At 32.5% G+C, this 57,671-nt stretch carries 48 protein-coding genes (2 of these 48 cut by a window edge); 18 read left to right on the forward strand and 30 right to left on the reverse strand.

All coding sequences use genetic code 11. The features are described 5' to 3' along the window. Positions 1-467, forward strand: partial view of a LytR/AlgR family response regulator transcription factor gene (locus GN138_RS06965; protein ID WP_157363073.1) — the 3' portion only. Its footprint begins 289 nt before the window's first position; 467 of the gene's 756 nt are visible here — the last part of the coding sequence; its start codon lies off the left edge, out of view; it ends in the stop codon at positions 465-467. On the opposite strand, the gene GN138_RS06970 is transcribed toward GN138_RS06965, so the two are convergent. Next, entirely contained in the window at positions 468-932 is a 465-nt protein-coding gene (locus GN138_RS06970; protein ID WP_157363074.1) for a J domain-containing protein, read from the reverse strand. 310 nt (positions 933-1,242) lie between these two features. Between GN138_RS06970 and GN138_RS16245 the strand changes: the two genes are divergently transcribed. Continuing rightward, the gene (locus tag GN138_RS16245; protein ID WP_262884645.1) at positions 1,243-1,374 is read left to right on the forward strand and encodes a hypothetical protein; all 132 of its coding nucleotides are present in this window, start codon (positions 1,243-1,245) and stop codon (positions 1,372-1,374) included. 51 nt (positions 1,375-1,425) lie between these two features. Then, complete coding sequence (locus GN138_RS16150) at positions 1,426-1,551, forward strand: Fic family protein (RefSeq protein ID WP_317162722.1); 126 nt, start codon at positions 1,426-1,428, stop codon at positions 1,549-1,551. Positions 1,552-1,724: 173 nt separating this feature from the next. Here the strand turns inward: GN138_RS16150 and GN138_RS06980 are convergent, their stop codons facing one another. The 4 genes from GN138_RS06980 to GN138_RS06995 form a co-directional block, all read right to left on the reverse strand. Next, positions 1,725-2,321, reverse strand: coding sequence for a hypothetical protein (locus GN138_RS06980; RefSeq protein WP_157363075.1), 597 nt, complete (start codon positions 2,319-2,321; stop codon positions 1,725-1,727). A gap of 12 nt (positions 2,322-2,333) precedes the next feature. After that, a complete protein-coding gene (locus GN138_RS06985; protein ID WP_157363076.1) occupies positions 2,334-3,509 on the reverse strand; it encodes an LETM1-related biofilm-associated protein in 1,176 nt (391 codons plus the stop codon). A gap of 145 nt (positions 3,510-3,654) precedes the next feature. Further along, positions 3,655-4,242, reverse strand: a complete 588-nt coding sequence (locus GN138_RS06990; RefSeq protein ID WP_157363077.1) for a hypothetical protein — start codon at positions 4,240-4,242, stop codon at positions 3,655-3,657. A 139-nt stretch (positions 4,243-4,381) separates the two neighbouring features. After that, the gene (locus tag GN138_RS06995; RefSeq protein WP_157363078.1) at positions 4,382-5,011 is read right to left on the reverse strand and encodes a YceI family protein; all 630 of its coding nucleotides are present in this window, start codon (positions 5,009-5,011) and stop codon (positions 4,382-4,384) included. 146 nt (positions 5,012-5,157) lie between these two features. Between GN138_RS06995 and hemN the strand changes: the two genes are divergently transcribed. Further along, positions 5,158-6,522: an oxygen-independent coproporphyrinogen III oxidase gene (gene hemN / locus GN138_RS07000; RefSeq protein ID WP_157363079.1), complete on the forward strand. Its 1,365-nt coding sequence runs from the start codon at positions 5,158-5,160 to the stop codon at positions 6,520-6,522. Between the two features lie 42 nt (positions 6,523-6,564). Then, the gene (locus tag GN138_RS07005; RefSeq protein ID WP_157363080.1) at positions 6,565-7,401 is read left to right on the forward strand and encodes a universal stress protein; all 837 of its coding nucleotides are present in this window, start codon (positions 6,565-6,567) and stop codon (positions 7,399-7,401) included. Positions 7,402-7,529: 128 nt separating this feature from the next. Here GN138_RS07005 and GN138_RS07010 read toward each other — a convergent pair whose 3' ends face one another. From GN138_RS07010 to GN138_RS07050, 9 genes are all read right to left on the reverse strand, one after another. Next, a complete protein-coding gene (locus tag GN138_RS07010) occupies positions 7,530-8,102 on the reverse strand; it encodes a hypothetical protein (RefSeq protein WP_157363081.1) in 573 nt (190 codons plus the stop codon). A gap of 65 nt (positions 8,103-8,167) precedes the next feature. After that, on the reverse strand, positions 8,168-8,869 hold the full coding sequence (locus tag GN138_RS07015; RefSeq protein ID WP_157363082.1) for a sulfite exporter TauE/SafE family protein: 702 nt from the start codon (positions 8,867-8,869) through the stop codon (positions 8,168-8,170). Continuing rightward, complete coding sequence (locus GN138_RS07020; protein WP_157363083.1) at positions 8,870-9,316, reverse strand: FixH family protein; 447 nt, start codon at positions 9,314-9,316, stop codon at positions 8,870-8,872. It lies immediately after the preceding gene. 60 nt (positions 9,317-9,376) lie between these two features. Continuing rightward, entirely contained in the window at positions 9,377-10,801 is a 1,425-nt protein-coding gene (gene ccoG / locus GN138_RS07025) for a cytochrome c oxidase accessory protein CcoG (protein ID WP_157363084.1), read from the reverse strand. Between the two features lie 21 nt (positions 10,802-10,822). Continuing rightward, positions 10,823-11,767: a cbb3-type cytochrome c oxidase N-terminal domain-containing protein gene (locus tag GN138_RS07030; protein WP_157363085.1), complete on the reverse strand. Its 945-nt coding sequence runs from the start codon at positions 11,765-11,767 to the stop codon at positions 10,823-10,825. Further along, the gene (locus GN138_RS07035) at positions 11,764-11,949 is read right to left on the reverse strand and encodes a CcoQ/FixQ family Cbb3-type cytochrome c oxidase assembly chaperone (protein WP_157363086.1); all 186 of its coding nucleotides are present in this window, start codon (positions 11,947-11,949) and stop codon (positions 11,764-11,766) included. The genes GN138_RS07030 and GN138_RS07035 overlap by 4 nt, the downstream gene beginning before the upstream one ends. A gap of 6 nt (positions 11,950-11,955) precedes the next feature. Next, entirely contained in the window at positions 11,956-14,154 is a 2,199-nt protein-coding gene (gene ccoN / locus GN138_RS07040) for a cytochrome-c oxidase, cbb3-type subunit I (RefSeq protein ID WP_157363087.1), read from the reverse strand. 10 nt (positions 14,155-14,164) lie between these two features. Beyond that, positions 14,165-14,347, reverse strand: coding sequence for a cbb3-type cytochrome oxidase assembly protein CcoS (gene ccoS, locus GN138_RS07045; RefSeq protein ID WP_157363088.1), 183 nt, complete (start codon positions 14,345-14,347; stop codon positions 14,165-14,167). Between the two features lie 79 nt (positions 14,348-14,426). Continuing rightward, positions 14,427-16,802, reverse strand: coding sequence for a heavy metal translocating P-type ATPase (locus GN138_RS07050; protein WP_157363089.1), 2,376 nt, complete (start codon positions 16,800-16,802; stop codon positions 14,427-14,429). Positions 16,803-16,908: 106 nt separating this feature from the next. On the opposite strand from GN138_RS07050, the gene GN138_RS07055 reads away from it, so the two are divergent. Beyond that, positions 16,909-17,586: a Crp/Fnr family transcriptional regulator gene (locus GN138_RS07055; protein WP_157363090.1), complete on the forward strand. Its 678-nt coding sequence runs from the start codon at positions 16,909-16,911 to the stop codon at positions 17,584-17,586. Between the two features lie 52 nt (positions 17,587-17,638). Here the strand turns inward: GN138_RS07055 and GN138_RS07060 are convergent, their stop codons facing one another. After that, positions 17,639-20,863 carry a WD40/YVTN/BNR-like repeat-containing protein gene (locus tag GN138_RS07060; RefSeq protein ID WP_157363091.1) on the reverse strand — a complete coding sequence of 1,075 codons (3,225 nt, stop codon included), beginning with the start codon at positions 20,861-20,863 and terminating at the stop codon, positions 17,639-17,641. Positions 20,864-20,986: 123 nt separating this feature from the next. On the opposite strand from GN138_RS07060, the gene GN138_RS07065 reads away from it, so the two are divergent. Then, the gene (locus GN138_RS07065) at positions 20,987-22,117 is read left to right on the forward strand and encodes a vWA domain-containing protein (RefSeq protein ID WP_157363092.1); all 1,131 of its coding nucleotides are present in this window, start codon (positions 20,987-20,989) and stop codon (positions 22,115-22,117) included. An 83-nt stretch (positions 22,118-22,200) separates the two neighbouring features. Further along, positions 22,201-23,658 carry a MoxR family ATPase gene (locus tag GN138_RS07070; RefSeq protein WP_157363093.1) on the forward strand — a complete coding sequence of 486 codons (1,458 nt, stop codon included), beginning with the start codon at positions 22,201-22,203 and terminating at the stop codon, positions 23,656-23,658. 2 nt (positions 23,659-23,660) lie between these two features. Here the strand turns inward: GN138_RS07070 and GN138_RS16295 are convergent, their stop codons facing one another. From GN138_RS16295 to GN138_RS07125, 12 genes are all read right to left on the reverse strand, one after another. Next, positions 23,661-24,014, reverse strand: a complete 354-nt coding sequence (locus GN138_RS16295; RefSeq protein WP_317162711.1) for a YdeI/OmpD-associated family protein — start codon at positions 24,012-24,014, stop codon at positions 23,661-23,663. Continuing rightward, complete coding sequence (locus tag GN138_RS16300) at positions 23,960-24,235, reverse strand: YdeI/OmpD-associated family protein (RefSeq protein ID WP_317162712.1); 276 nt, start codon at positions 24,233-24,235, stop codon at positions 23,960-23,962. Before GN138_RS16300 ends, GN138_RS16295 begins: the two co-directional genes overlap by 55 nt. Next, positions 24,236-25,873: a M1 family metallopeptidase gene (locus GN138_RS07080; RefSeq protein ID WP_157363094.1), complete on the reverse strand. Its 1,638-nt coding sequence runs from the start codon at positions 25,871-25,873 to the stop codon at positions 24,236-24,238. Between the two features lie 72 nt (positions 25,874-25,945). Beyond that, positions 25,946-27,277, reverse strand: a complete 1,332-nt coding sequence (locus tag GN138_RS07085; protein WP_157363095.1) for a M28 family peptidase — start codon at positions 27,275-27,277, stop codon at positions 25,946-25,948. Between the two features lie 86 nt (positions 27,278-27,363). Beyond that, entirely contained in the window at positions 27,364-28,668 is a 1,305-nt protein-coding gene (locus tag GN138_RS07090; RefSeq protein WP_157363096.1) for a DUF6265 family protein, read from the reverse strand. A gap of 33 nt (positions 28,669-28,701) precedes the next feature. After that, complete coding sequence (locus GN138_RS07095) at positions 28,702-29,937, reverse strand: alpha/beta hydrolase-fold protein (protein WP_157363097.1); 1,236 nt, start codon at positions 29,935-29,937, stop codon at positions 28,702-28,704. A 110-nt stretch (positions 29,938-30,047) separates the two neighbouring features. Beyond that, positions 30,048-31,856 (reverse strand): acyl-CoA dehydrogenase family protein, encoded by a 1,809-nt coding sequence (locus GN138_RS07100; protein WP_157363098.1) that lies wholly within the window; start codon positions 31,854-31,856, stop codon positions 30,048-30,050. A gap of 42 nt (positions 31,857-31,898) precedes the next feature. Continuing rightward, on the reverse strand, positions 31,899-32,249 hold the full coding sequence (locus tag GN138_RS07105; protein ID WP_157363099.1) for a four helix bundle protein: 351 nt from the start codon (positions 32,247-32,249) through the stop codon (positions 31,899-31,901). A gap of 46 nt (positions 32,250-32,295) precedes the next feature. Further along, positions 32,296-33,486, reverse strand: coding sequence for an acetyl-CoA C-acyltransferase (locus GN138_RS07110; RefSeq protein ID WP_157363100.1), 1,191 nt, complete (start codon positions 33,484-33,486; stop codon positions 32,296-32,298). A 96-nt stretch (positions 33,487-33,582) separates the two neighbouring features. Further along, positions 33,583-35,991, reverse strand: a complete 2,409-nt coding sequence (locus GN138_RS07115) for a 3-hydroxyacyl-CoA dehydrogenase/enoyl-CoA hydratase family protein (protein ID WP_157363101.1) — start codon at positions 35,989-35,991, stop codon at positions 33,583-33,585. Between the two features lies 1 nt (position 35,992). Then, a complete protein-coding gene (locus GN138_RS07120) occupies positions 35,993-36,448 on the reverse strand; it encodes a MarR family winged helix-turn-helix transcriptional regulator (RefSeq protein ID WP_157363102.1) in 456 nt (151 codons plus the stop codon). A 270-nt stretch (positions 36,449-36,718) separates the two neighbouring features. Next, a complete protein-coding gene (locus GN138_RS07125) occupies positions 36,719-38,488 on the reverse strand; it encodes an AMP-dependent synthetase/ligase (protein WP_157363103.1) in 1,770 nt (589 codons plus the stop codon). Positions 38,489-38,724: 236 nt separating this feature from the next. On the opposite strand from GN138_RS07125, the gene GN138_RS07130 reads away from it, so the two are divergent. From GN138_RS07130 to GN138_RS07145, 4 genes are all read left to right on the forward strand, one after another. After that, positions 38,725-41,337, forward strand: a complete 2,613-nt coding sequence (locus GN138_RS07130) for a chondroitinase-B domain-containing protein (RefSeq protein ID WP_157363104.1) — start codon at positions 38,725-38,727, stop codon at positions 41,335-41,337. A gap of 337 nt (positions 41,338-41,674) precedes the next feature. Continuing rightward, on the forward strand, positions 41,675-43,900 hold the full coding sequence (pflB, locus tag GN138_RS07135) for a formate C-acetyltransferase (RefSeq protein WP_157363105.1): 2,226 nt from the start codon (positions 41,675-41,677) through the stop codon (positions 43,898-43,900). A 45-nt stretch (positions 43,901-43,945) separates the two neighbouring features. After that, on the forward strand, positions 43,946-44,728 hold the full coding sequence (gene pflA, locus GN138_RS07140; RefSeq protein WP_157363106.1) for a pyruvate formate-lyase-activating protein: 783 nt from the start codon (positions 43,946-43,948) through the stop codon (positions 44,726-44,728). A gap of 146 nt (positions 44,729-44,874) precedes the next feature. Further along, complete coding sequence (locus GN138_RS07145; RefSeq protein ID WP_157363107.1) at positions 44,875-46,377, forward strand: DUF3360 family protein; 1,503 nt, start codon at positions 44,875-44,877, stop codon at positions 46,375-46,377. A gap of 78 nt (positions 46,378-46,455) precedes the next feature. Here GN138_RS07145 and purL read toward each other — a convergent pair whose 3' ends face one another. The 3 genes from purL to GN138_RS07160 form a co-directional block, all read right to left on the reverse strand. Beyond that, entirely contained in the window at positions 46,456-50,121 is a 3,666-nt protein-coding gene (gene purL / locus GN138_RS07150; protein WP_157363108.1) for a phosphoribosylformylglycinamidine synthase, read from the reverse strand. 157 nt (positions 50,122-50,278) lie between these two features. Next, positions 50,279-52,054, reverse strand: coding sequence for an endonuclease (locus tag GN138_RS07155; RefSeq protein WP_157363109.1), 1,776 nt, complete (start codon positions 52,052-52,054; stop codon positions 50,279-50,281). 31 nt (positions 52,055-52,085) lie between these two features. Further along, complete coding sequence (locus GN138_RS07160) at positions 52,086-53,297, reverse strand: RsmB/NOP family class I SAM-dependent RNA methyltransferase (RefSeq protein WP_157363110.1); 1,212 nt, start codon at positions 53,295-53,297, stop codon at positions 52,086-52,088. A 191-nt stretch (positions 53,298-53,488) separates the two neighbouring features. Between GN138_RS07160 and GN138_RS07165 the strand changes: the two genes are divergently transcribed. From GN138_RS07165 to GN138_RS07190, 6 genes are all read left to right on the forward strand, one after another. Next, positions 53,489-54,067 (forward strand): RNA polymerase sigma factor, encoded by a 579-nt coding sequence (locus tag GN138_RS07165; protein ID WP_157363111.1) that lies wholly within the window; start codon positions 53,489-53,491, stop codon positions 54,065-54,067. 39 nt (positions 54,068-54,106) lie between these two features. Next, positions 54,107-54,421, forward strand: coding sequence for a hypothetical protein (locus GN138_RS07170; protein WP_157363112.1), 315 nt, complete (start codon positions 54,107-54,109; stop codon positions 54,419-54,421). 77 nt (positions 54,422-54,498) lie between these two features. After that, a complete protein-coding gene (locus GN138_RS07175; protein WP_157363113.1) occupies positions 54,499-54,951 on the forward strand; it encodes a hypothetical protein in 453 nt (150 codons plus the stop codon). Between the two features lie 120 nt (positions 54,952-55,071). Next, complete coding sequence (locus tag GN138_RS07180) at positions 55,072-55,362, forward strand: EF-hand domain-containing protein (RefSeq protein WP_157363114.1); 291 nt, start codon at positions 55,072-55,074, stop codon at positions 55,360-55,362. A gap of 39 nt (positions 55,363-55,401) precedes the next feature. Next, positions 55,402-56,883 (forward strand): aryl-sulfate sulfotransferase, encoded by a 1,482-nt coding sequence (locus GN138_RS07185; protein WP_157363115.1) that lies wholly within the window; start codon positions 55,402-55,404, stop codon positions 56,881-56,883. Positions 56,884-56,992: 109 nt separating this feature from the next. Then, positions 56,993-57,671, forward strand: the 5' portion of a protein-coding gene (locus GN138_RS07190; protein WP_157363116.1) for a hypothetical protein. 71 nt of this gene lie beyond the right edge of the window; the window shows 679 of its 750 coding nt (coding positions 1-679); the start codon lies at positions 56,993-56,995; its stop codon lies off the right edge, out of view.

Genomic DNA, 57,671 nt, shown 5'->3' on the forward strand with positions numbered 1-57,671 from the left:
TAAAGCCAATTGACGATGATGATTTAAAAACGGCTGTTGAAAAATATAAAGGTAGAACACCGCAAAAGCAGTCAGTTACTTTAGATTTTAATGATATTAAGAATCTTTTAGTAAACCCAATTGAACGCGAGTATAAAAAACGCTTTTCTGTAAAAGTAGGTCAACATTTAAAATTGATAAATATTGAAGATATTGAATGTATTTACAGTGAAAATAAAGGAACTTATGCTTTTACCAATGAAGGTAGAAATTACCTCTTAGATGCTACTTTAGACCAATTAGAGGATGAATTAGAACCAGATGTTTTTTTTAGAATTAGCAGAAAATTCTATGTAAATATTAATGCTATAGTAGATATTGTAAGTTATACCAATTCTAGATTAGAAATTAAACTGAACCGATTTAAAGATCAGCAAATTATAGTTGCAAGAGAACGTGTAAAAGACTTTAAAAATTGGTTAGAATAATTAAAAAGCATCAAAAACACCACCAATAACATCACCTAAAATATCTCCAACATTATCTATTATAGGTTCAACGGCATCAACAACCACTTCTGTACCTAAAATGGCGCCATTAACACCAACTTCTAAAAATAGGTCTAAAAGAAATAAATTGTCTAAGCGCATGGCACTGTAAGTTTCAGATTTTTCTTTAGCTTCTTTTTTCCATATTTCAACGGTTTCTTTTTGTTCAATAACAATAGGTGGGTTTTCTTTTTGCACCCGTAAGATATTATTGTATTCTTTTCGTTTTGCGGTATTAGATAATACATCAAATGCTTCAACTATCGTGTTAAACCTTGCTTTAGCATCTTCAGAATTATTATTGTCTGGATGGAAAATAGCAATCTCTTTTCTAAATGCTTTTTTAATAGTATTAAGGTCGGCAGATGCTTCAATATTTAAAATATTATAGTAGTTGGTTATCATAATTATAGTGTATATGCATTATTAGTAGCTAAATGTTATATAGTGTTACAATTATATTTAATCGGTTAAGGTTTACATTAAAATTATCCAATAAAATTGCACTTTGATGGTATGTGGTAAGTTAGCATAGCTTACCGCAAAGATTTAAGATTTACATTTGTAAGATTATTAGATAAGGTTAGTATTTTAGATGGAGCAAGGCCATTGCCTAATAATGTATTGCAAAATATTAAGGAAGCTTTCCTTATAGAATGGACTTATAATAGTAACAGTATAGAAGGCAATACACTAAGTCTTAAAAAAAACTCAAATGGTATTGCAAGAAGGTATTACCGTTACAGGAAAATCACCGAGAGAACATTTTGAAACCAAAAACCATGAAACAACAATACATAAGTTATATGGTTTGCTAAAAGAATATTGCGTTAATACTAATCTTTAAGGTTTAAACCCAATTGAGCTGGCTACAGTTTTTCATCATAAGTCTGTATGGATTCATCCATTTTTTGATGGTAACGGTCGTACCATTCTTTTAGCAATGAACTTTTTATTAATGCGTGCTGGTTTTCCGCAACAATTATTCTTGCCAATGATAGAGCTAAGTTTTATGCAGCTTTAAATCAGGCTAGTAATGATAATTATAGTGATTTAATGTTGTTAATGGCGCAGGTTTCAGAACGCACGTTAAACATATATTGAAGTTCAATACCCAGTTTAGATACAGAGTACGATACTATTTGTAATATTGTTAAAGAAACAGAAATACCTTACGGAAGCCATTATTTTTTATCTTCATTTTTTAATTTTTATGGAATGTGCAGCATTAATTTCTTGTTCTGCTTTATATAATTCTATTGCTTTTAAATAATTTTGAGCACCATTAACGCTTAAATCATGTACAAATCCATCTAACTCAGGATGGTTTAACTTAATCCAAGCAACAAGAGTTTCTACTTCTGTTGACCAAATTCCCCAATCTACATTACTGCAATTGACTTCTTCAACTCCAGAGATTTTTCCATTTTGAAATTGAAATCGATAACTACAAATCATTGGGTTATTCTTAAGAAATTGAAACTTTGAACAACTTTTAGAAACTGTAGCTATAAATTGTTGATTTTCATTTTCTATGGCTACTAATTTATAGTTGGGCTTAAAAACAGAATCCCATTTAAAAAAATTGTAGAAACTTTTTGGTGTGTAATTAGTAATATAATCCCCATATTTTGTGGTGAAGCTATCTGAGATTACTTGTTTTACTATTGGATAATTAGAAGTCTTAAAACCATTAAAATAGGCAGTGATAAGTTCGGTTTTTAATGGTTGTTTTTTGGTACAACTCACCAATAAAATAAGTAGAATAATTGTTGAAACACGCTTTGTTACCATGAGAATTTTAGATTAATCTTTATCTTCAATCCTGTTATCATCAAAGGCAGAAGGCAATAATTTTGGAATAAATTTTATAAAAAGTGGTAAAAGCAGCATACCACCAGGTAACATAAAAATGGCTAAACTTGGTATAGATTTAAAAATGTCTAAGAGTTGTGTTTGAATCTTTTTCTGTTCTTCATCGGTAAGATTGCGTTGCGTAGATTGCGCTAAAAGCCACATTGCTTCTTTACTTTCGGATAATTCTTTAATTAGTCGTTTGCTGTTTCGTGTAATTAATTTAGAAACAACTTTACTACTATTATCATAAAAACTCTGTGCCAAATTTTTAGAGCTCAAAAAAGCCACATCATCCTTATGTTCAGCATAAAACAAGTTAATATCATTTACAGATTTTGCAATAGTTTCACTGTCTAATTCTAAATCATTTTTTAAACGTACCAAAAACTCGCGTTCTTCAGAATCTACTACTTTGTCTGACCAAGAAGCCATACAAACCAAATCTACTACATATAATTTTTCAAAAGGTGTATTAATAAAACCCACAGCAGCTTGGTAAGAGGGTAATTCAGAATTTTTGTGTCTTATAGAGCTTTCAAAGAGTTTAATAAGATTTTCATCGTATTCGGTCTTTTCAGATTTGTTATTTATAACTGAAAAAACAATAGTTTCTAAAGCAGATTCTAGATTGTTAACATAGGATCTTATGTTGTTTTCATCTTTTAAAAAACGTTGATATCCTAAAACATCTACAAACAAAAGGGCGTTAATTAAAAAGTAATTAAAGTTTTTAGTGATAAAATTATCATCAATATGAATGCGTTTATGTATCATTTTTTCTAACAAACTATTTGGCGATTTATCACTAAATAATTCTTCAAAAAAAGAACGTTTTTGGTTACTAATAGCTTTATAATATTGTATTAAACTATCTACAAAATTTTTTTGGGTTTGGGTTTTAGAATAGACAAAATAAAAAGCAAGTAAAAGGTTTATTTTACAGCGCTCTTCTTCAGTTAAATCAAAGGGTTTAACAATATCTAGAACAACATTAATATTACTACCATAAATGAATCCGGCTTTTTTTAAACGCATATAAAACTCGTATTCAACTGTTTCAGAATATTTTTTTTCTGAAAGGTCATCGAGTAATTTTTTTATCCAGCCATTAGCTGATGGATTCATAACACTAATATTAAGATTGTAAAGTTAACTTATTATGCTAATAAATTATTAAATTTTTTTTACCAAAAATTCAATCTATAGCGTTATTTATAAAAATAGAAAAATGCAACTTTTACGAAGTAATGCGGAGAGTAACCATTAAGTTTTATATTGAGTTTATTTTGTTTTCAATTTCAAGTTTACATAATGTTTCAAACCGTGTACGTCTATTTTTTATAGTGTTAGAATTAGTGAGTAAAGACTGTCTAATTAGCCGTTCTAATGGTGTATTTACTATCGTTTGGTAGTATTTTACATCAATTTTACTTTTTCTGGCAAGAATTAAATATTCATTTTTAGAATTATTAATGGCATTTTCATAACTAATCATAGCATTTACTTGGTTTATGGCTTTGCCTAAAGATGTTTGTGTTAAACCAATAGAATACTTATCTATTTGTTCTAATTTTTTTAAACAGGTTCTAGCGTATTTAATGACTTCAGGGTGGTATTGAAAATTTTTAATTTGATGAGGAAGCCAAGTAAAATAGTTAAAGTTAATTTCAATTAATTCTTTTATAGAATACCCTTTAAATGGAGAAAAGTGCAATTTGCTATTTAACGCATAGATTTTGCCTTTAGGAATTCCTTTATCGTCTAAATTTGAATTTACAAATGATGTGTCAAATTCTTTTTCTTGTAAAACTTCTAATAGGTAACCTTTTTCCTTTTTAGTTCTAAAAATAGATTCCATAGCACAATTTGTATTGATGTGCTGATAATTTAATTATAAAATAGATACAAGTAAATACGTAGATCTACGTATTTTTACAAAAAAACCACTAAGAGGACTTAGTGGTTTTTTATTTTATAGAATATTATTTTTATAGAAATTATTTATCTCGTAGATAAGTGTTAACTTCTATAGCAACGTCTTCCCATGTTTTACTTACACCATCGGAACCTTTATGCAAATCAAAACAAACCTTGTTTAACGTAGCTAGCGCATCTAAAGCATTCCAATCCTTAAGATTCATGGTACCTTTCATAGTTACACGTCTTTCATCTACAACTGAAACTTCTAACGGTAAATCTGCTGTAACTCCATTCATGGTAATTTTTGCAGAGTGCTTACCTTCAGCAAATTTTATTTTTCCTGTTAAAAATTCGGTGTCTAACATAGCACCAAAAAAGGATTCTTTAAGTTTAGCATCTCTAGAATCGTCTTTAGTAAATAAACTACTCACTGGTATTGAAAATTCAAGGTTATGTAAAGCTTCTTCAACAGTTGCGCCTTCTTTTTCTTCAAAATTTAGAGTAGCAAATTCACCACCAACAGGTACTTTATCTGTAGTTTTATATGCTGTCCATTTTACTGAAGTAGCTTCTGGTTTAGCGATATATTTTACAGTGTTTTCTGTGGTTTCTTTAGCTTCGGTTGGCGTTTCTTTTTTCTCGTCTTTACAAGAGGTAATACCTAATGTAACAACAAATAGTAAGGATAAAAATTTTGTGCTTTTCATGATTTTTTTTATTTAAGTAAAGTTAATCATATAAGGGCTTCTATGCAAGTGAGTGGTGCCTCTTAAGCTATTATTTTTAACCCGTATGATAAATATCATATTTTAAAAGCTGACCTTCAACTAATTTTGAGTCCTTTAAAATAGGTATGAGTCAAGCATTAATACAGAAATATAATGTAGCAGGTCCTCGTTACACGAGTTACCCAACAGTTCCTTATTGGGATTTAGAAACATTTTCGTTGGAAGCATGGCAAACCTCATTAAAGCGTTCTTTTATAGAGAGTAACGCTGTGGAAGGTGTTAGCCTGTATATTCATTTACCGTTTTGCGAGAGTCTATGTACATTTTGTGGCTGTCATAAACGAATTACAAAACGTCACGAGGTAGAATCTCCATATATAAAAGCACTTTTAAAGGAGTGGGATTTATATTGTGAATTATTAGGCCAAAAACCCAAAATTAAAGAATTGCATTTAGGAGGTGGCACACCTACGTTTTTCTCACCAGAACATCTTCATTTTTTAATTTCAGAATTATTAAACGTGGCCGAATTAGCACAAGGTTATGAATTTAGTTTTGAAGGACATCCTAATAATACCACAGAAACACATTTACAAACTTTATATGACCTAGGTTTTAGACGTGTTAGTTTTGGTGTACAAGATTATAATAATAAAGTACAGATAGCTATACATAGAATTCAGCCCTTTGAAAACGTTAAACAGGTTACAGACTTGGCTCGTAAAATTGGGTATACATCAGTTGGGCACGATATTATTTTTGGTTTACCCTTTCAATCTGAAGCTGATGTTATAGAAACCATAAGTAAAACCAAGGCGTTAATGCCAGATCGTATTGCTTTTTATAGCTATGCACATGTTCCTTGGATAAAAGGAAATGGTCAAAGAGGATTTAATGATACTGATTTACCAACCGCAGATTCAAAACGAAAACAATACGAAATAGGAAAACAATATCTTGAAACTGCAGGCTATATAGAAATTGGTATGGACCATTTTGCTTTAAAAACGGATTCACTTTACCAAGCCATGAAAAATGAAACACTACACCGTAACTTTATGGGTTATACTGCTTCTAAAACGCAAGCTATGATAGGGTTGGGAGTTTCTTCAATTAGCGATAGCTGGTATGGTTTTGCTCAAAACGTAAAATCTATAGAGGCTTATTATAATTTAATTGAAAAAAATATTATTCCTGTGTTTAAAGGTCATATTTTAAATACTGAAGATTTAATAATACGAAAACACATACTTAATCTTATGTGTAATTTTAAAACTGAGTGGACTAATAAAGATGCAATTTTTAATGATTTGCCTGAAGTTTTAATAAAGTTAAAGGAATTTGAATTAGATGGCTTACTTCAATTTGGAAATAAACAGGTTATTGTTACAGAGAAAGGAAAACCTTTTATAAGAAATATATGTATGGCTTTTGATGTGCTTTTGCAACGAAAAAAGCCTGAAACAAAACTGTTTTCAATGACAATTTAAAAATGTTGAATAGTTGTCAATATTAAAATTAAACTTAAAGAAATGAAAAAAATAATAGTACCAATAGACTTTTCTGAACATTCCGAGTTTGCTTTAGAAGCAGCAGCTAATTTAGCACAAAAATATGGTTCGGAGCTTATAACTTTACATATGTTAGAACTGTCTCATGCTATAATATCAGCTAGCAGTGATTCTTTAACCCAAGAAGAATCTATTTATCATTTAAAATTAGCTGCACAAAAATTTGAAGACTTTTTAGATAAACCTTATTTAAAGGGTATAGAAATAACACCTATTGTAAAGAAGTTTAAAGTGTGGAGCGAAATAAACGATGTGGCTAAAGAAAATGACGCAAGTTTAATAGTAATGGGCTCGCAAGGTGCTAGTGGAATTAAGGAGGTTTTAGTGGGATCTAATACCGAAAAAGTGGTGAGGCACTCAGACATACCAGTATTAGTGATAAAGCACAATCCTATATTATTAGATTTTGAAAATATTGTATTTGCATGTGATTTTACAGAAGAAGCTATAACTCCTTATTTAAACGCCAAGATTACAGCAAAAAAACTTAAAGCTAAAATACACTTGGTTTATGTAAATTCTCCGGATGGAAACTTTAAAAGTTCTTCTGAAATTGATAAAACTGTTGCTAATTTCTTAAAGAAAGCAGACGGAAATTTAGATAGTTTAAGTGCGGTAAATGTTGTTTGTGATTATTCTGTAGAAAAAGGTATACTAAATTTTGCAAATGTTATTGGAGCCGACTTAATTTCTATAGCAACACATGGTAGAACTGGTTTAGCGCATTTCTTTGAGGGAAGTATATCAGAGGATATTGCAAATCACTCAACATTACCAGTAATGACCTTTAGGATATAAATTCACAATATTTAATGAATAGTACGATGTAAAAACGAATTTAGTTAGTGTTTATTAGAAATTACATTGTATTAAAAACGCCAAAGACAACAGTCTTTGGCGTTTTATGTTATCAAACTAGGTTTATTTTAAAATGTATAACCGATTCTTAGATTTAGATTTAAGGCAATTAAATTGGTGTCTTTAATATATACATTACTCTCTTTTATAATGCGCGCATATCCCAAACCAATACCTGTTTCGTAGTTAATATGCTTGCCAATATGTCTACGAATTCCCCAAGTAGGTACAATTGACACATCACTTAAAAAGTTGGCGTAATCTGGAATATCACCAATAACTAAATCTGGATGAAAGGTGGTTTTAATTGATATAAAATTTCCGCTATTACCATCTATACGCTTAGATTTAGAGACTCTTTTGTTAAGATTGTAATACCATCTTGGTTCTATGGTTATAGCAGGTACTAAAACGAAAAAAGTACCACTACTAAAATTATCTCCAAAAGCACCAGCATCAAAACCTAATTCAGTTCTAAGCGCTATTGAATTAGAAAGTCTATTTTCATTATTAACCCAAATACCTAGAAAACCCGTTTGAATACTTAAAGAAGAATTTTCTACACTTGCATCTTGAATTTGTTGCGCGTTTGTATTAAAAATAGTAGAAATTAGAATTGATAATAATAAGATGTTTTTCATTTTAGATTGATTGATTAAGCTAATATAACAATAATCTTTTCAGAATGTAAAACATGATGTCTTATTTAGTGACACTCCATAGCACTGCTAGCAGTTTCAACAATTGGAGCAGGAGAGATGTATGGAATTCCTAAGCCTAAACCTCTAAGTATAAATAGAAAACCAATAACTACGACAAAAACCGGAATTGCTTTTTGAATACGTTGTTTTATGGTACTATTGAGAAATTTACCCAAATAGATGGCAGTTGTCATTAATGGTATTGTACCTAAGCCAAATAAAACCATATATATACTACCTTCTAATAAACTACCAGTTGCAATGGCACCAAATACTGCCATATACACTAAACCACAAGGTAAAAAACCATTAAGAAAACCTATAGTTAAAAAAGTGTCAGCAGTTTTCTTTTTAAGAGCTTTACCCAATGAAGACTTTATTTTAGATATAAATTTATATAGTGGTTTTGAAAGGTTGTATTTACCGATGGTTTTATGTGGTAATAGAATAACTACTATCATTATTATTCCTATAACAATAGAGAGTTGTTGCTGTATACCAAACAAGTAAAAACTCTTTCCTAAGAGTCCAAAAACTAAACCAATAATACTATAGGCTAATAATCGGCCAAAATGATAAATGGCAATCTGACTTACCTTTTTTAATGAGTTAGACCGGTTAACGGGTAGCATAAATGCAATTGGGCCACACATACCTACACAGTGTAAACTGCCTAATAATCCTAATATGAGCGCCGAAATAAGCATTTAATAATTGATATTTTCTTTAAATAGATACGTTTTTGTGTTATATTTCCAATCTATTTTAATGTTCCAACGACCATCCAACAAACGATTGTCAGGTATGAGCAAATTATGGTTAGATAATGAAATTGGAGTTTCAAAATCTAATTGCTTGTTAGATGGTCTGTATAGGAACACTTTTCCTTCTATGTTATTATAATTTAAGTTTTTTGGAAATGAAATTAATATGCCTTCTTTAGTTTTTTTCCAAGTTACATCTGTAGTTAAAGATTTAGCATGTTGCTCTTTATTAATATCATTTTGAAACTTTAGTTCTTGGCCATAATAGTCTTCTACAACCAAATCGTGATCATATTTTTGATTTGTACTCATGCTAATTACAAAATACATTATAAATGAAATAAAACATACAAATGCAATGACTATAGCTGTTCCCCAATTTATTTTCATGTCTGTTAAAATATACTATTGTTTCTTATCCTAATTTTTTAATATAAAATATTGTCTTTATTAATTAAAACTTCTCGGCCCTAGAAATGTTACAGAGGTAGTTTCAATTAATTCGTCTTTACTATAAAGGTCAATGATAACTTCATTTTTGTCACCAGAAAGGTCAATTTGTTTTAATTCTATAAACAGAGTACCTTCTCCTATACCTTGGGCATCTACAGAAAATGTATCTGAAGTAGAAACCACATTTATTGTGCCTTCCCAACCTCTTAATTTGAAGGTTAAATCATTAATATCTTTAGTCGTTTTATTAACAAGTTTAAAAGTATATACGTTACTTATTATACCATTTTCTTTATGCTCAAATAGTTGTCCTGGTAAACGTAATATCCTTGCTTCAACATCGCTTCTTAGTAATAACATGCCTGCTAAAACACCAATTAAAATCGTTAGCACGGCAATGTAACCTTTCATACGAGCGGTTAATTTAAAAGGCTCTTTTTTCTCAATTTCGTTTTCACTTGCAAATCGAATGAGTCCTTTTGGAAGATTAATACTTTCCATAATATGATCGCACTCATCTATACATGCCGTACAATTTACACACTCTAATTGTGTACCGTTTCTAATGTCTATTCCTGTAGGACAAACGTTAACACATTGATTACAATCAATACAATCACCATATCCTAGAGCTTCTCGGTCTTCCTTTTTTCTAAATTTTTTTCGTCCGTTTTCTGCTTCACCACGTTTGTGGTCGTAAGCAACAACTATAGATTTATTATCTAGTAGAACACCTTGTAAACGACCATAAGGGCAAGCAATAATGCAAACTTGTTCTCTAAACCATGCAAAAACAAAATAGAAGACCGCTGTGAAAATGAGCAAAGGAATTAAGGTTCCTAAATGCGCCATTGGGCCTTCTGTTATATATCTTAAAAGTTTATCACTTCCTATTAAATAGGCTAAAAATATGTTTGCAATTAAAAATGAAATTATTAAGAAGATAAACCATTTAAGTGCTCGTTTTCTAATTTTTTCTGCATCCCATTTTTGTCGGTCTAATCGCATTTGTTTGTTACGATCGCCATCTATCCAATATTCTATTCGTCTAAAAACCATTTCTAAGAATATGGTTTGCGGACAAATCCAACCACAAAAAACACGTCCAAATCCTACTGTAAAAAGTGTGATAAATACAACACCAATTAGCATGGATAAAACAAAAAGATAAAAATCTTGCGGCCAAAACGGAAATCCAAATATATTAAACCGTCGTTCTAATATATTAAACATTAAAAATTGGTTACCATTTATTTTTATAAATGGAGATACAAATAAGAATGTTAAAAGAAAATAACTAACAATTTTACGTTTTTCATATAATGGACCAGATGGTTTTTTAGGAAAAATCCATTTTCGTTTACCTTCGTTATCAATGGTAGCGATAGAATCTCTAAAAATTTCGTTTTCTGGTGTTTCCATTTTATATTAAATAACTATTAGTTAGTTATTAGATACTACAGTTTCCTCGTCTTTATTTTCAGTGTCTTTTATTTCTGAGCTTTCTGCATTTTCATCTACCCAAATTTCGCCTTCAGGAGCTTTTGGTTCAGCTGGTGTTGTGCCTTGAAATTGTAAGACATAACTTGCTACTTGTGCCATTTCTAAAGGTTTTAATTCAGATTTCCAAGACACCATTCCTTTTCCATCTCTACCACCTTCAGATATGGTGTTAAAAACATTTTTAATGCCACCTCCTAAAATCCAGTGTTGATCAGTTAAATTTGGTCCAATTCCACCGCCACCATCAGATTTATGGCATGCTATACAATTGGTTTCAAATATTTTTTGACCAGCTTTTAAATCTGCAGCTTCAGTTAAAAGTTCAACCGTATTTACATCAACTAAATTTTTTGCTGTTTTTTTGTATTCTTCAATTGCAGCATTGGCTTCTGCATATTCAATTTCGTATTCTGCAAATTGGTCATCTGCATTTAATACATGGTACCGCACCATATAGATTACGGCAAAAACAATAGAGATATAAAAGCTATATATCCACCAAGGTGGTAGATTATTATCTAATTCTTTTATTCCATCGTAGTTATGGTCTAATATAATTTCACCTTCTTCTTCAATAGGTTTGTGGTTACTTGCTAACTTTGCGTAAATTGACTTTAGCTTTGTAAATTGATACGATTTTTTTCTATTGGCTAAGTAACGCTCTTTAGCTTCTTTATCTAAACTTTGAAAAAGAATATTATCCATGGAGCTCACAATACCTTCAATAGCTATTAATACTAATAAGACTAGTAATAAGAACAATAATATAATTGGCTGCTCTATAAAGGCAGGTTTGTCTCCTGAGTCAACAAAGTATTCAATAAGACCAGCAATAGCAAAAAAGATTACAGGTACTCTAATGTATGATGGGATTAAATGTCTCATATTTCGGTATCGTTTTGGTTGTCTAATGGAATGTTGCTAACTGTTTTTATATAATCTTTTTTAGCTGTTATTACCCAATAGAATAACACAACAAAAAAGACAAAAAAGATTAGAAGTGATATCATTGGATATATTTCTATACCTGTGATACTTTCCATGTGGTTTTTTACAAATTTTAGCATGGCTTTTTAGTTTTGAGCAGTTTCTTCAATTATGTCCTTTACTTTAATATCTGTACCTAAACGTTGTAAGTAGGCAATTAAAGCTACGATTTCTCTATTTCGCATTTCTACAAAATTTTCTCCTGCTGCTGCTTTGTCAGCTTCGTAAGAGGCTACAAAATCTGGGTCACTGTATAAGTTTTTTTCAATATTTGTACCTTGTTCTAACATGGAAGCTTGTGCGTTAGCAATATCTTCTTTAGTATAAGGAACACCCAATGAAACCATAGTTTCCATTTTCTTTTCAGTATCAGATTTATCTAATTCATTTCTAATTAACCATTGATATGCTGGCATTATAGAGCCTGATGAAGTACTTTGAGGATCATACATGTGGTTAAAATGCCAATTGTCTGAATATTTACCACCAACTCTATGTAAGTCTGGTCCTGTACGTTTACTTCCCCAAAGGAATGGGTGATCGTATACATATTCTCCAGCCTTTGAATACTCACCATAACGCTCTACTTCGGATCTAAATGGACGTATCATTTGTGAGTGACAACCCACACAACCTTCTCTTATGTATAGATCTCGTCCTTCTAATTCTAAAGGTGTATATGGTTTTACACTACTAATTGTTGGAATATTAGATTTTACAACTATAGTTGGTACTATTTGCACTATACCACCAATTAATATTGCAATGGTAGCATATATGGTTAATTGTATTGGCTTACGCTCTAACCATGTATGCCAACCTTCTCCAGAGACTCTTCGTTTAGAAACACGTTTTAATGCAGGAGCCTCTGCTAATTCATCAGTCACTTTATGTTCAGATTTAGCAATAGTCATTATTACGTTGTAAACAAGAATTAAGAGACCAGAAAGATATAATGTACCTCCAATGGCACGCATCCAATACATTGGCATAATTTCAGTAACCGTTTCTAAGAAGTTACCATAAACTAAGCTACCATCTGGGTTAAATTGTTTCCACATACTGGCTTGTGCAAAACCTGCAACATATAATGGCAGAGCATATAACATAATACCTAGTGTACCTATCCAGAAATGTACATTAGCTAGACCAATTGAGTATAGTTTTGTTTTAAATAACCTTGGGATTAACCAATAAATCATACCAAAGGCAAGGAAACCATTCCAAGCTAAGGCACCAACGTGCACGTGTGCGATAATCCAATCAGTAAAGTGTGCAATGGCGTTTACGTTTTTTAGAGATAACATTGGCCCTTCAAAAGTTGCCATACCATAACCCGTAATGGCTACAACCATAAATTTTAAAACAGGATCTGTACGAACTTTATCCCATGCACCACGTAAAGTTAATAGTCCGTTTATCATTCCTCCCCAAGAAGGCATTAATAACATTACCGAGAAGGCAACACCTAAATGTTGTGCCCATTCTGGTAAAGCGGTATATAATAAATGGTGAGGTCCTGCCCAAATGTATATAAAGATTAAAGACCAGAAGTGTACTATAGATAATCTATAAGAGTAGACAGGTCTATTTGCAGCCTTAGGAACAAAATAATACATTAGCCCTAAAAATGGTGTAGTAAGGAAAAATGCAACCGCATTGTGTCCGTACCACCATTGTACTAAAGCATCTTGTACACCTGCATATACAGAATAACTCTTCATACCAGTAAAACTAACAGGTATTTCTAAACTATTAAAAATATGAAGTACAGCTACCGTTACAAATGTTGCTATATAAAACCAAATGGCAACATATAAATGTCGTTGACGACGTTTTAGCATTGTACCAATTAAGTTAATACCAAATGCCACCCAGATAACAGCTATAGCAATATCAAAAGGCCATTCTAATTCAGCATATTCTTTAGAGGTAGAATATCCTAATGGTAAAGTAATTGCGGCTCCTACTATAATAAGTTGCCAACCCCAAAAATTTATATTACTTAATAAATCACTAAACATTCTCGCTTTTAAAAGTCGCTGAGTAGAGTAGTAAACACCAGCAAAAATTGCATTACCAACAAATGCAAAAATTACTGCATTAGTGTGTAATGGTCTTAAACGACCAAAACTTAACCATGAGATACCATCAGTTAAATTTGGGAATAAGAACATAAATGCCAAAATAAGGCCTACAAGCATGCCAACGACACCAAAGACTATAGTGGCATAGATGAATTTTTTAACGATTTTATTATCGTAATAGAATTGTTGCATTTCCATATTAAAGAAGTTAGTCGGTTTTAGTTTGTTTTGATGTATTATTTTCTTTTACAAGTTCGTCTTCAAACAACATACGTACAGAAGGTGTGTAATCATCATCATATTGCCCTGACCTTACTGCCAATAAAAAAATGACAAGGAAAGTAACGCCAACAACAACGCTAACGGATAATAAAATATAAATAACACTCATACCTACTGAAGTTATGAAACAAAATTACTTTTGTTCTTAATTTTAAAACATGACAAATGTCATGTTTTGTTATTTGTAATCATTCTAATTGTCTACCTAAAATGTTTGTAGCAATAGTTGTAAATACTACGATACTAATTGAGCTTAAAGGCATTAATATTGCAGCAACAACGGGTTCTAATTGCCCAGTAACTGCAAAAAATAAGCCTATTACATTATATATAAATGACAGTACAAAGCTCCATTTAATAATTTTTATAGCCGATTTAGAAGCAGTGATGTAAGCATACAGTGCTTCAAATTTTGTGGCATCTAAGATGGCATCACACGCAGGCGAAAACACATTCACATCTTCAGATATAGCAATACCAACATCACTTTGTGCTAAAGCTCCAGCATCATTTAAGCCGTCTCCAATCATTAAAACTTTGGCACCTTCGGATTGGTGGTATTTTATAAAATCGAGTTTATCTTCTGGCTTCTGATTAAAAATGAGTTTTGTTTTTGCAGGAAGTAATTTTTTTAAGTTTTCGCGTTCTCCTTCGTTATCACCAGAAAGAATGACTAAATCAAACCGTTGCTTCAATTGATTAAATAATTTTGAAACCCCTTTTCTGTAACTGTTATAAAATGTAAACTTTCCTTTATAAACATTGTTACTACTGATATGAACCGTTGTATTTAAAATAGCAGAGTCATTAGTATTACCAACAAAACTTGCCGAACCAATTTTCATATTTACCGCATTGTGTTTTGCTTCAATACCTTTGCCAATGTGTTCTTCAAAAGCATCAAGGGTTACGATATTATTTTCTTGTAAAACATTATATAATGTTCTACTCAATGGATGATTAGAACCTCTAAGTGAATTTTTAAGCACTAAGTTTTCAGAATCAGATAATATTTCGCCATCGTATAGAGCATTGCTTTCTTTGTTTGAAGTAATGGTTCCTGTTTTATCAAAAATTACTGTATTTATTTGTGCAAGTTGCTCAATAACACTGGCGTTTTTTACATAGAATTTTTGCTTTCCAAAGATTCTTAAAAGGTTACCAAAAGTAAATGGTGCAGATAGTGCAATAGCACAAGGGCAAGCAATAATTAGTACAGCTGTAAAAACATTCATGGCTTTTGTACTGTCTGTAATTAACCAAAAAACTGTTGCGATGATTGAGATAGTTAGAATAGCAATCGTAAAATGCTTACTTATGGTATTAGTAATATTAGTAAAACCATCTTCTTTGTTTTTATTGAAAACATCATTACTCCATAATTGTGTGAGGTAACTTTGCTCAACAGATTTGAGAGCTTCCATTTCTATAACACCATTAGTTTGCTTGCCACCAGCAAAGAGTTTGTCTCCAGATTTTTTAGAAACGGTTTGTGATTCTCCAGTAACAAAACTGTAGTCTATTTTAGCATTTCCTTTTATAAGAATACCATCAACCGGAATTAACTCTTCGTTTCTAATTAAGATACGGTCGCCTTTTTCTATATCATAAACTTGAATAGAATTTTCGTTTCCTTCTTTATCAATTTTAGTAATTGCAATAGGAAAGTAGGACTTATAATCGCGCTCAAAGGACAAGAAATCATAGGTTTTTTTCTGAAAGAATTTACCAACTAATAAAAAGAAAACTAAACCAGCCAAACTATCGAAGAAGCCAGAACCTAAATCAAAAATAATTTCAATTGTACTTCTTATAAATAGTACTGAAATACCTAAGGCTATTGGCACATCAATATTTAGAAGTTTTGCTTTTAAACCTTTAAATGCTGAAATAAAATAATCTTGAGCAGAGTAGAACACAATTGGAAGCGATAGCGCAAACATTAACCATCTAAAAACAGGTTTATACTGTTCTAACCAATATTCATTGACTTCAAAATATTCTGGAAACGATAAAAACATAATGTTTCCGAAGCCAAAAGCAGCAACACCAAGTTTGTAAATTAAAGTTCTATTAATGTGTTGTTTTCCAGATTTAAAATCGTCTAAACTTATATAAGGTTCATAACCAATAGAACTTAATAATAAGACTACAGATTTTAAATTTGTGGTTTCAGAATTATACGTAACTCTAACGGTTTTCTTGCCAAAATTGACTTGAGAGTCAGAAATGTTAGTATTTAATTTATTGAGGTTTTCTAGTATCCAAATACAAGAACTACAATGAATATGCGGAATGTAAAGCGTAGCGATTTCTATAGCGTCGCTTCTAAATTCTGTAAGTTTTTCTATAATGTTGTCTTGGGAGAGAAAATCGTATTTGCCTTCTATTTCCTTTGGGATTGCGCCAGGTGAACTCTGTAAATCGTAATAACAAGTTAAGTCATTCTCGTTAAAAATTTCATATACAGTTTTACAGCCATTACAGCAGAATGACTTCTCTTGAAAAGTGATGGGATGGTTACCACAATCATCGCCACAGTGAAAACAAGTTTTGCTTTCCATATTAAAATTTGCTCAATTATACCTGAGACAAAGGTTCTACAATATACAATTTTAACCTATGATAATTGTCATGTTTTAGTTACTTTTGAAATAACAGATTTTTGCTATGAGTAAGTGTGAACAATGTATTATTAAACAGTTTAATTCTTTAAAATCACTCGGAAAAGATGATTTAATAAGAATTTCAGGATGTAAGACATCTCGTTTTGTGAGTAAAGGCGAAGTAATTTTTAGCGAAGGCGAAAGCATAAATGGTATTTATTGTATTAAAGATGGTGTTTGTAAATTATCTAAATTAAGTTCTAACGGAAAAGACCAAATTGTAAAATTGGTGGTTAGAGGAGATTTAATTGGGCAACGGTCATTAGTGTCTGAAGAAAAATCCAATCTTACAGCCATTGCATTAAATAATATGGAAGTATGTTTTATTCCTAAGAACGAAGTATTGTTTGACCTTTCTAAGAATCCCAAATTTTCTTTTGATATGTTACAAGAGATGGCTAAAGAGCTCAGAGTTTCTGATAACGTTATTGTAGATATGGCTCAAAAATCGGTTAAACAACGTTTGGCGGATGTTTTAATTTATTTGCATGAAAATTTTGAAAAGGATGAAATGGGCTTTTTAAAAGTTGTTTTATCTAGAGAGGATTACGCAAATCTAGTAGGTACAGCAACAGAATCTGCAATTAGAATCTTATCTCAATTTAAAAAATCTGGTTTAATTTCTACAACAGGAAAACATGTAAAGGTTGAAGATTTAGATGGTTTAAGACGTATTGAATAAAAAAAAACACCCTAAATAATTTAGAGTGTTTCTTTTAAATAATTTATTGATGTTAATCTAATTTAAAAGTCTTAACGTCTTTAAAAGGATTTGTTTTTACAACTTTCATTTTAGCCTTATAAACTGACCAATCGTTTTTGTAGAAATCATTTGTTTCAGCAAATAGCTTTTCTAACGCATTTTTTGCATGTTTAATTAATGTGGTTTCTGTTGATGTTAATCCATTTTGGCTGCCGTTAATGTAACCACTTGCAATTCTTAAACGTAGTAATGGTGTAACTTCAGGGCTTCTTGTAATTCCTTGTCTTTTATCTTCTTTACCAAGATATTTGTCTAATAATCCATTAATAGATTTTATAACAGTTTTTGAAGCTTTAATTTCTTCTTTGTAATGTTCTTTATCTAGTTTAGCCAATTCTTTTTTATAGTTTTCTGCTATAGTTTTACTTTCTACTAATTGTTTTGTGGCATCTGCTGTGGTTTGTTGTAATTGCTCTATTTGTTTTGAAGCAGCATAAACTTCATCTATATTTTGTTGAGACACTTCTAGTCTCGGGTCTGATTCTACAGTTATTTTACTTTCTGATGTTTGGTCACCATATTCCAGAACAGCTCTATATGTACCTGGTTTTACTGTGACACCACTAGATTCTCTTGTGCGTTTTCTAATCTTACGAGAAGGTCTGTCTGCACCAGCTTCGTCCATATACCAGGTCCATTTCTGTATACCGTTTTCCTTAGGCGCTTTTGTTTTTAAAGTTCTAATTAAACGGTCGCCATCATATAATTTTAAAGTAAGAGAATCCCATTTTACTTTGTTTTTGTCTTTTTCAGAATCAATTTCAACAGTCTCTTCATCTTCTTTTTCATTAGCCTCATTTTCTTCCTTTTTATCAGTAACAGATTCGTGTTTTTTAAATAAATAAGAGAATCTTGCATCTCCTTTTCTGTTTTCTCCTTGGTACATGGCATCTGCTCCAAATCTACTACCAGTTGGTTGTTGGTAAGCGGCTAAATAAGCGGTTGGAGGTTCAAACAATTTAATAGTTGCATTTAATACTGATTTGTCTTTAGCCATTGCTCTTAAAGGTCTAATATCATCTAAAACCCAAGCTGCTCTACCAAAAGTTCCAATCACTAAATCGTGCTCTCTTGGGTGAATTATTAAATCTTTTACAGAAGTTGTAGGGAAACCTTCTGTCCATTTAGTCCATTTTTTACCAGCATTTAATGATATATATAAACCATCATCTGTACCTAAAAACATAAGGTTAGGTTCTACTAGATCTTCAACAATAGCTAAAGTGTAACTTTTAACATCATTTTCATCTACAATGCGCTCCCAAGATTTGCCGTAATTTTTAGTTCTATAAGCATAAGGCGTGTAATTAAAACGTCTATAATCATTGGCTATTAAAAGGGCTTCACCTTTATTTTTATTCGAAGCTTTAATTTGTGCAATCCAACTTCCTGTTGGTAAACCTTTTATGTTTTTAGTTACTTCTGTCCAAGAATCACCTCCATTTGTTGTATAATGTACACGTCCATCATCTGTGCCAGCCCAAAGCATATTTTTTTCAACAGGAGACGGTTCAATCACTAAAACCGTACAATGATTTTCTGCTCCTGTGGCATCCATAGTAAGACCACCACTTTCAGATTGTTTTAATTTTTCAGGATTATTAGTTGATAAATCTGGTGAAATTACGGTCCAAGTTTCGCCTTTATCTGACGATTTATGTACAAACTGACTACCAAAGTAAATGGTACTATTATTAAAAGGATCTATGTTTATTGCTGAGTTCCAATTAAATCTAAGTTTTACATCTGCATTAGGATGTGTTGGTCTTACACCATAATTGTTTCCTGTTTGCCAATCATATCTACTTACGTAACCTTGTTGGCTCATAGACCAACCATAACGAGAGTCGTCTTTATCTGGTATCACATCAAAGCCATCACCAAAACTTATTTCTTGCCAGTAACTATTTCTTATCCCTTGCGCTCGCCAAACATAAGCGGGTCCTCGCCAAGAACCATTATCTTGCATACCACCATAAACGTTATATGGAAATTCGTTGTCAACATTAATATGATAAAACTGAGCCACAGGAAGATTACCAATAAAACGCCATGTTTTTCCGCCATCTTTAGTAATATTCATTCCGCCATCATTACCATCAATCATAAAATTTCCATTCTCAGGGTGAATCCACCATGCATGATGATCAGGATGTACACCATTATCTACACCATAAGCAGGCATTAATTGTTTAAAGTTTTTACCACCATCTTCTGAAACGTTGACATAGGTAAAAATAGAATAAAGTCTGTTTTCATTTTCAGGATCTACGTAGATCTCAGAATAATAGAATGGTCTATTGCCAATATCACTTTTATCGTTTATTTTTTTCCACTTAAAACCACCATCTTCACTTTTGTATAACGCATTTTTTTTGGCTTCAACAAGAGCATAAATAACATCTGGTTTGTTTGGCGCAATAGCAACACCAATACGTCCTAAATTACCCTTAGGTAAACCATCCTCATCAGTGATTTTTTTCCATGTTTCGCCACCATTATGTGTAATGTGCAAGCCAGAACCTTCGCCTCCAGAATTAAAAAACCAAGGTTCACGTTTATGTTCCCAAAGTGTTGCGATTAATTTATTTGGGTTTGTTGGATCCATTATTAAATCGGCCGCACCTGTTTTATTATTAGCAAACAAAATTTTTGTCCAACTTTTTCCGCCATCTGTAGTTTTAAAAACACCGCGTTCTGGGTGTTCTCCCCAAGGAGAGCCAATGGCGCCAACGTAAACAACATCTGGGTTTGTTGGGTCTACAATGATTCTATGTATATGTCTTGTTTTTTCTAGCCCCATGGACTTCCAAGTTTTTCCACCATCTAAAGTTTTATAAATACCATAACCTCCATTTAATGAGTTACGTGGATTTCCTTCGCCTGTACCAACCCAAATAACACTTGGGTTAGATTGCTGAATCTCAACTGCACCAATAGACGCTGTAACTTCTTTGTCAAAAACAGGTTCCCAAGTAATACCACCAGAATTAGATTTCCATAGTCCACCAGAAGCTGTTCCTACATACATAACATCCGGATTGTCAGTTACCACATCAATGGCAGTAACACGTCCAGACATGCCTCCAGGACCAATATTTCTTGGTGACATGTTTTTAACTAAATCCATTGAAAAGTCTTGTGCAGACATAAATGTTATACTGAAAAGCATAACGAGAGCGAGTAATTTCTTCATTTATTTTAAAGTTGGTTGCGTAAGCCTTAAAATTAAGTAAAATATTTAGAGAAGTCTTAATGTGATGTTAAGTTATTCTGATGACGATTTTTTAAAACGAAAAATCATTATTTTTACATAGCTATGAAAGAAAAACAATTTAAATCGGGCTTTGTATTTAAAACTTACGAAGCACCTCACCAATCGCCATTTGAAAAACTCTTTGAGATTTTTAAAGAGTTAATTACACATACTTCTGGCGATTTTGATGAAGCCATAGATTGGCTACGTCAATTAGACAAAGAGTATAAACTCACCACACCAGAGTATACCATTGATGATTTTATAGAAGATTTAAAAAACAAAGGATATATACGCGAAGAAATTGATCCTAACGGAACAGGTGAAGGCGGAATGACGATTACTGCAAAAACCGAACGTGCCATTAGGCAACAAGCCTTAGACCAGATTTTTGGAAAAATAAAACGCAGTGGTTCTGGTAATCATAAGAGTAAAGGTGTTGGTCTTGGAGACGAACATACAGGAGACTTTAGAAGCTACCAATTTGGTGACAACTTAGATAAGGTTTCAATGACCGAAAGTATTAGAAACGCTCAAATTAATAACGGAATAGGCGATTTTAGTCTTACAGAAGATGATTTGGTGGTTGAAGAAACACTGCATAAAAGCCAGATGAGTACTGTTCTAATGATTGACATTAGCCACAGTATGATTCTCTATGGTGAAGATAGGATTACACCTGCCAAAAAAGTGGCTATGGCTTTGGCCGAATTAATTACCACGCGTTACCCAAAAGACACCTTAGAGATTTTAGTGTTTGGTAATGATGCTTGGCCTATTAAAATTAAGGAATTGCCATACCTAAAAGTAGGACCTTACCACACCAATACGGTTGCAGGTTTGCAATTAGCTATGGATATGTTGCGCAGAAAACGAAACACAAATAAACAGATTTTTATGATAACAGATGGTAAACCAAGTTGTTTACGTTTGCCAGATGGTCAATATTATAAAAATAGTAATGGTTTAGATCCATATATCACAAACAAATGTTATGCAATGGCACAGCAAGCGAGACGTTTGCATATTCCTATAACGACGTTTATGATTGCTCAAGACCCTTATTTAATGCAATTTGTTAGAGAATTTACGCAAGCCAATAGAGGGAAAGCATTTTATACAGGTTTAAAAGGTTTAGGTGAAATGATTTTTGAAGATTACGAGAATAACAGAAAAAAGAGGATTAAAGGATAAAAAATGCTTTTAGCGTTTAGGTGTTAGCCTTTAGCTTAATCGAGCTAGCTAATAGCTAAAGGCTGATTGCCAAAAGCTATAAAATGAAAGAAATAAAAACATTAGGCGAATTAAAACAATCGGGTTATCAATCAAAATCTATAAAAGATGAATTGAGAGATAATTTAATTGAAAATATAAAGAACAAAAAGACAACTTTTGAAGGCATTCATGGTTATGAAAACACTGTAATACCTGAGTTAGAACGTGCCATTTTATCTAGACATAATATTAATTTATTAGGACTTAGAGGGCAAGCAAAAACACGGTTAGCACGTATGATGGTGACGTTGTTAGATGAATACATACCTATAGTAGAAGGTTCAGAAATTAACGATGACCCTTTAGCTCCAATCTCTCGTTATGCTCTAGAATTTATTGCAGAAAAAGGAGACCAAACACCAATTACGTGGTTACATAGAAGTGAGCGTTTCGCCGAAAAATTAGCAACGCCTGATGTCACTGTAGCAGATATAATTGGAGATGTAGATCCTATAAAAGCAGCGAATTTAAAATTGAGTTATGCAGATGATCGTGTAATTCATTATGGTATGATTCCAAGAGCTAACCGTTGCATTTTTGTGATTAACGAGTTGCCAGATTTACAAGCTAGAATTCAAGTGGCATTGTTTAATATTTTACAAGAAGGTGATATACAGATTAGAGGATTTAAATTACGTTTGCCGCTAGATATGCAATTTGTATTTACAGCAAATCCTGAAGATTATACCAATAGAGGAAGTATTGTTACCCCTTTAAAAGATAGAATTGGGTCTCAGATTTTAACGCATTATCCAGAATCTGTAGATATTGCCAGAACCATTACCTCACAAGAAGCAAAGTTAGATGTCAGACAATCTGAATCTGTTTATGTACCAGATTTAGCCAAAGATTTACTTGAACAAATTAGTTTTGAAGCTAGAAAAAGTGAGTACGTTGATGTAAAAAGTGGTGTAAGTGCACGTATGAGTATTACAGCTTTTGAAAATTTATTGAGCACAGCAGAACGTAGAGCTTTAATTTCTGGAGATAAAACAACTTCTGTAAGATTATCTGATTTTATTGGTGTGATTCCGGCTATAACCGGAAAAGTAGAATTGGTTTACGAAGGTGAGCAAGAAGGTGCAGATTTTGTAGCTAATTCATTAATGGAAGAAGCAGTGAAAACCTTGTTCCCAAAGTATTTTCCTAAAGTTGAAAAATTACAAAAGCAAGATGAAGAAACACCTTATGACGATTTAATCTCTTGGTTTTTTAATGGTGATGGTTTTGAGTTGTTAGATGATTTAGATGATACTACTTATAAAGCTAAATTAGATGAAGTAACACCTTTAGATGCTTTAATTGCAGATTATCAACCAGAAATAGATCCAAAAGATGTCTATTTTGAAAAAGAATTTATTCTTTGGGGATTAACCCAGTTTAAAAAATTAAGTAAGTATCGTTATGCTGAAGGACTTCAGTTTAAAGATCCTTATGGAAGTTATATTAGTGGCTTGTAGAATTACCAATTACCACGACTTTTAATATTAGCATCGCAGAGTTTTATAATCTCTGCGATTCTTTTTTGTTGTGTTGCTGCTCGTTTCGCTTGGTTTAACCAATACAAATAACTTTTTCTGTAGCTAGGAGCAAAGTTGAGATAATTATTGTAAGCCTTCTTATTGTTATTAAATGCAATTTGAAGATTTTTAGGAATAATTCCATTTTCTACATCGTCTAAAGACGACCAACTGCCATTTTGTTTTGCAATTTTAATAGCTTCATATCCAGACGAGTGAATTAAATTATCTTTTTCTAGGTCTATGATATGCTTTTTATTAACAGCGCTCCAAACACTTCTTGTTTTTTTGGGCAAAAATATTGACGTCTTTTTCCATCTCCCAAGCTTTTTACTGTAGCATCTATCCAACCATAACAAAGCGCAACTCTTACAGCTTCTTCCCAACGCATAGAAGCCATTGAGTGATTCACTTTATAAAATATAAGATAAATGCCTTTTTCAGATTTATGATTATCATGTAACCAATCTCGCCATTCGTTATCCGTTTTAAAATAAAGTTCTATTATATTAGACATTTATATTTTTTTAGACGCTACATAGAAATCTTTGTCAATATTAATCTTTTTTGAAGTCATTTCTATAGATTTCCACTCTGCAGTAGGAAATATCCATTGAGATTGGTCATCAAATTCAATTTGAATGGGCATATCAAAGCCTTCAACGATGTTTGTCCAACGGAATTTTAATACATTTTCTTTAAGCGTGTATTCTAGCGTTGGGATTTTAATAGTTCTTAAATATTGATTAAAAAAAGCAGATAAATCTTTACCAGTTTCTTTACTTAAATAATTTTCAATCTGAGCAGTTGTAACCGTCTGATGATAGAATTCAGCATTCATACCTCTTAAAATTTGTCGCCACTTTTCATCATCTTCAATTAATTGGCGCAACGTGTGTAGCATATTTGCACCTTTGTAGTACATGTCTCCAGAGCCTTCATTATTTACGTTATAATTTCCTATAAGAGGTCTGTCATTTTGTATGTTTTTTCTGGTTCCAATAACATAGTCTGCAGAAGCTTCTTTGCCATAGTAATAATCTAAAAACAAGTTTTCTGAGTATGAGGTAAAGCCTTCATGTATCCACATGTCTGCAATGTCTTTGTTGGTAATATTATTGGCAAACCATTCGTGACCAGCTTCATGGATAATAATAAAATCGAATTTTAATCCCCAACCACTTCCAGATAAATCACCTCCTAAATACCCTTGTCTGTATTTATTGCCATAAGTTATAGAACTTTGATGTTCCATACCTAAATATGGTGCTTCAACCAGTTTAAAACTATCGTCGTAAAAAGGATAAGGTCCAAACCAATGCTCAAAAGCCTTCATCATTTTTGGTGCATCTTTAAAATGCGATTTAGCTTTTTCTAAGTTGTAAGATAGTACCCAATAATCCATGTCTAATGGACCTTTCTCTCCTTCGTAAACTTCAGAGAAATTAACGTAATCACCGATATTAATATTAACACCATAATTATTAATTGGGTTTTTTACAAACCAATGTGATGTTACGGTGTTATTGTTGTTTTCAACTAATTCTCGTAATCGTCCGTTTGAGACATTTGTTAAGCCTTTAGGGTTGGTAACACTTATAAGCATGCTATCTACTTCATCGTACATGTGGTCTTTATTTGGCCACCAAACACTAGCACCTAATCCTTGACATGAGGTGGCAATAAAAGGTTTACCATACTTGTCTTTTTTCCAAGAAAAACCACCATCCCAAGGTGCGCGTTTTGCCACTTTTGGTTGACCTTCATAATACACATCTATGGATTGAATTGATCCTTTTTTCTGTTTTTCGGTAAGTGAAATGTAATGTGCGTTACCTTCTTGTTTAACTTCTAACGTATTACCATTTTGAATGACTTTAGTAATTTTTAAAGGCTTTTGTAAATCAATTTGTAGTATTTGGTTAGGCTTTAAAACTTTATATTGAATGGTGTTTTTACCTGAAATAAATCGACGGTCTGGTTTTATTTCAACATCTAAATGGTAATAGGTTAAATCCCACCACTCGCGTTCTGGAGTAATACTTCCTCTTAGTGTATCTTGTTTTGTAAATTTAGTTTTCTCTGTAAGTAGGCTTTGACTATTACAGTTTATAACCAAAACGGTTATAAATAGTAGAGATAATAGGTTTTTCATTTGTAGGATTAGGGTTAATGTTGTTTAATTTATTAGGTTAAAATGTAAATAATATAATTAGCGGTTATTGTATTATCTCAGTATTTTATTAGGAAACTTTACCACACTCTCGTGTCCATTGTCTCCAACTGCAGCTACACCAAAAAGTGAATTGTCTATAACTATACCGTTTAAGGTAAATTCAGTTGTGTTTTCTACATATCGACTGTTATCCCAAGTTGGTGATGTTGTATCTCTCCAATATATTTTGTAACCAACAGCGCCTTCTACTTTATTCCATTTCAGTTTTGCAGAAGGTTCTACAATACCACCAATGGCAACGGTTTTTGGAGCAGGAGGTGCCCAAGCTAAACAAGCTAGGTTTATAGCATTAACAGCTGTTAGTTTTTTTGCGTAATCAAAATTGACATGCTCTATAACATCACCATATTTTATGCCGTCTTCTTCACGTATATCTTGATGCTGTTGGGTGTAGTTTTCATGAGCTTCCATAATTCTAATTCCGGCAAAACCTAAGTCATTAAAAGGTCTGTGGTGTCCACCACGACCAAAACGATCTAAACGATATATCATCATCGGATTCATTTCTGGCATATAAACTTTAGTTCTTTTGTGCACATAACGTGCCAATTGTCTAGAAATGCCATCAACTTCACCACCATAAAAACGTCTCAGAGATCGTTGACGTTCCGTTTCGTTTGCAGGTACAGGTTCTGAGAAAATACGGAAGGTTCTGTTATCAATGACTCCATCGACACCTTTAATGTTCCCAATCATGTCGTTATTAAGAATTCCTATAATATCCCAATTTTGTTCTTTGGCATATTTTGCTAAACCGCCACCACCAAATAGCCCTTGTTCTTCTCCAGAAAGACCAACGTAAATTATACTATTTTCAAACTTATATTGAGATAAAACTCTAGCGGCTTCAATAGTGCCTGCCATACCAGATGCGTTGTCATTTGCTCCAGGAGCATCTTTGGTGAATTCCATAGTATCACTACCTCGAGAGTCAATATCGCCACTCATTATAATATAACGATTTGGGTATTTTATGCCTTTTTGAATTGCAACAACATTAACAATCCAAGCATCATGAGGTACGCGTTTATTACCTTCTTTAGTTACAAAATCTTTTTGATAAAAAACATTTAAACAATTGTTACAATTTTTTGAAATGCTTTCAAATTCAGACTTAATCCAACGCCTTGCAGCACCAATACCTCTAGTTTCTGAGATTGTATCGCTAAAAGTGTTTCTAGTGCCAAAATTTACTAAGGTCTGTATATCTTTTTCAATTCTTTCTGCGGAAACGGCTTCAATTATATCATATATTTTTTGGTCAGTTTGAGAAAAAATAAATAGCGAAAATAGGAGCAAAGCTATTGAAAAGTGATATTTCATGATTAAATATAAATTAGCATTAAAGTTCGGAAAATATTTGCAGCTAACCAACCACTATTTATATAACTTTTACATGAGGCTTTGTTTTATAATTTCTTTTTGTAATTAAATTTTACGGTTTCTGTTTTACCGTTATCGGTTATATCAACGTATATGTTCATTTCAGTTTCTGATACTTTTTCAAAGGTCATTCCTTCAAAAACAACTTTATTTTCTGTGATTTCTTTAAGAGGGAAATCTACTGTTTCATCTTTAGTTTCCCAACCTTTTAAATCTGAACCAAAATGTTTTAACTGAAGTATTAATGAATTCTCTATTTCTCTAATAATTTCTATTTCATAAAAGGTAACCTTATTGTCATTAATTAATTTAAAAGTTGCCATCATAGAACCTGCAGATGGTTCACTCCAAATTTCTTCGGTTTTTCCGCCAAAAGCTTCACCATGCCACGTGCCAGAAATCCAGCTTATGTTTTCTAATTTTGGTGCTACTGTATTTACAGCTGTGATATTATTTTCGTTTTTACTAGTATTAATATCGCCTGTTACTAATAATTTTGAAGTAGTGTTATTTACTAAAATACGTGTAATATTTAAAATGTCATAAGATGATAAATCGGCTATTTGTTTCCAATCTTTATCTTTATGTAGTGTAAATTTGTACAAACGATTTGCTTTGCCAGAAAGTATGGTGTTTTCATCTAACCAGCAAATATCTTCTACCATTGGCAGTGTATTAGCCATAAATTTGGTTTTACCACTTAAAGGATCTAACGAACGAATTTGCCAAGTAATAGAATCTTTTTTTGAAATATAACTCACCAAACTAGAATTCGGTATTTTATGAATAGAACGCCCAATTTTAGTGTCATATTTTCTATTAGACTTAAGGCTATTAAACGAGGTGTAGAGATTTAAATCCTTGTCTTCAATAACAGCTGAAACTATAGTGTTTTCATTATACCAATTGTAATAAGCAACAACCAGATCTTCTATGAGTTCTGTTGAGTTACCATTACTTAAACTGTACGTGTACAAGCGTTGTTTACCATTTGTGTCTAAACGCACAGCAGAAACCTCGTGTTTATTAGGAATTTTTAAAGGTGAATATTCGCCACCTTCTGTGTGGTTTATCCAAATTTTAGCATTGTAACGCGTATCATATTTGGCAATATCTGTTTGTCCATTTCTAGTTGAAGCGAAGATGATATAACGTTCATCTAAAAAAGACGGCTGGTTATCGTAACCTTCGTTATTTGAAATGTTTTTACCATTTTGAATTTTAATATTAGCATTATTTGTTTCCAAATCAAACAAAAATACTTCTGTGTCTGATTGCGCAAAAGATGCAATTGTTAAAAAGAGTAATGATAATTTAAAAATATTATTCATAGAATGTAGTTTTATACACTAAAGGTGATATTACTATTGTTTCAGTTGATTTAAGTTTGCCTTTAATTCATTGAGGTAATATTGTCTTATTTTTAGTTCTTTTGCAATAATTATTGATTTTTCAAGATAATCAATTGCAGTTTTATTATCCTCTTTAATTGAGGCTATTTTACTAAGACCTTCTAATGCTTTGTATGAATCTGAATTAGAAAATAAGATGGATTTAAAACGTTTTTCGGCTTCCTCATAATTTTTAAAACTTAAAAAATTGTTGGCAACCTGAATATGAAATTGCTCTAAACTGGCAGGAAAATGGGTTTTAATCCCAGCTTCCATTTGTAATAAATCATCTTGCCTTTTATTGCGAATGTAGTAATAGGTAATATTGCTTAGACTATACCATGGTAACAAAAATTCAGTATTGAATTTGTCGCTAATTTGTTTATAGTAATCAATAACTTCGGTTCCATTTTTTAATGAATAAAATTTTTCACGATTTAAATCCCAACCGATAAAAACAGAATTTATAGCATCTGTGATAGCTTTGAGGTGTAAGGAGCCATGATTGTCCTCTGGATATGTGTTTAGATACCAATTACTTTGCTTCGGTGTTTGTTGTTTTAATATGGCAACAAATTCATCAATACCCATACCTTCTGTGTTGGCTTGCGCTATATAAAGTTGGGAGTTGGTTGTAAATCCATTTTTTAATTCTTCTTCTAACCGTTTTACAATTTCATAGTCATTAAACCAATAAGAAGGGTCTATAGCTATAAAGACATTAAAATCGTTTGAATTTGTCATCCAATAGTGGGTGGCTAATATTCCGAATTTTGAATGTCCGATTAAGATATCTAAAGTAGAAGTTCTGTAAGATTTATTTATTAAAGGTTTTAATTCGGTTTGAATGAATTTAATAAAATTATCTGCATTTTGTTTAGGGTCTGAATTTTGAAGTTGTTTGGTTCCTCCATTGTCCGAAACACCAATTAAAATAGCTTCAGGAATTGTAAATGCAGAATTAGATAAAAATTCAATTAAACCACTATCGTAGTGAAAGTTGTAGTCGCCATCTAGAAGATAGATAACAGGGAACTCTGCTTTAGGGTTGTCGTTGTAGCTAGGTGGTAAATATACTTGATAAGAACGTTGCTCTTTCAGAATTTTAGAATCAAAACTATAACGCTCACCAATAGAAATTTGCTGCGCATAGGAAACGCTCGAAATCAAAAAGACAAGCAGAAATCTTAAATAATATTGGTATTTCATTATGTGTTATCTTATTATTTTCGAATATACTAAAAATAAAAAAGCCAATTCAAGTAAATGAATTGGCTTAAAAATTAGAGATATTTGAGTTAGTCTAATTATTGAATTATTTAGAAACAGTATTTGTTTTCTGCTTTTACTTTTTCTGCAATCTCAATACGTAAATCTACGATGTCTGGATAGTTAGCATATTTTGTAAAACGTTTAAGACCCATTAGCATCATACGTTGTTCATCACCTTCAGCAAAAGAAATAATACTTTCTTTTCCTTTTTCTTCAATGATATCTACCGCATGATATAAATATAATTTAGCCATTGCTATTTGAGCAGATTGTTCTGCTTCACTTGTACGTTTTACGTTTTTCTCTGTTCTTAAAATTGCTGATTCTGCCATATAGATTTCAATTAAGATATCTGCAGCTGCAATAAGTAATTGTTGGTGCTCTTCTAATTGAGGACCAAATTTTTGAACTGCTCCACCAGCTACCATTAAGAACGCTTTTTTAAGTTTCTTAATCATTTCTTTTTCTTCAGAAAATAATTCAGAATAATCTGGTGTTTCAAAAGAAGGAATGCCCATTAATTCTTCTTGAACTTTTTGAGCAGGTCCTAATAAATCTACGTGACCTTTCATTGCTTTTTTAACAAGCATACCAACAGTTAACATTCTGTTGATTTCATTAGTACCTTCATAAATACGAGCAATACGAGCATCTCTCCAAGCGGCTTCCATAGGTGTTTCTTCAGAGAATCCCATGCCTCCAAAAATCTGAATACCTTCGTCTGCACAATTTTGTACATCTTCAGATACAGCCACTTTAAGTATAGAACATTCTATTGCATATTCCTCAACGCCTTTAAGTTCTGCTTCTTGATGTGTGTTTCCTGCAGCAACTCTTAAAGCAATTCTATCTTCGATATTTTTTGCAGCTCTGTATGTAGCAGATTCACCAGCGTAAGCACTAGCTGCCATTTCTGCTAATTTGGTTTTAATAGCACCAAAATTTGCAATAGGTGTTTTAAATTGTTTGCGCTCGTTAGCATATTCTACAGCAGTGGTTAGGATTCTTCGTTGAGAATCTAAACAAGCAGCAGCTAATTTTATACGACCAACGTTAAGTGCATTCATGGCAATTTTAAAACCTTCACCACGACCAGCTAACATATTTTCAACAGGTACAACAGTATCATTAAAAAATACTTGACGAGTAGATGATGCACGAATACCTAATTTATGTTCTTCTTCACCTAAAGTAATTCCGTTAGGATTTTCACTATCATATTCTACAATAAAACCTGTAATGTTTTTATCGTCTTCAATACGAGCAAAAACAATCATCAAACTACAGAAACCTGCATTTGAGATCCACATTTTTTGTCCGTTAATTTTGTAGCTTTTACCATCTGCTGAAAGCTCTGCAGTAGTTTTACCAGAATTAGCATCAGATCCAGCGCCAGGCTCTGTTAAACAGTACGCACCAAACCATTCTCCTGTAGCTAATTTTGGTACGTATTTTTGTTTTTGTTCTTCTGTACCATACAATGTAATTGGCATAGTACCAATACCTGTATGTGCACCAAAAGCAGTACTAAAAGAACCAGTACCAGAAGAAATATAATCACAGGTTAAACAGGTAGATACAAATCCCATTCCTAATCCGTCATATGCTTCTGGAACAGCAACACCTAAAAAGCCCATTTCACCAGCTTTACGCATCACTTCTTCAGTTAATGCATAGTCTTTAGCTTCAAATCTAGCTTTGTGTGCAATGATTTCACGTTCGTTGAATTCCATTACGGATTCTTTCATCATTGTTTGTTCTTCTGAAAAATCTTCAGGAGTAAAAATGTCTTCACAATTTGTTTCTTTTACAAGGAATTGTCCTCCTCTTAATAATTCTTTTTCTTCTGTTGCCATGTTTAATATTAGATTATTAGATACAAGAACCAAGAATCAAGACTATTTTAGTCCAGATTTGAAACTTGAAATCATTTTTTGTATTTGTTTTATTTTGTTTTCTAATTCTTTAAATTTTTCTTCTGAAATATAACTTTCATTAAAAGCGACATTTAGTTGTGTTTCCCATTCAAATGCCGAACCTAAACTGTGCTCTAAATAATTTGCAAAATGTTTATTTGAACTTTTGCTAGTTCCTTCAGATATATTAGAAGGAATAGAAACAGCGCATCTATTCATTTGACTCATTAATCCATAAGTTTCAAACTTTGGAAAACTTCGAGTTATTTTGTAAGACTCTGAAACTAACTCCATACTTTCATTCCAAATTTTTAATTTCTTGAAGTTATGCATAGCGTTTAGTTTTCGTCATGCTTCTTGGTTCTATGCGTCTTGATTCTTAATTAAGAAACTCAAATATCCCACAAGCACCTTGTCCTGTACCAACACACATGGTTACTGCGCCATATTTTCCTTTCATGTCTTGCTTACGCATTTCATCAAAAAGTTGTACAGCTAGTTTTGCTCCTGTACATCCCAGTGGATGACCAAGTGCAATTGCACCACCATTTACGTTAATGATATCTGGATTAAGGTTTAACTCTCTAATTACAGCTAAAGATTGCGAAGCAAAGGCTTCGTTTAATTCAATTAACGCTAAATCGTCTTGCTTTAAACCTGCTTGTTTTAATGCTTTTGGTATTGCTTTTACTGGCCCAATTCCCATAATACGAGGTTCTACACCTGCTGCTGCATAGTTTACCATTCTTGCAATTGGTTCTAAACCTAGTTCTTTAACCATGTCTTCACTCATAACCATTACAAAAGCAGCACCATCACTCATTTGTGACGAGTTACCAGCAGTAACACTTCCTCCAGCAGCAAATACTGCTCTTAGTTTTGCTAAAGCTTCAAGATTAGTTCCTTTACGTGGACCTTCATCTTTAGTTACTGTGTAAGATTTTGTTGCTTTTTTACCGTTAGCATCAATATAAGTTTGTTCTACTTCAATTGGTACAATTTGATCCTGAAAACGATTTTCAGCTTGCGCTCTTAATGCTTTCATATGTGAATTGTAAGCAAATTCATCTTGGTCTTCACGAGATACGTTGAACTGTTTAGCAACAGCTTCTGCAGTATTTCCCATTCCCCAATAATAATCTTCATGTCCAGCTTTTACAATGTCGTAGTTAAGTTCTGGCTTAAAACCTGTCATTGGTACACTACTCATACTTTCTGCTCCACCAGCAATAATACAATCAGCCATTCCGGCTTGTATTTTTGCAGTTGCCATACCAATTGTTTCTACTCCAGAAGAGCAAAAACGGTTAACGGTTACTCCAGGAACATCTACAATATCTAATCCCATTAAAGAGATTAAACGTGCCATATTTAAACCTTGAGAACCTTCTGGCATTGCGTTACCAACAATAACATCGTCAATACGTTTTGGGTCTAAATTAGGCAGTTCTTTCATCATGTGTTTGATGGTTTCTGCTGCTAATTCGTCAGTTCTTTTAAAACGGAACACGCCTTTAGGTGCTTTACCAACTGCTGTTCTGTATGCTTTTACTATATATGCTGTTTTCATCTTTTATGCTTTTAGCTATTAGCTTTTGGCCTTTAGCGTTTTTGTTTGCTGCAATTTGCCAACAGCTAAAGGCTAATGGCTAATTGCTTAGTAATTTTAATTACGTAATGGTTTTCCTTTGGTTAACATGTGCTGAATACGTTCTAAAGTTTTACGTTCTGTACATAAGCTTAAAAATGCTTCACGCTCTAAATCCAATAAATATTGCTCGCTAACTAAAGTTGGTTCAGATAAATCTCCACCAGCCATTACGTAAGCTAATTTATTAGCAATTTTCATATCGTGTTCTGAAATGTAATTAGAATCTTGCATAGAGTCTGTACCTACTAAGAACATACCTAAAGCTTGCTTACCTAATACTTTTACATCAGTACGTTTTACAGGTTGTGTGTAACCAGAATCTGCCATTAACATAGCGTGTTGTTTTGCAACTGCTATTTGACGATCTTTATTTACAACCACCACATCTTTTCCTTTTTGAAGTAGGTTTAAATCGAAAGCTTCATAAGCAGAAGTGGATACTTTTGCCATACCAATAGTTAAGAAATGCTCTTGTAACACATTAAGTTGAACGTCTCCTTTTTGGAACATATCTTGTGCTCTTAAAGCCATTTCTTTAGAACCACCACCACCAGGAATTACACCAACACCAAACTCTACAAGTCCCATGTAAGTTTCTGCAGCTGCAACCACTTTATCTGCGTGTAATGATAACTCACATCCACCACCTAATGCCATTCCGTGTGGTGCAGAAATGGTAGGTATAGAAGAGTAGCGCATTCGCATCATGGTGTCTTGGAAGTATTTAATAGCCATATTAAGTTCATCATACTCTTGCTCTGCAGCCATCATAAAAATCATTCCTATGTTTGCTCCAACCGAGAAGTTTGCACCTTGGTTACCAACTACTAATCCAGCGAAATCTTTTTCTGCTAAATCAATACCTTTATTTAATCCTGCAAGCACGTCTCCACCAATGGTATTCATTTTAGATTGGAATTCTACGTTAAGGATTCCGTCTCCAATATCTTCTATAACAACACCAGAATTTTTAAATACTTCGTTTGTTTTACGGATATTATCTAAGATGATGAAACTATCTTGACCAGGTATTTTTATTTGTGTTTTAGAAGGAATATCATAGAAATATGTTGCACCTTCTTTTACAGTATAGAATGAAGAGCTACCAGAAGCAAGCATCTCATTCACCCAAGCAGCAGGTTCTAAACCTTCGGCTTTCATTAATTCGATACCTTTTTCTACACCAATTGCATCCCAAATTTGGAAAGGACCATGTTCCCAACCAAAACCAGCTTTCATGGCATCATCAATTTTATAAACATCGTCTGAAATTTCTGGAATACGATTAGACACGTAAGCAAATAATGCAGTGAAGCTTTTTCTGTAAAACTCACCAGCTTTATCTTTTCCTTTTACTAGTACTTTAAAACGGTCAACAACTTTATCAATCGTTTTCGTAAGTTCTAAAGTTGCAAATTTTGCTTTTTTAGAAGGTCTATATTCTAAGGTGTTTAAATCTAAGGCTAAAATTTCTTTTTTACCTTCTGCATTAACAGTCTTTTTATAAAAACCTTGTTTTGTTTTGCTACCTAACCATTTGTTTTCCATCATGGTGTTGATGAAATCTGGTAATTCAAATAACTCTAAACGCTCGTCATTAGGGCAGTTTTCTCTAATTCCGTTAGCGACGTGAACTAAAGTATCTAATCCAACAACATCTACAGTTCTAAACGTAGCTGATTTAGGACGACCAATTACTGGGCCAGATAATTTATCTACTTCTTCAACTGTTAAGTTTAAATCTTTTACTGCATGAAATAAACTTTGTATGCTAAAAATACCAACTCTGTTTCCAATGAAAGCAGGTGTATCTTTAGCAACAACAGATGTTTTTCCTAAGAATTTTTCGCCATATTCATTTAAAAACTCAAGTACAGAAGCATCTGTATTTGGTCCAGGAATGATTTCGAATAACTTTAAATAACGTGCTGGATTAAAAAAGTGTGTTCCGCAGAAATGCTTCTGAAAATCTTCACTACGTCCTTCATTCATGAATTTAATAGGAATTCCAGAAGTATTAGAAGTTATCAATGTTCCTGGTGTTCTGTATTTTTCAAGTTTTTCAAAGACCTGTTGTTTAATATCAAGTCGTTCTACAACAACTTCCATAATCCAATCTACGTCAGCTACTTTGGCAATGTCGTCTTCTAAATTACCTGTTGTAATACGACTTGCAAATTTTTGATTGTAAATAGGAGAGGGTTTAGATTTAAGTGATGCGGTTAAGGCATCATTTACTAATCTGTTTCTAACGACTTTGTCTTCTAAAGTTAAGCCTTTAGCCTTTTCTTTGTCGTTTAACTCTCTTGGAATAATGTCTAATAATAGTACATCTACACCAATGTTGGCAAAATGGCATGCGATTCCGCTACCCATAATACCTGAACCGATAATGGCTACTTTTTTAATTCTACGTTTACTCATCTTACTTTAAAATGTGTTCTTTATTGTTGTATATCTGTTTATTTGAAATCATGTTGTTTATAACTTCTGCAACTTTTTGAAAGTTGGCGAGTTCTTCTTCACTAACATTAGCTTTAATGGTTTCATTAAAAGTGATAACGCGTTCTTTTGAATAGGCTCTTTTTTCTCTTCCAAAGTCTGTTAGAAAGATTAAGACACCTCTACCATCTTCTGGGTTTGGTTTACGTTCTATTAGACCTTTAGTTTCCATGGTCTTTAAAGTTCTAGAAAGACTGGTGGCTTCCATACCCATTTTTGGGCCTAATGATGTAGATGGTGTACCGTTTTCTGGGTCAATACTTAGTAAAGCAAACCCGGTTGCCATGGTTGAGTCGAATTTAAGCGCCTCTTCATTATACATTTTATTTACAGCTAACCATGTGGTTCTCAGTATGTAATCTATAGTTTTGTCTTTCATAGAACAATATTGAAAACCAAATATAGTAAAAAAATACTATGCATGCATAATAAATTTAAAAAATATTAGATTATCAATATTTCAATTATCAAGGCTGATAATTTTGGGAAGCTTTTTTTAAAGGATACTTTTTTATGATTATCTTAATTATTAGGCATGTATATTGTTAATTATGCATACGTTTTTGGATGATTTACAAGCAAAAGCTTCTAAAAAATAAGATAAAAATAATATTAATAAGTGACGTAAATAAGAAAAATGTACTGTAATTTAACGGTAAATTTTATCGTATAAGTCTTGGTAGATATCCTTAATAATTGCGCGTTTCATTTTCATAGTAGGCGTAAGTTGGCCACCTTCAATAGACCAAATGTCTGGTGTGAGTTCAAAACGTTTAATTTGTTCCCATTTTCCAAAATTCTTATTGTATTTATCAATCTCTAATTGTATACGATTAATAACAACTTCTGAGTTTGCTATTTCTTCGTTAGTTTTGCCTACACCATTTTGTTTATGGTCAATCCAATCGCGAATAAAATCAAAATTTGGTTGAATTAAAGCTGCAGGCATTTTTTCGCCTTCACCTAAAACCATTATTTGTTCAATGAAAAGCGATTGTTTCATATCGTTTTCTAATAGTGGAGGAATGATATATTTACCACCAGAAGTCTTAAACATTTCTTTTTTACGACCTGTAATTTTTAAGAAGCCTTCTGCATCAATAATTCCTTTATCTCCTGTGTGAAAATAATCGTCGGTCATTACACTGGCTGTTTTTTCTGGGTCTTTATAATATCCTAACATTACGTTTGGACCTTTAATTAAAACCTCGCCATCATCTGCAATTTTTACCTCAACATTATCAATAGGTTTACCAACTGTACCAACTTTATAACCATTGTTTTTATAAAGGCCTACACCAACAACAGGAGAGGTTTCGGTTAACCCATAACCTTCCATTACTAACATTTTTGCTGCGCCAAATATTCTGGCTAATCTTGGTTGTAGAGCAGCGCTTCCAGAAACCATGGTGTGTAATTCTCCGCCTAGAGCTTCGCGCCATTTACTAAAAATTAATTTGTTGGCTATTTTTAATTTAAACTCATACCATGCACCATTAGCACCATACGGTTCCCATTGTTCACCAAGTTTAACTGCCCAAAAGAATAATGCCTTTTTTAAACCAGTAAGTTCTTCTCCTTTCAGTATAATTTTATCGAATACCTTTTCAAGTAGACGAGGGACAACACTCATTAAATTAGGTTTAATTTCTTTAGCATTATCTCCAATTTTATCAATGGCTTCAGCAAAATAAATAGATGCACCAGAGTGTTGGTAGACATAGATTAATAAACGTTCAAAAATGTGACAAATAGGTAAAAAACTTAAAACTTTGTTTTCTCCTTCTAGTAAAGGAACTCTTGGTGAACTGTCTAAGGCGTTGCTGGTAATATTCCAGTGCGATAACATTACACCTTTTGGTTTTCCGGTTGTGCCAGATGTATAAATTATTGTTGCTAAATCAACAGGTTTTACGTCATTTTTTCTAGCTTCAACTTCTGGTTGTGTACTTTCATCTTTACCTAATTCAAATAATTCTGAATAATGTTTACAGCCTTCAATTTGATTAAATGAATAAACTTCTTTGAGTTTAGTATTTGCTTGAACTTTTTTAACTTTTTCTAAAACTTCTGCGTCAGACACAAAGCAATAGATAGATTCACTGTGGTTAAGAACATATTCATAATCTTCAGCTGAAATAGTAGGATATATAGGGATATTTTGTGCACCAACCTGCAGAACACCTAGATCCATAATATTCCATTCTGTTCTATTTGTTGAAGAAATAACCGCTATTTTATCATTTTTTTGAACACCCAATTTTAATAAAGCTCTACTTATAGCATTGCCCTTGTTAATATACTCTTGTGTAGAGATTGGTGTCCATTTTCCATCATATTTAGTTACAAAGGCCGCATCTGTTGGCTTATGCTTAAGTTGATAATAAGGAAAATCAAAAAGTCGTGTTATTTCAGTCATTAGTTTATTAAAATTAAATCATCGCAAATTATGAAAATAAATAGTATTTACAAATATGCTTAACAAAAATGAGTAGTTTATTAATAAAAGCTTAATAATTTTACCAATTTCGTAATTCAAAATTTTTTTAATTATATTTTTTTGTAAATTTATACTTATTTAAAAATTGGTTAACCAATCTGGTTTCCCAGTTTTTAACGTTCTGAATATCAATATTTAACTAAATTAATAAACTTATGAACTCTCTCTACAATTTAAAGTTGCGTAAATTGCTAATGCTAACAATTTTATTGGCTTCTACAATATCCGTTTTTGCCCAAACAACATATTATATTAATGATCCGGGTGCACTTGAAAATCAAACTTATGTACCAGGTGATGTAATTATTTTAGAAAATGGTATTTATAATACCGATGAGCGAATAGATTTTATTGGAAATGGTACTTCAGATAACCCAATTATTTTTAGATCAGAAACACCAGGAGGTGTTGTTTTTACTGGAGGATTAAAAATGAATATTGGAGGTGACTATGTTGTTGTTGATGGTTTTCATTGGCAAGGTGGTTATGGTGCTAGTAACTTTATTCAATTTAGAGATGGTTACGATTATGCTAACCATAGCACCATACAAAATTGTGTTATAGATGGTTTGGAAATTGAACCAGATGATGTTGCAGATGATTTAGCTGATGGATCTATCACAAAACACAGATGGATTGTATTATACGGAACTTACAATACAGTAATAAACTGTTCTTTTATGAACAAAGCAAGTGCAGGTGCTTTAATTTTGGCCGAATACGCTTATAATGCCACGCCAGATGAAGGCGTTACCAATACACGTTGTGATATTGTTGGGCACACAATAAGTAATAATTATTTTTATAATTATGAAAAAATAGATAATACCTTAAGTAATTCTGGCGATAGTGAAACCATTAGAATTGGTACAAGTGAATATCAAAATGTTAATAGCAATGTAACAGTTAGTAATAACTATTTTGTTGAAGCCGACGGTGAAAATGAAATTATAACTAATAAGAGTAAAAACAATAGTTATGTAAATAATACCTTTAGAAGATGTAGAGGTTCTTTAGTATTAAGACACGGTTCTAATGCTACAGTAGAAGGAAATTATTTTTTGGGCGAAAATGTTGACGGAACAGGAGGTATAAGAATTACAGATAGCGATCATACCATTACTAATAATTACATTCAAGATTGTATAACGGTAATTGATCAGGCAAAATGGAATAACGGAATTACCTTTTTAGGAGGAAGTGCAAATGATGCTGTTTTGTGTACATCTACCAGTGTTTCTAATGGTTACCAACAATCTCAAAATATAAATATTTCTAATAATTCTATTGTAAATACTAATGCACCGTTATTTTATAATACAGATAAAGGGTCTACAGATCCAACAGGTACCGTAGCTAATAATTTAATTTATTTTGAAGCTGGTAATGCTAATATCACGGATGTTTTTACAGGTGATACAGCGACATCTTATACCGATTTAGGAACAGCACTTACTTATACTGGTAATGTATATACAGGTACGGTTTTAGGAGAAACTAATACTGGTTTCTCAGAGGAAACAGGTATTACAGCGACTCCTAGTGGTGAAATATTTACTTTTGCTGGAGCAGGATCTACTGGTAAGGGAGCAGATTTAGGCACTTACACACCAATTACAGATACTATGGTTGGTTATGGAATTGGAGCTTGTTTTGTAGATAATTTAGGTAATAATATAACAGATGGGAATTGTACTATAGAGATTCCAGAATCTTTAATAGTAAGTACCTTAGACCCGTTAGCACCCGAGGCAAACAGTTATGATGTCTCTGTTTTTGCAAACGTAAGCTGGACAGCGATGTCTAACGACACATGGATTTCTATAGATATTACCGCAGGTACTGGTGATGAAACTGTATCTGTTTCAGTTACAGAGAATATAGAAACATCAAATAGAGTAGGTACTGTAACATTTACCCAAGACCCAGGAGGAGATGATATAGTAAGAACATTAACGGTAACACAAGAAGGTGCGGATCTAACGGACTTATATGATCTTATCAATGATGTGCCAGGAGGAGGACCAGTTTCTATTCATTCTTTTTCGAGCGATAATGCAAGTGATAGTCCGCCAGAGATTGCTATTAATACTTTAGATAAAGATAACTCTAGTAGTTCTATTTGGGCAGCTCAAGATGGCGCTGTTGTTTCTGGTGATTATAAAGGAGATGGAGAGTATATTATTTATGATCTAGGTGCTGAATACAATTTAGATTTAATACAATTTAGTACTACAAATAAGTCAGATCCTTTTGGGTATCAAATATGGGTGTCAACAACAGGTACAGCAGATGCAGATTTCACAAAAGTTTTACCAGAAGTAGACGACTTATTATTAACTGCTACTAACACAATGGATTTTAACCAATATGAACTTACAGTGGCTGCACGTTACGTAAAAATGATAGGTTACGGAAGGTATAATAGTGCAGGTGATACAAGAACAAGTGCATGGAGTACTATAGCAGAGATTGAGTTTTTTGGCACAGAAAGTCTTTCTGTAAACGATGAGGATTTTGCAAATAAAATTATTATATATCCTGTACCTACAAGTCAACAATTCACTATTAAAGTGTTAAATGATACTGAAATTAGTTCTGTAAAACTATATAGTTTAACAGGGCAATTAATTCTAGACCGTAAGCCAGCTTTTATTAATTCAAAGTTTTCCATAGATGTTTCTAAAATAGAAATGGGGACTTATGTACTTAATTTAACAAACTCTAACGGGTTAAATGTTTCAAAATATATAATTATCTCAAATTAAGTAACAACGTAAATTTTTTTAAAAGCCCTTCTGTTGATAGAAGGGCTTTTTTTGTACTTAATTATATAGTTATAATAAAATATTTCTATTACTAATATGTAATTAAGTAACTAATTGTGAAATAGGCTTAGGTTGTTCTTTGAAGATTTATAGCTTTTTTTACTGATATCCGTCATTTTTTTAGGTGAAAAGGGAGTTTTTCAAACGTTTTCGTAAATAAATCGCTTAAAAACGGCCAAGTTTTAGAGTAACCTGATAAAAGTCAGGTTTATTAAATAACATGGTGTTTAACTTTGAAGTGTCAAGAAGAAAAACAAAATATTAATAAATAATTAAGATGGAAGTAAAAGAATTTAAACATGGAATTTGGACTGAATCGGTCAATGTTAGAGATTTTGTAATAAATAATATTACACCATATCATGGCACTAGTGAATTTTTAGTTGGCCCAAGTGCTAAAACTCAACGATTATGGGATGTATGTAAAAAGGCAACTCAAGAAGAAAGACAAAATAATGGAGTTCGTTCTGTAGATACAGAAACTATCTCTACGGTAAGTGCTTTTAATGCTGGTTATATAGATAGAGAAAACGAAGTAATAGTTGGTTTACAAACAGACGAATTATTAAAAAGAACTATGAAACCATTTGGTGGTTTTAAAGTGGTGCAAAAAGCGCTTTCAGAGCAAGGACTTAAACCTAATGAAGCTATAACTGAGTTATTCTCTAAATATGTAAAATCTCATAATGATGGTGTTTTTGATGCTTATACTTCTGAGATTAAAAAATTCCGTTCTTTAGGTTTTTTAACAGGTTTACCAGATAATTATGCAAGAGGTAGAATAATAGGTGATTATCGTCGTGTAGCATTATATGGAATCAATTATTTAATTGAAACTAAACAAGATGATTTAGAGAAAATAACAGGCCCAATGACAGAAGCTGTAATTCGTCTACGTGAGGAAGTTGCAGAACAAATTAAATCATTAAAGGAGATGATTGAGTTGGGTGCTAAATATGATTTAGATTTAGGTAGACCAGCAGAAAATGCACAAGAAGCAGTACAATGGACATATATGGCGTATTTGGCGGCTGTAAAAGAACAAGATGGTGCAGCAATGTCTTTAGGAAACGTTTCAACATTTTTAGATATATATATTGAGAATGATTTAGAAGACGGTTTAATTAATGAAGAGCAAGCGCAAGAGTATATAGATCAGTTTGTAATGAAGTTACGTATGGTTCGTCATTTAAGAATGGGAGCTTACGATGAAATATTTGCTGGTGATCCAACTTGGGTAACTGAAGCTATTGGTGGTATGTTTGATGATGGTAGAACAAAAGTTACTAAAACATCGTTCAGATTCTTAAATACGTTATACAATTTAGGCCCTTCACCTGAGCCAAATATGACAATCCTTTGGTCTGAAGATTTACCACAAAACTTTAAAGATTTCTGTTCTAAAGTAGCAATTGATACGTCTTCAATTCAATTTGAAAATGATAAATTAATGCGTACTAAACGTGGATCAGATGATTATGGTATTGCATGTTGTGTATCTTATCAAGAATTAGGTAAATCCATTCAATTCTTTGGTGCTCGTACTAATCTTGCTAAAACTTTATTATTAGCAGTTAATGGAGGACGATGTGAGTTTACAGGTAGACAAGTTGTACATGGAATTCCAGAATATACAGATGAGTATTTAGATTTCGATAAAGTAATGGCTAACTTTAAAATTGCCATGAAAGAAGTGGCACGTGTCTACAATGATTCTATGAATATTATTCATTACATGCATGATAAGTATTATTACGAAAAAGCTCAAATGGCTTTAATAGATACTAATCCAAATATTAATATTGCATATGGTATTGCAGGTTTATCTATTGTTGCAGACTCACTTTCAGCTATTAAATATGCAAAAGTAAAACCAATTAGAGATGAAGATGGTTTAACTGTAGATTTCTTAATAGAAGGCGATTTCCCTTGCTATGGTAATGATGATGATAGAGTAGATGATTTGGCTGCAAAAGCAGTAGCTGACTTCAACAACGAGTTAAAACAATTACCAGTATATAAAAATGCAGAGCCTACGTTGTCTGTATTAACTATTACATCAAATGTATCTTATGGTAAGAAAACTGGGTCTACACCAGATGGTAGAGATTTAGGTGTGCCATTTGCACCAGGTGCAAACCCAATGCATGGTAGAGATAGTAATGGCGCTATAGCATCACTAAATTCAGTTTCAAAAATTAACTATGAGGATTCTCAAGATGGCATTTCAAATACTTTTTCTATTGTACCTAAATCATTAGGTGCGGACGAAGAAGATCAAATAGAAAACTTAACGTCTATTTTAGATGGTTATTTTTCAAGAAATGCACAGCATGTTAATGTTAATGTTTTAAACAAAGAAACATTATTAGATGCCATGGAACATCCAGAAGAATACCCTCAATTAACAATTAGAGTGTCTGGTTATGCTGTTAATTTTGTAAGATTAACAAAAGAGCAGCAATTAGAAGTAATCACACGTTCTTTCCACGAATCCATGTAAATTTATTATTATTTTTGAGAGCATCTAGGTAATAAATACTGTTTATTGTCTAGATGCTTAATTTTAAAACCTAGTCCTATCAAAACAGCTGAGAACATATTAAGAGTACATTCTATTGAGTCCTTCGGAACACACGATGGTCCTGGTATACGATTTATAGTATTCTTGCAAGGCTGTAAACTTAAATGTTTGTATTGCCATAATCCAGATTCTATTGCAACTTCTGGTGGTAAAGAATATCATATAGAAGAATTAGTACAAATGGCAATTAAAATGAAACCTTACTTTGGTAAAAAAGGAGGTGTTACGGTCTCTGGAGGTGAACCTTTGTTGCAGGCCAAATCATTGATTCCATTTTTTAAGAGGTTAAAAGAAGAAGGTATTCATACCAATATAGATACCAATGGTAGAATATTAAATCATTTTTCAACCGAGCTATTAGATGATTATGCTGATTTAATTATGTTAGATATAAAGCATATGACAGAAAAAGGTTATGTGTCTTTAACCGGACAAGCAAACAAGAAAATAGCATTTAATTTAGCAAAGCATAGGGAAGATTCAGGAAAAAAAATGTGGTTACGTTATGTTTTAATTCCAGGCTTAACAAGTGATCCAGAATTATTACATCAATTAGGAAATCATTTCAAAGATTATTCGTCAATAGAGCAAATAGAATTACAACCCTATCACAAATTAGGTGTTCATAAATGGGAAGCCTTAGGTTGGGATTATGAATTAAAAGATGCTAGAGAAAATACCGAAGAAGAATTACAACAAGCATCTGATATTCTAAGTCACTATTTTAAAAAGGTTAAAGTGAATTAACGCCTTTTATCTAATACGTTCAATTAATATAATTATTTGTAATACATGTCTTTACAGAGTTTTGCCACTTTGTTAAAGGGCAATGTGTTGCGTCATATTTAAGACAAAATACTAGTTTAACTATTTCATGCTGAAAATAAAAGCGTATGAAAACTTACAAGGAAGAACATAAAAGGGCAACGGAGTTTGAAACCCGATCAGAATATTTAGATCATGAGTTACAAATAATGAAACCTAGACGGTATAGATTAAATTTACCTGGAAGAGATTTTAGATTTGAATGGGAAGATTTAGTACCAGCTTTTGCCGGAACTTTAGGTATTATTGCCATGTATTCTTCTGTAATGATGGCTTGGGCAGAAGGTTTAACCGAAGCGTGGGACCACATTACATTAGGTAAAGAATTTGCCATAGAAGTGTCTCGAGTAGAAATGTTAATTCCGGCTTTATTATTTGTGATATTAGCTTCTGGTTTTTTTAATCCTAAAGCAAATTTAGCAGGTAACCATGGTCCTATGATTCCTTTAATAGCAAGTATAGCTTTAGCAGGTGCTCACCCTTTAGCACTAGCCATATTAATTGGTGTTTTTGGTTTACTTCTTAGTTTTTTTAAAGGTGGTTCTCGCCTCGTTAATTTAACGAGTAAAGGCGTTGCTGGTGGTTTATTGATATTTTTGGGCTTTTCTGGTGCTTTGGTTCAAATAGAGACCATACAAAACTGGAGTATGGGATTAGAGTCTGGTACAATTGAGGCTGGTTCTATGGGATTCTTAGGACTTTTAATTTTGGGTGTAACTGTAATTTTATATAGTTTTCTTGCACGTATTGAAAAACGTTGGTTAGCTATACCTGCTTGTGCTATTACAGCTTTAATATTAGCCTTAATAGGTGGCGCGAGTTTTGACCTGCAGTTTACTACCGAAGTAGGATTGCCAAATTTAAACCCTGTCTATTGGTGGGGAAATACAGAAGAAGGCTGGATGCTTGGCCTTCCAAATACACAACATTTTTTAGCGTCTTTACCATTTGCTATTTTGGCTGTGGCTATGTGGTCACCAGATTTTTTAGGTCATCGTATTTTTCAAGAAATGAATTACCCTAAAAACACAGAAAAAGTACTTATGGATGTAGATGATACTATGACTATGTGTTCTATAAGACAAATGGTTGGTACAGCTGTTGGTGGTGGTAACATAACATCATCTTGGGGAACGTATATGATACCTGCTGCCATTGCAAAAAGACCAATTCCGGCAGGTGCTATTCTACTCGGTTTAATGGTGATTATTGTTGCTATTTTGGGGTTTCCTATGGATATAGCAGTGTGGCCACCAGTAAGAGCAATTGCATTATTAGTTGGTGTGTTTTTACCAATGATTGAAGCTGGTATACAAATGGTAAGAAAAAGTGCCTGCTCTCAAGCAGCTGGTATCTGTATTTTTACGGCTATGGTTACTAACCCTGTGCTGGCCTGGGCATTAGCAATGTTTTTAGATAATAATGGATTAATAGGTGATAAAGACAGACCAAAAACGCTTTCTAAAGTAGACAAATTGGTAATACCTTTAGCTATACTCATAGTGTGTATTGGTGCCATGCTAGCCGTAGGTATGTTAGAGTCTAGTTATGGTATTTTGCCCTACTTATAAATTTTAATATTTTTCTTTTTTCATGATAAAACCCAGAAAATTACTTCGGTATTTCTGGGTTTTGGTTTTTGTAGAATTTTAATACTTATTATCTATCCACAGTCTTGCATTAATAAAAGCTTCTAACCAAGGTGAAACTTCATCTTTTCTATCTTGCGGATAGTTGGCCCAGTTCCATTGAAAAATAGAGCGTTCTATATGAGGCATAGTTACTAAATGTCTTCCTGTTTTATCACTGAGCATTGCAGTATTATAATCTGAGCCATTAGGATTTGCAGGATATTCTTCATAACCGTATTTAGCCACAATATTGTATTTTTCTTCAGCATAAGGAAGGCTAAATTTTCCTTCACCATGCGAAATCCAAACACCCAAAGTACTACCAGCTAAACTTGATAACATTACTGAATTATTTTCTTGAATTTTAACCGAAGTAAAACCGCTTTCGTGTTTGTGAGAATCATTATAAGTCATTTTTCCGTGATTCTCATGCTCAGGATTTACCAAATCTAATTCCATCATTAACTGACAGCCATTACAAATCCCAACAGATAAGGTGTCTTCTCTTTTAAAGAAATCATTAATTACCTTATTCGCTTTCTCATTATATTTTATGGCGCCCGCCCAACCTTTGGCAGAACCTAAAACATCAGAATTACTAAAGCCACCAACAGCACCTAAAAACTGAATATCTTCTAGGGTTTCTCTGCCGGAAATTAAATCCGTCATGTGTACATCTTTAACATCAAAACCAGCTAAATACATGGCATTTGCCATTTCTCTTTCTGAATTAGAGCCTTTTTCTCTTAAAATTGCCGCTTTTGGTCTTACTGCATTAGAAGGTATAGTATCTAATTTACCAGTGAAATGTGTTGGAAGTTTAAAATCTAAAGCTTGATTTTTATAATTATCAAATCTATGCTTCGCTAAACCATTCGCTGTTTGTTTCTCATCGAGTAAGTAAGAGGTTTTATACCACATATCTCTTAATCTCGAAACCGTCATGGTAAATACTTCGTTATCATTAATAATACCTAAAACATCACTTTCAGTAACTTCTCCAATTTTATGAAATTCAATATTTGCATTAGATAATTCAGTTTCGATAGAATCATCTTTAGACTGAAAAACAAGTCCTGCATTTTCAGCAAATAATACTTTAAAGGAATCTTTTTCTCCAAGACTGGTTAAATCTAACTCAGCACCTAAATTATTATCAGCAAAACAAAGTTCTAATAATGTGGTAATTAAGCCACCAGAAGCCACATCATGTCCTGCAACAATTTGATTATCTTTTATTAAGGTTTGAATGGTGTTGAATACCGTTTTTACGTAATCTGCACTTTTAATATTAGGTGTTGTATTTCCTATTTTATTATTGATTTGTGCAAAAGAACTTCCACCTAACTCATAAGAATCTTGAGATAGATTAATATAGTAAATAGATCCTTTACCTTTCTGTAAAACAGGCTCTACAACTTTTGTTATATCATTACAATTTGCAGCAGCAGAAATAATAACTGTACCAGGAGAAATAACATCACCATCAGGATATTTTTGTTTCATGGATAATGAATCTTTTCCTGTTGGTACGTTAATACCTAAATCTATTGAAAATTCTGAAATCGCTTTTACAGCTTCATACAAACGCGCATCTTCACCTTCATTTTTGCAAGGCCACATCCAATTGGCAGATAAGGAAACACTTTTAAGACCATCTTTTAATGGTGCCCAAATAATATTAGTTAAAGCTTCAGCAATAGAATTTCTACTTCCTGCTTCAGGATTAATTAAACCCGAAATAGGCGAGTGCCCAATTGATGTTGCAATACCTTCTTTACCTTTAAAATCTAAAGCCATCACACCAACATTATTTAATGGTAATTGTAATGGACCAACACATTGTTGTTTGGCAACTTTTCCGCCAACACATCGGTCTACTTTATTTGTTAACCAATCTTTAGAGGCAACAGCTTCAAGTTGTAACACTTGGTCTAAATAATCGTAGAATTTTTTGGTATTATAAGAAATGCCACTGTATTCTTTTTCAACCGTAATATCATTCATAATAGTTTTTGGAGAACTTCCAAACATATCTTCTAGAGCTAAATCCATAGGTTTTTCACCTGTAGTTTTAGACTCAAAAGTAAACCTATGTTTTCCTGTTACTTCACCAACATCATAAATTGGTGAGCGTTCTCTGTCTGCTATTTTATGTAAAGTTTCTAGATGCTTATCGGCAATTACTAATCCCATTCGCTCTTGAGATTCGTTGCCAATTTTTTCTTTAGCCGACAATGTTGGGTCACCAATTGGTAATTTATCTAAATCTATATGTCCACCTGTATCCTCTACCAATTCTGATAAACAATTTAAATGTCCACCAGCACCATGATCGTGAATAGAAACGATGAAATTATCGTCACTCTCTACCATTCCTCGTACCGCATTAGCTGCACGTTTTTGCATTTCTGGATTAGAACGTTGTACGGCATTTAATTCTATTCCTGATGCGAATTCGCCAGTATCTGCAGAAGAAACTGCAGCACCACCCATGCCAATTCGATAGTTGTCACCACCAAGAATTACTATTTTATCACCATCTTTTGGCAGGTCTTTAATGGCTTGTTCTGCTTTACCATAACCAATACCACCAGCTTGCATAATTACCTTGTCGTAACCAATTTTACCGTTGTTATCGCTATGCTCAAAAGTTAAAACTGAGCCACAGATTAACGGTTGACCAAATTTATTACCAAAATCAGATGCACCATTACTAGCTTTGATTAAAATATCCATTGGCGTTTGGTATAACCATTTACGTTCAGGGAATGCTTTTTCCCAAGGACGTTCGTCGTTTAATCTTGAGTAAGATGTCATATAAACCGCAGTGCCAGCTAAAGGTAGTGAGCCTTTTCCACCTGCAAGTCTATCTCTAATTTCTCCACCAGAACCGGTGGCTGCACCATTAAATGGCTCAACAGTTGTTGGGAAGTTGTGGGTTTCTGCTTTTAATGAAATTACAGACTCAAAATCTTTTGTAGCGTAGTAATCTGGTATATCTGCACGTTTTGGTGCAAATTGTTCTACAATTGGTCCTTTTATAAAGGCAACATTGTCTTTGTATGCTGAGACAATATCGTTGGGATTTTGTTTTGATGTTTCTTTAATAAGTTTAAATAAGGACGTTTCTTTTTCTTCGCCATCAATAACAAATGTACCATTGAATATTTTATGACGACAGTGCTCTGAGTTAACTTGAGAAAACCCAAAGACTTCAGAATCCGTTAATGGTCGTCCTATTTTTTTTGAAACTTCTTCTAAATATGTAATTTCTTCGTCGCTAAGTGATAGGCCTTCTTGTTCGTTATAGGCTGAAATATCTTCTATGTTTAAAATATCTTCTGGTTGAATATCAATTTTAAATATTTCTTGATTCAAACTTTGATATTTTTCAGAAATCATTGGGTCATAATTTGAAAAATCATTAGAAACAGAAGTGAATTCTTCTATTCTAATAATATCAGAAATTCCCATATTCTGAGTAATTTCTACTGCGTTTGTACTCCAAGGTGTTATCATTGCAGCTCTTGGTCCAACAAAAAAAGCATCGAGTGATGCTTGTTTTATTTTAGGCTGGTTGCCAAATAACCATGTCAATTTTGAAATGGTTACCGTTGATAATTCTTTTGTTGCTTGAACAGCATATACTTTGCTGTTTTGGTTTCCGAAGAAATGAATCATTTAGTTGAGTTATTTGTCGTGAAAATTAAAACACAAAGTTAATTTATTTTGTGAGTTATTAGAGAGAAATTTAAAATTGAAATATTTAAGTATTCAACAAGTTTTAAACAAAAAAAAGCAGCTTTTAAAGCTGCTTTTCTATATTATAAGGTATTGTTTATTCTTTTACTAACTTCTTTGTAATAGTAGAATTACCTTGGGTGATTTTTACAATGTATATACCAGTATTTAACGCTTCAAGATTTAAAGTACTTGTTTTATTAATTATGTTTTTAACAATTTGCTTTCCTAGCATATTAAAAATTTCAATTGTAGTATCAATATTAGATTTTAATTCTACAGTTAGATTGTGGTTAACTGGATTTGGATAAAGTTCAATAGTTTCTATATTAAATTCACCTAGGCTTAATGAAGAATAGCATGTGTACGACAAATCATCAAACATAACTCTATTACTAGTTTCACTATTGCCATCAATGACTATTGAAACATTGTTTTCTACGTTAATATTAGGAATTGTAATGGTTTGTTGTGTGTCTCCATAAGCAATAGTACCAACTAATGTACCATTTACATTAAGATTAAAAGTTCCGCTACCTCCACTGAAAACACGTTGAGTTGTTACAGTTAATGATCCAATTCCTCCAGATGTAGTTGGTAGTGTCAGCGTACCATTTCTTATAGTGATTGCTCTGGTATTTAAGGTTTGGTCTGTTCTGGCGTCTGTGGCATTCCATGTACCACCATCGTCACCTGTCCAAGTTACGTTAGAATAAGAACCAGAAGAGGTTCCTAGGTTTTCAAATGTTTCAGTTAAACAATCTGTTCCACCAGCAGAGCCATTATTGGTTGTTGTTTCACAAGATTGATTACTAAAACCTGATTCATTGCCAACAGCATCTTTAGCCTTAACTGTAAAACAATAATTAGTATCTGGTAATAAACCTGTCACTATTGCCGTGTTAGAAACCACATTGAAAGAATACATACCATTCATATAAACATCATAAGAATCTACAGCAATATTATCGGTAGAAGCCGTCCAGTTTAAATCTATGGTATTATCTGAAGGATTTGATGCGACTAAATTAATTGGATCTGTTGGTGCTTCTGTATCTGTAGTTGGATTCCATATTAGATTTGCATATTCAGGATGGTCTACAAATGGATTAGCATTTCCTTGGTAATTGTATGCTGCATTGTTTCTGTCAATTTCTTGTTGATCAACAGGATCTATATTATAATGCCAATCTAATAGCATAGTAATTGCCCAATCTTCTAAAGCTTGGTTTTCTGTACCATTAAACATATCAAAAGCACCATAATTATCCATAGTATCTTCATAACGCACTGCAAAATAAAGTACAGCTCTTGCAATGTCACCTTTAAACTCATCAATAGGTTCAAATACAGTACCAGAATATCCAGAGACATTACTTGGTCCTCTTTTAGATCCGTTTTGCGAGGTCCAACTTGCAGAACTTACAGTACCAAAAGGGTAACTGCCGCGTTGTCCGTTAGCATAACCATCACTAGGAATAACATGATGAATATCTGTTCTCATAGGATTTGCACTACTAAAAGCAGATTGTGGTACTAAATGCTCTCTATTATAACAATCGCCTTCTGCACTATAATTTCCACAATTATTAGAACCGTGGTTATAGCCATAAGGGTCAGTACCGTTTGGGTTTTCTGTGTAATATAATAATATAGAACCATCGTTTTCGTATTCCGTGTCAGTATGAGTTGTAACATAGCCTGTATACAAACTACCATAGCCTTGATCGATATGACCGTTAGAAATAATATTTTTAAGTTCTGTTTTTAAGGCATACTCTGTTAATCCATTTGCACTATCGTAATAGTTAGATGGTATTTGAGCAAAGCCTAACGTTGTTATAAGTAAAAAAAATAGGTAAAGGTGTTTCATAAATAGATATAATATTAACTAATAACTTGGATTATTTTTTCTCTAAAAGTGCCATGTAAAATCCATCGAACCCAGATTTATAAGCAAGTACTTTTTTATCTTTTACAAAAGTAAAGTCTTTTCCTGCTTCGGAGGTTAAGAATTTATCAACTTGTTTCTGATTTTCTGATGGTAAAACAGAACATGTAGCATATACCATTTTTCCTCCAGGTTTCACCATTTTAGAGTATTGCTCTAAAACTTCTTGTTGGGTCTTTTTTATATTTTCAATAAATTCTGGTTCTAGTTTCCATTTAGCATCAGGATTACGTCTTAAAACACCTAAGCCAGAACAAGGTGCATCAATTAATAAACGGTCTGCTTTACCATGTAATTTTTTAATAGGCTTTGTAGAGTCAATAACTTTCATTTCAATGTTATGAACGCCATTTCTCCGAGCTCTAATTTTAAGTTTTTTCAATTTACTTTCGTAAATATCCATAGCAATTAACTGACCTTTGTTTTCCATTAAAGATGCTAAGTGCAATGTTTTACCTCCTGCACCTGCACAAACATCAACTACTTTCATGCCAGGTTTTACGTCTAAATAATCTGCTACTAATTGAGATGATGCATCTTGTACTTCAAACCAACCGTTTTTAAAGGCTTCTGTTCTAAATACATTGGCACGTTCTACGAGTTTTAAAGCAGACGGATGCTTTGGTAGAAATTCAGTCTGTATATCTTCAGATTGTAATTTTAATTGTAGGTCTTTTTTGTTTGTTTTAAGGGTGTTTACTCTAAGAATGACATCTGCTTGCTCATTTTGCATAGCAATTTCTTTGCTCCACTCGGCTTCGCCTAATTCTTTTATACCTAACTCGTCAATCCAATCTGGTATAGACTCTCTAAATTTTCTAACTTTAGATAATTCGTCAAAACGTCCTTTAATTTTTCTAGTAGGTGTATCTGTAAAGTATTTCCAGTCTGGTAGTTTTATTCCTTTTAACGTTGCCCAAACAGCAAAAATTCGCCATAAATCGTCTCTATGATATGGTGCTTTTACATTAGCAATTTCTGCATAAAGCCTTTGGTAGCGTACAATAGTGTATACAGTTTCTGCAACAAAACCTCTATCTCTGCTTCCCCAACGTTTATCTCGCTTTAGCAATTGCTGAATTACTTTATCTGCGTATTCACCTTCATTAAAAATAAGGTGTAATCCATCAATTACTGCAAAGCATAAATTTCTATGTAATCTCATAACTAGTGTTCAGTTTTTGTTCTCAATTCTTCACTATCATTAGTCAGCAAAAAAGAACGTACAAAGGTAAGTTAAAAGTTTAAAAGTATTAGACTTTATTGAAAAGTGTTATTTTTAAAAAATATTTTAGAGAATAGCGCAAGTTTTTGTGCGGAATAGCATCTACATATAATTAAGGACAATCATTTTTTTTGACGGACAAGCAATTTATAGAAGAATTAAAACTGAAAAGCACACAAGCTTATAGTAAGCTTTTGGACGATTTTCAGCAAAAAGTATTTAGTACATGTATTTCCTTTGTGCCAAACAAAGAAGATGCTGAAGATATTGCGCAAGATGTATTTGTAGAGGTATTTAAATCTATACATAAGTTTAAAGGTGATTCTAAACTATCTACATGGATATATAGAATTACCACTAATAAATGCTTAGAATTTATAAGAAAAAGGAATACTAAAAAACGGTTTGCTTTTTTACAGTCTATAACTGGTAATGCAATCCCAATGGATAAAACAGACTATTTTACAGAGATGAATCATCCTGGTATTCTATTAGAAAATAAGGAGCTGAGTGCTACCCTGTTTAAAGCAATAAATAGCTTGCCAGAAAGCCAAAGTGTGGTATTTACATTGCATAAAATAGATGGTAAAAGTTATCAAGAAGTGGCAGATATAACTAATCGAAGTTTGTCTTCTGTTGAATCTGTGATGTTTAGAGCAAAAAAGAATTTACAAAGTGTTTTAGAAAATTATTACAAAAAAGAATATTAGCACAAGTTTTTTTAAGCTTATGCATCTAAAGTTATATATATGAAAACTAATGTTGAAATGAATAAAAAAGTAAAGGACATACTTGATTCGGCAGAATTAATAGACGTAGTTAACGTGTCTCCTTTTTTTAAAGAAAATGTGATGCATCAAATTCGTGCAGCATCAGCAGATATTCAAGAAGTAACTCGCACTTGGTTTACTCCAAAGTTACAATTAGCTACTTTAATTTGTGTTATTGTGTTAAATGTGTTAGCGTTTAGCAATACAAAATCTGCTACTTATGATGAAAACGTAAGTAGTTTTGCAGAGTCGTATGGATTATCTACAAGTACAGAATCTTCATTATTTAATTAATTATGAAAAAAAATATATTTCTATACATATTACTTGTATTTCTTATCATAGTAAATGGATTTTTTCTGTTTAATTATATGAAAAGAGGAAGTGATAGACCAGAGAAGACGCAAAAAGATAAGGAGTTTATTGTGAAAGAACTTGGTTTTAATTCAGAACAAATTGAAAAGTTTGAATTGATAAGTGAAGCACATCACCATAAAATGATGAGATTGTCTGATGACGTACGGCAATTAAAGGATGAGTTATTTGGAGGTATTTCTGCTGAAACAGTTAACGAAAAAGCAATAGATTCTATTTCTTTATTAATTTGTGAGAAAGAAACTGCAAAAGAAAAAGAGATATTTTATCATTTTAGGAAGATACAAGACATTGCAAAAGGTGAGCAGAAAGAAAAGTTTAAAAGTATTTTAATGGATGCTTTAAGACAAGGCGATGATGGAAATAGACCACCTCCTAGAGGAGAAGATGGACATGTGCCACCTTCTAGAATGGAGGAAGGGCGCAGACCACCACCAAGAGAAAATTAATGAAAACAAAAGACCTTCTGATTGCAGAAGGTCTTTTTTTTGTGTTTTATTTAACAAAACACATCACAAGTTTAATTTTATATAGGCATCTAAAGAGATATAACATTAAAACTTAATAAGATGAAAAGTAACAGATTAAAAGCAGTAGTATTAGTATTTGGAGTAGCATTATTTATGTCATCAAATGTAATTGCACAATCTAACGATAGACAAGAACGAAAAGGACCACCAACCTTTGCAGAATTACTAAAAGAGATGGATGCTAATGAAGACGGTAAATTAGCAAAAGATGAATTAAAAGGACCTCTAAAAGATGATTTTGCAAAAATAGATACTGATGAGGATGGTTTTATTTCTGAAGAAGAATTTAAAAATGCACCAAAACCAGAAAGAAAAGGAAGAGGTAACTAAAATAAATTAAAAAGAAGTAAAACTTTTAAAATTAAAGATATGGTAATCAACCTAAAGCATAAAACACCATTTTTACTTGCAGTAATATTAAGTCTTTTTTTATTCAATGCTTGTAATGACGATGATGATATATTTACTTCAGATGATGATATCTCTGATGATTTAGTGGATGGGTCCACAGTAAACGATGATTATACAGTAGGTTTAATATTAAATACAGCAGACGCTTATAATGGTTATACATTATTTTCGCCAATTAGAAGTACAACAACATATTTAATTGACAATTGTGGGGAAGTAGTACAAACATGGCCTTCTGAATATACACCGCAATCTGTTTATTTGCTAGAAAACGGTAATTTATTACATACAGGTACTTTAGATGCTGTTAATAGTGAATTTGAACAAGCAGGAGGACAAACAGGACGAGTAGAGTTAATTTCTCCAGAAGGTGAAGTCTTATGGTATTACGAAGTAAATAGTAGTACAGAATTTATGCACCATGATGTAGAGTACATTGAAAGTTCTGGTAATGTAATGGTAATGGTGTGGGAAAAACTTACTGCAGATGTTGTTGAAGCGGCAGGTCGTTCAAATGCCACAGAACTTTGGACAGAGAAGATATTAGAGATTAATCCTACTACAGATACTATTGTTTGGGAATGGGATGCAATGGATCATTTAGTACAAGATGAGAATCCTACAGCAAGTAACTATGGCGTTGTTGCAGATAATCCTCAACTGTTAGATTTTAATTATACGTATGAAGATTCAGATTATGCCTTAGATTGGCTACATAATAATAGTATAGATTATAATGAAACCCTCGATCAAATTGTTATTAGTAGCAGAAACTTTAATGAGTTTTGGATTATTGATCACTCTACAACAACAGCAGAAGCAGCGTCACACCAAGGAGGAAATCATGGTGTAGGTGGTGATATTCTTTATAGATGGGGAAATCCACAAGTATACGATATGGGAGACGATGATGACCAAATGCTATTTGTACAACATGATGCTAATTGGATACCTAGTGATTATACAGATGGTGATCAGATTATGGTTTTTAATAACCAAACAGGTTACCATGAAAACGTTGATTATTCTACAATAGATGTTATTGATACTCAGGTAGGTGCTGATGGCTCTTACGAATTAAATGAAAGCGGAATTTTTGGGCCAGATTATTTTACTTGGACATATGAGGCAGAGGAGAGAACAGATTTTTATGGAGCAAACATTTCTGGAGCACGCCGTTTGCCAAACGGAAATACAATAATTTGTGAGGGTACAACAGGTACATTTTTTGAAGTAAACTATGAAGGTGATATCGTATGGAAATATATTAACCCAGTTGATGAAACAGGTGCAGTAGACCAGTACAGTACACCTAATAGAAACTTTGTATTTAGATGCGATAAATATGCCCCTGATTTTCCTGGTTTAGCTTATTACGATCTTACCGCAGAAGGTACTTTAGAAAGTGGTTCAGATTATACGTGTACCATAACAGACTAAGAAATAGAAGAATTAAATTTAGTTATTAGATTGATTGATTGGTTGAAAAGGCTTCGTGAGAAATTGCGAGGCTTTTTTTATAATGTATTACAATTTCCAAAAATATAGGATGCGAATTTTAAAACAAATAAGAAAAAAAATGCTGTTTTCTGGTAAAATTAAAAATTACCTTGGTTATGCGTTTGGTGAAATATTACTTATTGTAATTGGTGTACTAATAGCATGGAAAATTAATAACCTAAATGAACTAAGAAAGAATAGAATTGTTGAATTAAAAATTTATCAATCTTTAAATGAAGAATTAAACTCTAATTTAATACTGTTAGATTCAGCTATTGCTCAATACAATAAAAATACTGAAACTATAGAGAATATAATGGATATTATTTTTGAAGAGCAAACCGTTTTAAATTTACAAGAAAAATTAAATATAATTAATGTAGACTATAAATCTACACAATTACTAAATGGTGCAATTACATCTGTTAATTCTACCAATAAATTTGAATTTATAGAAAGTGATGTTTTAAAAGACCTAATAGCATCATATCCTAATGATTTAGATAGTTTTGAAAGTCAAGAATCAAAAATTGAAAATATTATTTTAAACCGACTACAGCCTGTTATAGAAAAACACGTTTCTTTAATGGATTTAATCAGTAATAAAGAGTTAAAGAGTAATAAAATTCATTCATTTTCTGGTCATTCAAATTACATAAGTTTACTAAAGAGTAGAGAATTTCAAAATAGTTTAGTGGACCGCTTATTACAAACGCAAATACAATTGA

Origin of the sequence: Winogradskyella endarachnes (genome assembly GCF_009741275.1) — a bacterium.
Classification (GTDB): Bacteria; Bacteroidota; Bacteroidia; order Flavobacteriales; family Flavobacteriaceae; genus Winogradskyella; species Winogradskyella endarachnes.

Excerpts from the sequence above, each read along its gene's own strand:
- GN138_RS06970 (WP_157363074.1), bottom strand. The coding sequence starts at position 932 with ATGATAACCAACTACTATAATATTTTAAATATTGAAGCATCTGCCGAC.
- GN138_RS16245 (WP_262884645.1), top strand. The coding sequence starts at position 1,243 with ATGGTATTGCAAGAAGGTATTACCGTTACAGGAAAATCACCGAGAGAA.
- GN138_RS06980 (WP_157363075.1), bottom strand. The coding sequence starts at position 2,321 with ATGGTAACAAAGCGTGTTTCAACAATTATTCTACTTATTTTATTGGTG.
- GN138_RS06985 (WP_157363076.1), bottom strand. The coding sequence starts at position 3,509 with ATGAATCCATCAGCTAATGGCTGGATAAAAAAATTACTCGATGACCTT.
- GN138_RS06990 (WP_157363077.1), bottom strand. The coding sequence starts at position 4,242 with ATGGAATCTATTTTTAGAACTAAAAAGGAAAAAGGTTACCTATTAGAA.
- GN138_RS06995 (WP_157363078.1), bottom strand. The coding sequence starts at position 5,011 with ATGAAAAGCACAAAATTTTTATCCTTACTATTTGTTGTTACATTAGGT.
- hemN (WP_157363079.1), top strand. The coding sequence starts at position 5,158 with ATGAGTCAAGCATTAATACAGAAATATAATGTAGCAGGTCCTCGTTAC.
- GN138_RS07005 (WP_157363080.1), top strand. The coding sequence starts at position 6,565 with ATGAAAAAAATAATAGTACCAATAGACTTTTCTGAACATTCCGAGTTT.
- GN138_RS07010 (WP_157363081.1), bottom strand. The coding sequence starts at position 8,102 with ATGAAAAACATCTTATTATTATCAATTCTAATTTCTACTATTTTTAAT.
- GN138_RS07015 (WP_157363082.1), bottom strand. The coding sequence starts at position 8,869 with ATGCTTATTTCGGCGCTCATATTAGGATTATTAGGCAGTTTACACTGT.
- GN138_RS07020 (WP_157363083.1), bottom strand. The coding sequence starts at position 9,316 with ATGAAAATAAATTGGGGAACAGCTATAGTCATTGCATTTGTATGTTTT.
- ccoG (WP_157363084.1), bottom strand. The coding sequence starts at position 10,801 with ATGGAAACACCAGAAAACGAAATTTTTAGAGATTCTATCGCTACCATT.
- GN138_RS07030 (WP_157363085.1), bottom strand. The coding sequence starts at position 11,767 with ATGAGACATTTAATCCCATCATACATTAGAGTACCTGTAATCTTTTTT.
- GN138_RS07035 (WP_157363086.1), bottom strand. The coding sequence starts at position 11,949 with ATGCTAAAATTTGTAAAAAACCACATGGAAAGTATCACAGGTATAGAA.
- ccoN (WP_157363087.1), bottom strand. The coding sequence starts at position 14,154 with ATGGAAATGCAACAATTCTATTACGATAATAAAATCGTTAAAAAATTC.
- ccoS (WP_157363088.1), bottom strand. The coding sequence starts at position 14,347 with ATGAGTGTTATTTATATTTTATTATCCGTTAGCGTTGTTGTTGGCGTT.
- GN138_RS07050 (WP_157363089.1), bottom strand. The coding sequence starts at position 16,802 with ATGGAAAGCAAAACTTGTTTTCACTGTGGCGATGATTGTGGTAACCAT.
- GN138_RS07055 (WP_157363090.1), top strand. The coding sequence starts at position 16,909 with ATGAGTAAGTGTGAACAATGTATTATTAAACAGTTTAATTCTTTAAAA.
- GN138_RS07060 (WP_157363091.1), bottom strand. The coding sequence starts at position 20,863 with ATGAAGAAATTACTCGCTCTCGTTATGCTTTTCAGTATAACATTTATG.
- GN138_RS07065 (WP_157363092.1), top strand. The coding sequence starts at position 20,987 with ATGAAAGAAAAACAATTTAAATCGGGCTTTGTATTTAAAACTTACGAA.
- GN138_RS07070 (WP_157363093.1), top strand. The coding sequence starts at position 22,201 with ATGAAAGAAATAAAAACATTAGGCGAATTAAAACAATCGGGTTATCAA.
- GN138_RS16300 (WP_317162712.1), bottom strand. The coding sequence starts at position 24,235 with ATGTCTAATATAATAGAACTTTATTTTAAAACGGATAACGAATGGCGA.
- GN138_RS07080 (WP_157363094.1), bottom strand. The coding sequence starts at position 25,873 with ATGAAAAACCTATTATCTCTACTATTTATAACCGTTTTGGTTATAAAC.
- GN138_RS07085 (WP_157363095.1), bottom strand. The coding sequence starts at position 27,277 with ATGAAATATCACTTTTCAATAGCTTTGCTCCTATTTTCGCTATTTATT.
- GN138_RS07090 (WP_157363096.1), bottom strand. The coding sequence starts at position 28,668 with ATGAATAATATTTTTAAATTATCATTACTCTTTTTAACAATTGCATCT.
- GN138_RS07095 (WP_157363097.1), bottom strand. The coding sequence starts at position 29,937 with ATGAAATACCAATATTATTTAAGATTTCTGCTTGTCTTTTTGATTTCG.
- GN138_RS07100 (WP_157363098.1), bottom strand. The coding sequence starts at position 31,856 with ATGGCAACAGAAGAAAAAGAATTATTAAGAGGAGGACAATTCCTTGTA.
- GN138_RS07105 (WP_157363099.1), bottom strand. The coding sequence starts at position 32,249 with ATGCATAACTTCAAGAAATTAAAAATTTGGAATGAAAGTATGGAGTTA.
- GN138_RS07110 (WP_157363100.1), bottom strand. The coding sequence starts at position 33,486 with ATGAAAACAGCATATATAGTAAAAGCATACAGAACAGCAGTTGGTAAA.
- GN138_RS07115 (WP_157363101.1), bottom strand. The coding sequence starts at position 35,991 with ATGAGTAAACGTAGAATTAAAAAAGTAGCCATTATCGGTTCAGGTATT.
- GN138_RS07120 (WP_157363102.1), bottom strand. The coding sequence starts at position 36,448 with ATGAAAGACAAAACTATAGATTACATACTGAGAACCACATGGTTAGCT.
- GN138_RS07125 (WP_157363103.1), bottom strand. The coding sequence starts at position 38,488 with ATGACTGAAATAACACGACTTTTTGATTTTCCTTATTATCAACTTAAG.
- GN138_RS07130 (WP_157363104.1), top strand. The coding sequence starts at position 38,725 with ATGAACTCTCTCTACAATTTAAAGTTGCGTAAATTGCTAATGCTAACA.
- pflB (WP_157363105.1), top strand. The coding sequence starts at position 41,675 with ATGGAAGTAAAAGAATTTAAACATGGAATTTGGACTGAATCGGTCAAT.
- GN138_RS07145 (WP_157363107.1), top strand. The coding sequence starts at position 44,875 with ATGAAAACTTACAAGGAAGAACATAAAAGGGCAACGGAGTTTGAAACC.
- purL (WP_157363108.1), bottom strand. The coding sequence starts at position 50,121 with ATGATTCATTTCTTCGGAAACCAAAACAGCAAAGTATATGCTGTTCAA.
- GN138_RS07155 (WP_157363109.1), bottom strand. The coding sequence starts at position 52,054 with ATGAAACACCTTTACCTATTTTTTTTACTTATAACAACGTTAGGCTTT.
- GN138_RS07160 (WP_157363110.1), bottom strand. The coding sequence starts at position 53,297 with ATGAGATTACATAGAAATTTATGCTTTGCAGTAATTGATGGATTACAC.
- GN138_RS07170 (WP_157363112.1), top strand. The coding sequence starts at position 54,107 with ATGAAAACTAATGTTGAAATGAATAAAAAAGTAAAGGACATACTTGAT.
- GN138_RS07175 (WP_157363113.1), top strand. The coding sequence starts at position 54,499 with ATGAAAAGAGGAAGTGATAGACCAGAGAAGACGCAAAAAGATAAGGAG.
- GN138_RS07180 (WP_157363114.1), top strand. The coding sequence starts at position 55,072 with ATGAAAAGTAACAGATTAAAAGCAGTAGTATTAGTATTTGGAGTAGCA.
- GN138_RS07185 (WP_157363115.1), top strand. The coding sequence starts at position 55,402 with ATGGTAATCAACCTAAAGCATAAAACACCATTTTTACTTGCAGTAATA.